Raw genomic sequence first — 57,613 nt, forward strand, 5'->3', positions numbered from 1 at the left:
GAGCAAGCTTTCTAAGCAACAGCATATGCTTTGCAAGGAGCGTAAGCTCAAACCTTCGCTAACAACCTATATGGTTATTGTAGCATTAGGATATTCTTTAACAAAAATAAATAAGAATATAGCTGTGGTTATTAGCTATACTCTTATAATACGAGGAGTGAGACAATGATAATTGCATTTTTAACAGGCATACTACTTGGAGTGATATTCTTTGGAGGGTTATATTTGAGTATAGATTATATGAAGAAAGTCAAATATCCCGGCGCTTTTATGGGGGCAAGCATGTTTATCAGAACAGCCTTGGTGATAGTTGGAATGCTTTTGATAAGGGGTGACAGCTATTACAATATGCCTTTGGCTCTTATAGGAATAATAATTGTAAGGATTTTTATGACAACATGGGTCAAAAGAGGAAAGGCGGTCAAAAATGTCTATAGATCCTAGCAGTATCGTATATTTTGAATGGGGTTTTGTCAGAATAACTGCAACCCTTGTCTTTACGTGGATAATCATGTTGGTGCTGACTGTGGCAGGAATATTGCTAACCAGGAATCTCACGGATCAAGACAATATTTCTAAAGGGCAATCGATCTTGGAAGCACTTTTCGTTACCATCAGAAATCAAATCAAAAGCGTCAGTCAACAGGATGCGGGAAAGTATCTTCCATTTATCAGCACGCTGTTCATTTTTATCATGACTTCCACCATATTATCCATAGTACCTGGTTTTAATCCTCCGACGGGTTCTTTAAATACGACCATCGCCCTGTCCCTTTGTGTATTTTTCGCAGTCCCTTTCTATGGGATACAGAGCCAGGGTATCGCAGATTATCTTAAGCAATATGCTAAACCATCAATAGTCATGTTGCCCTTCAACATCATAAGTGAATTTTCAAGGGTCGTTTCTCTGGCGGTCAGGCTTTATGGAAATGTAATGAGCTCGAGTATTATCGTGATAATACTGCTTGGTGTGGTGCCATTTTTCTTCCCCGTTATCATACAGATGCTTGGTCTGTTGACGGGGGCAATTCAAGCATATATTTTTGCCATCTTGGCAATTGTATACATTGCATCTGCAACAAATAAAAATTAAGGAGGGTATTTATGGACTCAATAACTGTCATTGGGATGACATCCATAATAATTGCAGGAATGACTATAGCCATTGGCTCCATTGCGCCGGCCATAGGTGAAGGAAATGCAGTAAGTCAGGCGCTAAAATCCATTGCTCAGCAACCTGACGAATCCAACACTATTTCCCGAACGCTTTTTGTGGGATTAGCCATGATCGAATCTACAGCGATCTATTGCTTTGTAATATCAATGATCCTGTTGTTTGCAAATCCCTTTTGGAATGCAGTCATAGGGTGATGTCATGGAAATCAATTTATTCGAAGTTATCGCTCAAATCATCAACTTTTTTATTTTGCTGGTGATGCTTCAAAAGGTGTTTTACAAACCCATAAATGACGTTATGGAAAAACGGCAGGATAAGATAGACGAACTTATTGAAGATTCCAGAAGTAAAATGAGTCATGCAAACAAATTGATCGAAGAATATGAACAAAAGTTGGATAAATTGGAATCGGAAGAAAAAAATGCTATAAAAGAGGCGAGACAAAAGGCGGAAAAAATCAAGGACGATCTGCTGGAGGATTACAAAAGTGAGGCAGACAGAAGGAGGATGGAATATTTTAAAGAGATCGAAGATGATAAAAGGAAGCTGTCAAAAGAGATACAAACTGTTCTGGGCCAAAATTCAGTAAAAATAGCCAGACGGATTTTAACATACGTCACGGATGAAGCGCTGGAAGAGAAATATTTTACAGCCTTTGTAGAAAAGATCAAGAAGATCGACAAAATCGACGCAGAATATGAAATCTCTCTTGATGAAGAATATTTTGAAGTGATAAGTGCGACAGAGCTTTCCACGGAAAAAAAAGACATATTGAAGAGTGCATTGAAAAGCAAGTTCAATGAATTTAAAAGTATTGACTACACTGTAGACGAAAGTATGATAATTGGATATGAACTGAGGTTGGAGTCATACGCTGTCAACTCCAGTTTAAAGAAATATCTGGATCAGATAGAGTTAAATATTCTTAAAACGATTGAAGCCAAGTACTAGAAAAAGGAGTTGCCACCATGATCAAAGAGCAGTTGGCCAAGTTTAACGGTTTTGTTGATACAGCCTTACATGAAAATTTGGACAAATACGACATCGAAGAAATGGGAGAGGTAGTTTCTTTAGACCGTGGAATTGCCATTGTAAAGGGCCTCAAAAAAGTCAAATATTTGGAATTGATCCAATTTTCGAAAGGGACAAGGGGAATGGCCTTTAATTTGGATGTTGACAGGGTGGGGGTTGTTTTGCTTGGAAGTTACCGTCACATAAAGTCCGGAGACCCTGTAAAGAGAACTTACGATGTTGCAAGTGTTCCAGTAGGAAAGGAGTATTTGGGGAGAGTCATCGATCCCTTGGGAAATGTTATGGACGAGAAGGGCCCCATTAGAGGTAGTGATGAATTTCCTATAGAGAGAGAAGCTCCACCTATATTGGATAGAGCTCCTGTAAACGAGCCCCTGCAAACCGGGATCAAAGTGATCGATTCCATAGTACCGATAGGAAAGGGTCAAAGAGAGCTTATCCTTGGAGACAGGCAAACAGGGAAAACGGCAATTGCAATAGACACCATAATCAACCAGAGAGACAAAAATGTAATATGCATATACTGTGCCATCGGACAACAGATATCTTCGCTTTCAAAAATAATCGCATCTCTGAAAGAAAATCACTCTCTTAACCATACGATACTCGTAGTGGCGCAGGCTGATGATCCGCCGGGTCTTGCTTACATTGCCCCATATGCCGCGACTGCTTTAGGTGAGTATTTCATGGAGATGGGCGAAGATGTATTGATAGTATATGACGATCTAACAAAACATGCCCGATCATACAGGGAATTATCTCTGCTTCTTGAACGCCCCCCAGGAAGGGAAGCCTATCCGGGAGACATTTTCTATATCCATTCTAGACTTTTGGAACGTTCCACACATTTAAAAATCGACCTTGGTGGTGGAAGTCTCACATCCCTGCCCATAATAGAGACTCAGGCTGAGAATATTTCGGCATACATACCTACAAATCTAATATCCATAACTGACGGACAAATATTTATCTCGCCGAAAATATTCAACAAGGGCAATATTCCCGCTGTAAATATAGGGGCTTCCGTTTCAAGAGTGGGAGGAAAGACGCAGCTTTCGGCATATAGAAAAATAACAAGCGCATTGAAATTGTCCTACTCTCAATTCGAAGAACTGGAGATATTTGCCAGTTTCGGAACCAAGCTTGACGATGAGACAAAAACAATACTGTCCAGAGGAGAGAGGATTCGAACAGTATTCAATCAACCCCAATATTCGCCGGTGGAAGTATCTGAACAGATAGGGATATTTCTTGCACTGACAGAAGGACTTATGGACAAAGTGCCTTTGAATAAAATTGAAGAGGCGGAATTTATTGTTCGGAATGTGGTCAGAAATTTTATGGAGTTTAAAGAACTGGTCTTGTCAAGTGCTGGAATGGATGAGTCGATCAAGATTGAGTTTTTGGAAATGGTATCAGAGCGGTTTGAAGAGGAGTTGGTCGATTGATGCAAAGTCTCCAGGTTCTTCAGAAAAGAATAAATTCGGTTGTGAATCTAAAATCCATCGTAAGAACCATGAAAGCTCATGCGTCAACAAATATTTTGCAGTTTCAGCTGGCTGCCCAGGCATCCATGGATTATCGCAAAGTGCTTGACATGGCGATTTATGTAGTTTTGTCTGATTATGAAAATGAAATACCTGAAATCATGGAAAATAATGGAGGCTATACGCTGCATATCGTTTTCGGATCGGATCATGGTTTGGCCGGACGTTTTAACGAACGAATTGCAAATTATGCCGTGGCTAATGTGGGATCGGGAGATAAAAATTTGGTAATAGCTGTAGGGCAGCAAGTGTACAGGCGTTTAGAGTCTATTTATGACATATTCAACACCATGCCGGTTCCCCAGACCAACGACGGCATAACTTCTGTAGTTCAAAAATTGTTGATGGATATTGAAGAGCTCAGGAATAAGAATCGATTAAACAAGATATTGCTTCACTATTGCAAACCCCTTGGAAACAAAGGATATCAAGAAGAAAGTGAAATATTGTTTCCGGTGGATCTGAACAAATTTGCAAGCAGGACCATATCTTGGGAATCAAAACGTCTACCTGTGTACAGTATGGATCGGGAGAAGCTCATTTCCGAAATTATTAGGCAGTATTTTTTTATTACATTGTACAGGAGTTTTTGTTACTCCCTTGTGTCTGAAAATACAAGCAGGATCGAATCCATGACATCTGCTGAAAAAAACATAGAAGAACGACTTGAAGAATTGAATTTCTTTTACAGGACGCAAAGGCAAAACGGAATAACGGAAGAAATAAATGATGTGGTGTCGGGGTTCAAGGCCATAAAGAAATCGAAAGAAAAAAAGTAAAGAAAAATTAAAACAGTTATTGACATATGCCAATAAAGGTATATAATGAGATTGTAAATGGCATATGTCAATAACTGTTTGGAGGTGATGGACATGCCGAGAAGAGATGGAACGGGTCCGTCAGGCATGGGCGGCGGCAGAATGGGAGGACCATTCAGTGCTGGTCTGGGTGGATACTGCAAATGTCCAAATTGCGGGGCGACAAAAAAACACGATCGCGCTCAACCCTGCAGTGCGGTCAAGTGCCCGAAATGTGGCACAATTATGGTCAGAGGTTGATTTAAAGTTGAAGGGAGATAATAATTATGCCAAGAAGAGATGGAACAGGTCCAATGGGACAAGGCGCAATGACTGGTAGAGGCATGGGTGCATGCACCGGAGTCAATTCTGGATTTTATGGAGCAGGAAGAGGGTTCGGAGGAAGAGGCATGGGATTGGGTCTTGGGTGCAAAAGAGGTTTTGGAGGTTTCTTTGCTGGTCAGGGATATGGACTTACAGAGAAAGAAATTTTAAGTGAACAAAAAAATATTCTGAAATCCAGGCTTGATGCCATAGACAAACAATTAGGATCAATGTCAGAGGATGACGAGCAATAGGGGTCGACCCCTATTGCTTTAAGTCGTTTAAAAGGAGGTTATAACATATGCCGAGACCTAGAAAATGGAAAAAAGTATGTTGTTTGCCTGAAAGCACTTCATATGGTCCGCTGGATACGGAAGCTCAGGCTTCAGGGGTAATCGTCATGGCAGTGGAAGAATATGAAACTATAAGGTTGATAGATTACGAAAGATTGACTCAAGAAGAGTGTGCACAGAAGATGAATGTGGCAAGGGGTACCGTTCAAAAATTATATACTGATGCAAGGATGAAAATTTCCGAATCTATTATAGATGGAAAAAAACTTATCATAAAAGGTGGAGATTATGAGCTCTACAATGATAATGAAAAAGTAAACGGCTGTAGAAGATGTCGAAGAGGGCGGCACGGTAGAAATAACTCAAATGAAAATTGACTTGATTTTTTGAATCGTATTTTGTTTCTCATTGCAGGAGAAGAGGAGTGATCCGCATGAATCCAGACAAAAGGTCAAGGAGAATAAAATTGACAGGAATGGCTGTAACCATATTATTGGGTTTGGTTTTTCATGAGCTGTATAAAAGTACCAGAATATTGTCGCTTGGTTTGATCAGTCCCGTTAATGAAAGCAAATGGGAGCATTGGAAAATGGCCTACAGCCCCATGTTGATCGTTGGTGCGTTTGAATACTTTATTTTAAAAAGACATTCTAAAGAAGAATTTTCGAATTATATTTTCGCTTTGGCAGGCGGTATAGTAGTCTTTGAATCAACTACATTTGGGTTGATTGAATTGTATGAAGTCGCCGCCGGACATTCTGAACTTTGGGTGCACGTATCCACTTTTTTTCTTGGAGGGATTTCAGGCTATATCACCAAATATTACATATTGAAAAAATCAAAACCTTCAAAAATATTAACCGAGCTGGGAATAATAATTTTAATTATTCAACTTATAGTTTTTGCCATGTTTACATTTGATCCGCCAAGAATTGAATACTTCAGGGATTCATTAACTCAAACTTACGGGATATACAACATCAAGTAGGATTTTACAGAATTTGTTGAATTGCTCCCTTATGACTGAAAGGTGTTGAATAAAATGTCAAATTCAGAAAATAAAAAGATTCCGGATCATGCGATAAATTCGTATCGACTGGGATTGGCAAGTGTGGGAAGTTTAGTTGTATCGTTAGTTATTGGATTGACTATAAGAACCGTCGGATTGAATAACCTATTCCTTCCGATAGTCATACCATTATCGCTTTTGACTGTTTTTGCATCACGATCGTCAATGAACAAGTTTGATGACAAGAATAGTCTTGGTTATAAAAAAGCCTTAATGGGTTTTAAGTTGGGTTTGGCAGTATTGATCGGCGTAGTAGCCTTCCTTATTGTTGCAACCATATTTTTTTCCTTGGCATTTCCGCGAGGTCGATAAGTATTTTCCGAAAAAAGACACTTTTTCGTATTTAAAATACGAAAAAGTGTCTTTGAAAATTTATTTGATTATTCAATTTAAAAATCAAAATTTTATGCAAATGGATTGACATGTGATTATTATATGTATATAATATATAATTAGTAAATGAGTGTGAAGTTACTAAAAAAACTTATGTAAACGTACACATTCGATACTTCGAAAACATTTAAGTTAGGCAAAGATAAATCAAATATTTTGAGGAGGAAATGACGATGTCAAAAATTCAAGAAGTACAGGAAATGGTAGCAAAGGGAAAAACCAAATTGGTAGCAGGTTTGGTTCAGGAAGCACTTGACGAAGGCGCACAGCCAAAAGAGATATTGGATGCAATGATCGAATCCATGGGAGTAGTTGGAGACAAGTTCTCTGCAGGAGAGATCTTCGTACCCGAAATGCTTATAGCAGCAAAAGCAATGAGCAAGGGTGTAGACGTACTTAAGCCCCTGTTGGCAGGAGACGCTTCAACATCTTTGGGAACATGCGTTATCGGAACAGTTGCCGGAGACCTTCACGATATAGGAAAGAACCTTGTAAGCATGATGCTTGAGAGCTCAGGATTTACAATGATCGATCTTGGAGTTGACGTACCAGCAGAGAAGTTCGTAGAAGTGGCTAAAGAGAACAACGCAGTTATAGTAGCTGCATCAGGACTTCTTACTACTACAATGCCTGCACTTAAGCAGACATCGCTTGCACTTAAAGAAGCAGGATTCACCGTAATCGTAGGTGGAGCACCTGTAACACCTGAGTATGCAGCAGAAATCAAAGCAGACGGATACGCTCCTGATGCTGGTAGCGCTGTAACTAAAGCCAAAGAATTGATAAAAGCATAATAAAATCACAAGAAAATCACAAGAAAATCATAGGAGTTGATATAAATGTTAACAATTAGAGAGAACTTGCTTGAAACCATCAAAGGTGGAAATCCTGACAGATTCGTAAAGCAATATGAATTTATGGAAATGATCATGAATACACCAATAACCAGATTGAAGCCACCTATCGGCGGACAAATCGTGAACGAGTGGGGAATTACTGTAAGATGGCCTGAAGGTCAAATCGGAGCTTTTCCGGTTCATGATGAAGAACATAAACTTCTTAAGGATGTAACAAAATGGAAAGAAGTAATCAAGGCACCAAATATCGTTCATCCAGCGGAAGACTGGAAAGCTGCACAGGAAACCGTTGCTGCAATAGATAGAAACGAAAAATTTGTTACAATTTTCGTTGCTCCGGGAATTTTCGAGCACCTTCACTACTTCATGGGTATGGAAGATGCAATGATGAATTTCTATGAAGAACCTGAAGCCATGCATGAAATTATCGATTTCCTTGTAGAGTGGGAAATCAAGTTGGCTGATGAATTCATCAAATACCTGAAGCCTGATGCATTGTTCCATCACGATGACTGGGGCAGCCAAATCAACTCATTCATGGCACCTGAAATGTTTGAAGAGTTCATAGTACCGGCATACAAGAAGATATATGGACATTGGAAATCCAACGGGGTTGAGCTTATAGTTCACCACAATGACTCTTTCAGTGCTAATCTGGTACCTTTCATGATCGATATGGGAATCGACATCTGGCAAGGTGTTGTAACTACAAACAATACTCCGGAACTTATCAAAAAATACGGTGGAAAAATTTCTTTCATGGGAGACATAGACAGTGGAGTGGTAGACTTCCCGGATTGGAAGAAAGAAATCATCGTAAAAGAAGTTGAAAGAGCATGTAAAAACTGTGGAAAGCATTACTTTATACCTTGTGCAACACAAGGTGGACCAGGTAGTTCATTCCCGGGAGTTTACGATGCGATAGATGAAGAAATCGACAGAATGAGCAAAGAACTATTCTAACGTAAAAAAATAGCAGCGCGATCTATCAGGGTCGTGCTGCATTTTTATGTTTAAAAAATCCTCGAAAGTACAAATGATTTCAGTTGACAAGACAGGTGTCTTGTTGTATATTTATGAAAAGATTAAATTCAGTGACGGGAAAGAGTAAGTCAACTGCAAAGATTTAGCGAACCGGGGACGGTGAAAGCCCGGCATCAGAGCATTGACTGAATGGATCCCAGAGAAGCAAGGTGAAATGAAAAGAGTATCCGAAGCCGTAAGTCTTACGTTACAAAGACAGGGTATCGAACAGTAAAACTGTATCCGTACCTGAGAGAGAAAGATGATTATACTATCACTAGGTGGCATAACGAGCTTAACGCTTCGTCCTATATGGACGGAGCTTTTTTTTGATAGTAGGATCATCCAAATAAGGTGGCACCGCGAAATGTATTCGCCCTTACCGAATTATTCGGCAAGGGCGTTTTTTGTTGAAGACAAGGAGGGTTTCATATGATATATCCATCAAAAGAATTGTACAAAACGTTAAAAAACACATGCACGGTAATCCCTTTTGCAATGCAGATCGAAGGCGATACTGAAACGCCTATAAGTTTATTTAAAAAGCTTTGCAGGGAAGAAAAGACTTTTCTGTTGGAAAGTGTGGAAGGTGGAAGCAAATGGGGCAGATATTCGTACATTGGAAGAAATCTGTATGGAGAGATCATTTTCAAAGAACAGCAAACTCGAATCATAACCGAAGACAACGAAAAGATCGTATATGGAAAATCAATAGAGCACTTAAAGGAATTTTTCAGGGGAATATCTTATCCGGATATAGGAATGGAGACGATGCCTGCATTCACAGGTGGAGCTGTTGGATACGTGGCATATGATCTGGTGAGGGAGATAGAAAAACTGCCCGAACTGAATCCCGATGAAATGAATACCCCGGACGTACATTTGATGATGATGAAAGAAATTATCGTTTATGATCACCTTAAACAAAAGATATTTTTGATTTTCAATCAATTTAATCAAAATGCATCATATGAAGATTCAGTTGGTGTCTTAAATGAAATGGAAAATGAAATCAAAGAAAATATTTCACGAACTCCTTCAGATCGAAAATTTCAAATCGGTGAATTTGTCAGTAACGAAACATTGGATTCTTTTAAATTAAAAGTGGAAAGAGCTAAAAATCACATCAGACAAGGCGATATATTTCAAGTAGTGTTGTCACAAAGATTAAAGGCAAAAACGGATATGGATCCATTTGCAGCATATAGAAAACTTCGCTCGGTTAATCCGTCTCCTTATCTTTATTACATGAATTTTGGAGACTACACGGTGGTTGGATCTTCACCGGAATTACTGGTAAAAGTTGACAAGAATATGATAGAAACATGCCCCATAGCGGGAACCAGGCCAAGAGGGAAAACGGACGAACAGGATGAGATTTTTGCCGAAGAACTGATGAAAGATGAAAAGGAAAGGGCAGAGCATTTGATGTTGCTGGATCTGGCCAGAAACGACATAGGGAAAGTCAGCGAGTTTGGAAGTGTAAAAGTGTCCCAGTTTATGAACGTTCACAGATATTCACACGTAATGCACATAGTTTCCAATGTGATTGGAAAATTAAGAAATGAAATGGGAATGTTCGATGCTCTCAGAGCATGCCTTCCAGCGGGAACTCTGTCAGGAGCTCCGAAGGTTAGAGCTATGGAGATAATAGAAGATCTTGAAACGACACGAAGGGGCATATATGGCGGAGGTGTAGGCTACTTTGGGTTTAATGGAAATATGGACATGTGCATTACAATCAGGACCGTAGTATTCAAGAATGGTGAAGCGGTAGTTCAGGCAGGTGCAGGGATAGTAGCGGACTCTGATCCTGAAAGCGAGTTTTATGAATGTATGAACAAAGCTATGGCTTTATTGGAAACGTTGAAGAAAGCAGGGGAGGGAAAATAAGATGATACTGATAATAGATAATTACGACTCATTCACATACAATCTCTATCAATGCATAGGTGAGATCGACAGCGATGTAAGGGTGGTAAGAAATGATGAAATAACTATAGAAGACATCATAAAATTGTCACCGGCTCATATAGTCATATCTCCAGGACCAGGATATCCAAAAGATGCGGGAATATCAGAGGAAGTAATTGAAACATTGGGCAAGGAAGTTCCCATACTGGGTGTGTGTCTGGGACACCAGGCAATAGCAGAAGTTTTTAGGGGCAGGATAGTGGAAAATGAAAAGATGTTTCACGGCAAAACATCTGAAGTGAGCCACAACGGAGAAGACCTGTTTAAAGGAATAGAAAGTCCGTCTACAGTAATGCGGTACCATTCTCTGACAGTGGAAGAAGGCAGTTTTTCAGATGAGATAGAAATCACTGCAATGACTGAAAAAGGTGAGATCATGGGATTAAAACACAAGCTCTACCCCATTTACGGCGTGCAGTTTCATCCGGAATCCATAATGACGAAGGACGGCAAAAAAATGATAGAAAATTTTCTCGAAATGTAGGAGGGAAACAAGATGTATTCTAAAACACTCGAAAAATTAATGGAAAGAAAAGATTTGTCTCAAGTTGAAATGGAAGAGATGATGGATCAAATCATGAGCGGAAAATTGACGGACAGTCAAATAAGTGCAGTATTGACAGCTCTTAGAATCAAAGGAGAGACAAAAGATGAGATAACGGGTTGTGCAAAAGTCATGAGGGAAAAGGCTGCCAAGGTACGTGTGCTGGATGAAAATGCCATAGATACATGCGGAACCGGTGGAGACGGAAAGCATACAATAAACATTTCTACAGTTTCTGCAATAATAGCTGCCACTGCCGGGGTAACGGTCGTAAAACACGGTAACCGAAGTGTATCCAGCAAGTGCGGAAGTGCTGATGTCTTAAGTGATCTGGGTGTAAAGATAGATTTGGATCCTTCAGGAGCCAGCAGATGTCTGGACAAGGCGAAGATAGCATTTTTATTTGCTCCCATTTATCATCCTTCCATGAAGTATGTTATGAATACCAGAAGAGAACTTGGCATCAGAACGATTTTTAACATTCTTGGACCGTTGGCAAATCCGGGATTGGTGAAGAATCAGATCGTTGGCGTATTTGATGCAAACCTCACGGAGATGATGGCCGAGGTACTAAAGGAATTGGGGCTGAATCGAGCCTTGGTGATCCATGGTATGGATGGATTGGACGAGATCAGTATTTCCGACGAAACAAAGGTAACTGAACTTAAAAACGGTCAAATAAGGACGTATATGATAAAACCCGAGGATTTTGGAATGAAGAGGGCGAGTATAGAAAATATAAAAGGCGGATCTTCAAAAGAGAATGCAAACATGCTGATCGATTTATTGAAAGGAAATGTAGGCAACATTAAAGATGTGGTCCTTCTAAACAGCGGCGCAGCCATATACGTGGGCGGCAAGGCAAGGACTATAGCCGAAGGCATAGAAATAGCTCGATCCGTTCTTGACAGCGGAAAAGCATTTGAAAAACTTGAAGAGCTTAAAGCTGTATCAAATCTAGCGATTTGATTAAAGGGAGGTCAATATGATTTTAGAAAAAATCGTTAATCAAAAAATTTCAAGATTAATGTCTGAAAAACAACGGATGCCCCTTGATTTTTATAAGGAAGTCATCAGGGAAGGCAGAGAAAAAAGAGATTTTCGTTCAGCATTAAAAAGCGGGGATAAGATTTCCATAATAGCAGAAGTAAAAAAAGCATCCCCTTCCAGAGGGATCATTAAAGAAGACTTTGATCCGGAGGAGATAGGAAGGATATACGAAATGTCCGACGTGCAGGCAATATCTGTTTTGACGGAAAGGGATTTTTTTCAGGGGGATAAATCATACATTCCAACAGTAAAAACCGTTACCTCAAAACCGATCCTGAGAAAAGATTTTATCGTGGATGAGTACCAGGTATATGAAGCCAAAGCATTGGGGGCGGATGCAATACTTCTAATAGTTGCGTGTCTATCTGATGATCAGCTTTCTGAGCTGACAGATACAGCTAAAAGTCTGGATTTAGACATATTGACAGAGGTGCATGATGAACAGGAATTGGAAAGAGCGCTAAAGACGGAATCTAATATTATTGGGATAAACAACAGGAACCTCAAGACCTTTGAAATAGATATACGTAATACTGAGCGACTGATCAGTTACATTCCGGAAGGGATTGTCACCGTAAGCGAAAGTGGAATATCAAGCAGGGAAGACATGGTTTTTCTCGAAAACTTGGGAATTGATGCAGTCTTGATAGGAGAAACACTAATGAGAGCGGATTCCATACCCGGGAAGGTTTTAGAATTGAGAGGATCCATATGAAGAAAGTCAAGATATGCGGATTAAAGTCCCTGAAAGACATTTCATACATAAACGAATTCAAACCGAACTATGCAGGGGTGATTTTTGCTCCGAGCAAAAGACAGGTGGACAAGGCTTTGGGAAAAGAAATTCTAAACAACCTGAGACCCGGGATCTTGAAAGTAGGTGTCTTTACCAATGAGAGCATCGAAAATATTAATTATATTGTGAAATATTGTGATTTGGACATCGTGCAACTACACGGCGATGAAGAGCCAGACTTTGGAAAACATATAAATGCCCGGGTGTGGAAAGCTTTTCGAATTTCCGGGATAGAGGATTTAGAGCTTATGGAAAGATACCATGCAGAAGGATATCTTTTGGACACATACAGCAAAGATTCTTATGGAGGGACTGGAAAAAGATTCAACTGGGACATCCTGAAGTCTGTCACGTCAAAAAAAACCATAATACTTGCAGGAGGCATCAATGCTGATAATGTAACAGAAGCTCTGGATATAGACGTTATAGACGTGTTGGATGTTAGTAGCGGCGTTGAAACTGCAGGGACGAAAGACAAGGATAAAATAAAAATACTGATTGAAAAGGTGAGAAATCATGGATGAAAAATACAGTGTCAAGAGCAGGTTCGGCAAATACGGTGGTCAATATGTACCGGAAACCCTGATGCAGGCCTTGGGCGAGTTGGAAGAAGAATACGAAAAAGCGATAAAAGACAAAGACTTTGTTGATGAGTACAAGTACTATTTAAAGGAATACTCAGGAAGACCCACACCTTTGTATTATGCGAAAAACCTGTCAGAGAAACTTGGAGGCGGGAAGATTTATCTCAAAAGGGAGGATCTTAACCACACAGGGGCACATAAAATAAACAACGTGATAGGCCAGGTGTTGTTGGCGATGAGGATGGGGAAAAAAAGAATAATAGCTGAGACCGGAGCGGGACAACATGGAGTTGCAACAGCAACCATTTGCGCCATGTTCGACCTTGACTGTGAGGTCTATATGGGCGCTGAAGATGTAGAAAGACAAGCTTTGAATGTTTTCAAGATGGAAATGTTGGGAGCAAAAGTTATACCTGTCACTTCAGGAACGAGCACTTTGAAAGATGCAACAAACGAGGCCATAAGAGATTGGGTTTCAAATGTCAAAGATACTTACTATGTTATAGGATCAGTTGTGGGACCACATCCTTATCCGGCAATGGTTAGGGACTTCCAAAGGATCATAGGTGACGAGGCAAAGGAACAGATATTGAAATTGGAAGGGAGAATGCCTGATTATTTGGTGGCCTGTGTAGGCGGAGGCAGCAATGCCATGGGACTTTTCTACCCTTTTGTTGATGAACAAAATGTTAAGATCATAGGTGTAGAAGCTGCCGGTCAGGGGATCTATACAAACAAGCACGCCGCTTCCATAACCAAGGGTTCCGTTGGCATCATTCACGGAATGATGACTTACTTGCTTCAGGATGATTATGGACAAATTTTACCGGCCCATTCCATATCAGCTGGATTGGATTACCCGGGAATTGGCCCGGAGCATGCATTCCTGCACGATTCCGGAAGGGCTGAATACGTTTCGGTAACAGATGATGAAGCTTTGGCAGCGTTCCAGATGTTGTCGAGAGTAGAGGGGATAATACCTGCCTTGGAGAGTTCGCACGCCTTGGCTTATTTGATCAAGATGGCTCCTACTACCCGAAAAGAAGATATAATTATAGTTAATCTTTCTGGTAGAGGAGACAAGGATATGGAACAAGTCGCTAAGATTTTGAAGGAGAAAAATAATGAAAAGTAAGATCACAAAAAAATTTGAAGAATTAAAAAAATTTGACAAAAGAGCATTGATTACTTATATAACTGCCGGCGATCCTGATATCAAGGATACAGAAAAGCTTATCTACGCAATGGAAAGGGCCGGAGCGGACATAGTTGAATTGGGCATACCCTATTCGGATCCTCTGGCCGACGGACCGGTTATCCAACGTGCGGCTCAGCGGGCGCTGAAGAAAAATGTAAACATAGATGATATTTTTGATATGGTTAAGGAGGTCAGAAAAAATACGCAGTTGCCTTTGGCATTTTTGATGTACTACAACTCCATATTGAGATATGGAATAAACAAGTTTATTGAAAAGTGCAAGGATGTCGGCATGGATGGGCTAATAGTTGCGGATTTACCTTTGGAGGAAAGAAAAGAGTTTAAGGATCTTCTGAAAAATACGGGAGTGGACCTGATTCCGCTGGTTGCACCAACATCCAGAGAAAGGATAAAAATGATCGTAGAAGATGCTTCGGGTTTTATTTACTGCGTTTCTTCCTTGGGTGTTACAGGAACCAGGAGTAGCTTTTCTACGGAACTGAAAGATTTTATGGATCTTGTAAGAAGCTATACTGACGTACCGACGGCTATTGGATTTGGGATATCAGGCACGGAAGCCATCAGAGAATTAAAGGATTATAGCGACGGTTTGATAGTGGGAAGTGCTATTATCAAAAAAATCGAAGAAGGTTTGGAATATGGGACTCATTTGGAAAAAGTCGAAGAATTCGTTAAAGAGTTAAAATCGGCTTTCAAATAAAAATGATAAATATGATACGAGAAAAATGCCGACTTTAGACTGGTTTCAGCTATGCCGGCATTTTCTACGTATTCTTATGAAGAATTTTTAACATTGTCGAGAGATCCTCCGCACTGATCTGCCCTGGAGCAGATGTTTTGGAAACCGCTCCAAAAGTAACTGCGCTGCCAAAAGTTTCACCTGCCAATCGACTGATAAGACCGGTCCCCGACATTGACATGGTTATAATTGGCCTATCCCCATAGTTTTCATTCATGATGGTAGTAGCCATCAGAAGTTCCAGGACATCTGATTTTGATCTTGGCATCACTGCCAGTTTTGGGATATCGGCACCAAGATCCTGCATTTTTCTCAAGATCGACACCATATGATCTACGCTTGGAGTTTTTTGAAAATCATGGTTGGAAGCGACGATTTTTACGCCATTTTCGTGAGCTTCATGGATCAGATCCACAAACAGCTCATCTCCGGCTGTAAGAAGTTCTACATCCACCAGATCCACCATAGAGGTATTAATAACGTATTTTATAAGGGAAGCGTATTCATCCAAGGGAATTGATTTTTGGCCACCTTCTTGAATGGTCCTGAAGCTGAAAAGCAAAGGAATATCTTTAAATATCGCCCTCAATGATTTTAAAGTTTCTAATACTTTTTCAAATTCAAAAACTTCATCAAACCAGTCTCCGCGCCATTCCACCAGATCAACTGAATGATTTAATATCTCTTTGGCTTCGTCGATTATCTCAAAATGTGTTTTGCCTACTATTGGAACACAGATTTTTGGAATACCTTCGCCTATTTTAATTTCTCTAATTGTCAGGATTTTTATCACGATATCACCCACCATTTTGATATAGGTCTAATATATAATGCTTTTAGATCAAGGTCAACGTTTTAAACGAAAGTTAAAATCTAAATTGAGTATATTTTTTATAACTTAAATAAAAATTAAAAAAGGTAAAAAAGTGTGCACAAAGATCTAAAGTGAATTATAATTTAGTTAGAACCAGGAGCGCAACATATCATATTTATGAATGGAGAATCATCTTGAAAGTATCCTTGACCAAAAGACAGATAAAGGCAAATGAAACCAAAGAAAAAATTTACAAGACTGCCCTGGAATTACTTGAAGCCAATGGGTATGAGAATATAAGGATCGAAGACATATGCCAAAAAGCAGATGTGTCCATAGGGTCATTTTATAATTATTTCAATTCCAAGAACGATATATTGGAATTGATTTTTAAGCAAGCGGATGATTACTTTAAAAACGAGGTAAGAGTCACCCTGAGTCAATTCGAATCAATAGAAGCCATCCGTGAGTTCTTCGTCATATATTCAAAATTCAACGTTAAGACAGGTATTACCACACTTAAACAAATATATAATCCAGAGAACCAGTTTTTCGCAAAAAAAAGAGGGATGCAGGAAGTTCTGGTAGAAGTCATTGAAAGAGCGCAAGGTGAAAATAAAATCACAAGAGAATTTTCGCCTGACGAAATCGTCAGTATGCTGTTTATTCTTGCAAGAGGAATTGTTTATGATTGGTGTCTCAACAATGGTGAGTATGATGTGGTAAGGAAAATGAGCAGTTATACTGAAAGAGTTTTGAGTACTCTAGTGATAAAATAATTGATAAAGTTAAAATTGGAATGTACCTCGAAAGTTAGACAGCTTTTGGAGGTGCATTTTTTTATATTAACCAGATTCAAACAAAATGTTAAAAAAATAATGAATTCAGTGAACAAATTCATTGAATTCATTCTATCGATATGTTAATATAATAACCAAGTTATTGAGAAATATTTATCAAAAAATCAAGGGGGATAACAAATGAAAAAGAAACAAATGAAAAGAATCATTTCTGTTTTGTTGTGTGGGTTTTTAATGTTCTTTATGTTTGGATGTAAAGCAGACACCGATACCGACACTATGTTCAAAGCAGGGACCTACGAAGGAGTGGGAAAGGGAATTCACGGCGACATCAAGCTGGAAGTTGAAGTGGACGACGAAAAAATAATCGGAATAAATGTATTGGAACACGATGAGACACCGGGAGTTTCAGATCCGGCTTTTGAACTTATTCCAAAAGCAATGATAGACGGACAAACTTTGGCTGTCGATATCGTTTCAGGAGCAACTTACACTTCAAACGGCATTATCGATGCAGTAACGCAGGCACTTGAAGCTGCAGGTGGAGACATAGCTAAATTAACTGAGAAGAAGTCCGACGATACAGAAAAGGAAACAAAGGAAATATCAACGGAAGTTGTAGTAATAGGCGCCGGTGGTGCAGGACTTGCAGCAGCAGTATCGGCTCATGAGAACGGCGCGGAAGTACTGGTTTTGGAAAAAATGGGCAAAGTAGGCGGTAATACTATCATATCAGGAGCATCTTACAATGCTGTGGACCCTTCAAGACAGGAACCGCAAGGTATCGAAGACTCCATAGACCTGCACTTTCAGCAGACTTATGAAGGTGGAGACAAACTGGGAAACACAGATATGATAAGGATCATGGTTGAAAACGCATATCCAACCATTCAATGGCTCGAAACTATGGGAATGCAGTTTAATGATCATATCCATACAGTTTTAGGTGGAATGTGGCCGAGAGCCCATTCACCGGTCAAACCTTTGGGAACAGGATTCATCGAGACATTCATGAACTATATCGAAAATACCAATGGTGAAGCTCAAGTGATGTTGAATACAGAAGCAACAGAGCTTGTTATGGATGGAAACAAGGTGGTGGGAGTCAAGGCTGAAGGCCCGGATGCTTACTATGAAATCACAGCTACAAAAGGTGTTGTAGTTGCTACAGGAGGATTTGGAGCCAGCGTTGAATTGAGAAACGAGTACAATACTCAATGGGCTGATTTGACTAACATCAAGACTACCAACCATCCAGGTGCGACTGGTGACGGGATCGCTATGGCAAAAGAAATAGGAGCCAATCTTGTAGGTATGGAATGGATCCAACTTCTGCCGATGGGTGATCCTGAAACAGGAAGCTTGAGTGGAAACATCGAGCAAGGTGTTGAGAATAGAATATTTGTAAATAAAGACGGTAACAGATTTGTTGACGAAGGTGCTCGTAGAGACGTTATGACAGAGGCTTTGTTCGAGCAGAAAGATAACTTTATGTGGGTAGTTTTGGACAAGCATTCTTATCCAACTGAAGATGTGAAAAACCACTTCAATGAATCTATCGAAGAACTTGTAGCTGCAGGAAGAGCTTACAAAGCCGACACGCTTGAGGAATTGGCTGAGTTGATCGGTGTAGATGCCGACAACCTTGTAAAGGCAGTAGAAGGATTCAACAAAGGTGTGGATGAAGGTATTGATGAATTCGGCAGAACGCTTTATGAAGATAAAATCGACACTGCTCCATATTACGCAGGAGCGAGAGTACCGACTGTTCACCATACAATGGGTGGTATAGAGATAAATACGGAAACTCAAGTATTGACTGCAGATGGAACTATTATTGAAAACTTGTATGCAGCGGGAGAAGTAACAGGCGGGATACACGGAACCAACAGGCTTGGCGGTAACGCCCTTGCAGACATCAATGTATTTGGTAGAATAGCGGGAAGAAACGCAGCTACAAAGTAATAAATGATTTTTTAGTAATATAACAAAAGCCAGTGAGCATCTTGAATGCACACTGGCTTTTGCTGTGATATATAAATTTGAGGTCATCCCATTAAACTTGGCAAGAATAATACTATATCCGGGAACAACGTAACTATTATTCCTGCGGCTATCAAAGTAAACCAGAAAGGAATTACGGCTTTGAAAACTCTGGCGGGTGCCACTTTTGTTATGGAAGCCACCACTAGGGAAACTACTCCGACAGGAGGAGTCAACAAAGCGATAAGCAGCATGATGACCGTCATTATACCAAACCAGACACCGTCATACCCCAAGGTAATAACTATAGGGTAGACAATTGGGGTCATAATGACCAGGATTGCCATGGCATCCATAAAAGCTCCCATAACCAGATATATGGCAAAAATGGCCATTATAACAAGAAATGGAGTTACGTCCATGGTAGTCAGTACCCTGGTAAGGTAAATTGGGATACGACTTATGGATAAGAAAGTCCCGAACATTTTTCCCCCTACCATTATAAGAAAGGTCATTGCTGTGATCCTGGTCGCCTGGCTCATTGCACCTTTGAAGGCTTTCCAGTTAAGACGCTTCAATATCAAGGCTGCGACGAATGAAAGGAACGTTCCTACTGCCCCGGCTTCTGTGGGAGTAAACCAACCCAGGTAGATACCACCCATGCTGATAAGGAAGATGGTAGGAATTGCCCAAACCGTTTTTAAAAGATCCCAAGTCATTTTTCTTTTCTCCCGATTTACTACTGGAGCAAGCTGTGGTTTGAATTTCAATGTAAGTGAAACTGTAAGCATCAACATTACAGTGGTCATTATTCCGGGGATTATTCCCGCTATCAAAAGACCGCCGATGGTTTCCTCTGTAAGTGCTCCATAAATTACGAGCGTTGAACTGGGAGGAATGAGTATCCCCAAAGTTCCGCCTACAGCAGCACAACCCGCAGCCAAACCGTCATCGTATTTGTATTTTCTCATTTCATCTACAGAAACGCTGGCTATAGTCGATGCCGTAGCAACAGCAGAACCGGAAACAGCTGAAAAAAGAGCGCTGGCTCCCAATGTTGCCATGGCCATTCCGCCCCGGACCCTGCCCAAAATGACGTCAAAGAGCTGATAAAGCTCTCCGCCCAAATTAGCGTGGGACAAGACCATTCCCATCAGTACGAAAAGGGGTATTACGCTCAAAGTATAACTTTTGGCATTTACGAAAGCATCAGCCCCCAATTTTGCGAAAGCTCCTTCCGGAGATACTATCATGGAGTAGCCCAAGACAGAAACTGCGATCATGGCGATACCTACCGGAATACGAAATGCCAATAATATCAATAATAGTACGATTCCTAAAACTCCAATCAACTCAGGTGACATATTATTCAGCTTCTCCTTCCGATTTTTTAAATGTAAATAATGATGCTATCAATGACAAAAGAAAGCATATGGACCCTATTACCGCAAATATTACCACAGGATACAAGGGGATTCCAAGGACCGAAGTAGTGTAATTGCCCGACTGCATTCTAACACCGTACAAGTATAATCTCCAAGTCATAAGGGCGGTAACGCCTATTGAGAGAAGAACTCCCAATTCGTAAATCACAAATCGCATTTTTCTGGGAAATCTTGTATAAAGCAGATCGATGACAACGTGGTCGTCCTTGTGCTGCGCATAACCAAGCCCAAAAAAGACTATGAGAACAAGGGCCAGTTCAGTGATCTCGTAAGTGCCCCTGATCGGCTTGTTCAAAATATACCTCCCCGCTACGTCCATAACAGTCCAAATCGTCAATATAAACATTATCACGGCGCTTATGTAGGAAGCGATTCGATTGATTTTCAAAGAAATTTTTTCCATGGATTTTTCTCCTTAAAATTTAGATAAAATAAAATTATGTCAGTGACCTCGTAAACGATAGAATAGCGCTGCAAGATTATCTGCAAACAGCGCTATTGCTGTGTTTATTTGATTTTTTGAATTACTTTCTCATGTCCTCAACGATTTGAACCATAAGATCGTATACATTTTGGTGTGTTGAATCTTTGCCGGTCCATTCACCGATCATGGGTGCCAGGACCGCATCCCACTGAGCTTTTACATCTTCCGGTACAGCGTATATTTCAACGCCCCCGTCTTCGGCTATCTGGAACCCTGTTTCCAGGCCGTGGTCGTAGATCTCACCGGCTTTTTCAGCCATGTATTCGCCGCTCAGCCTTGATATCAATTCCTGATCATCAGATGAAAGGCTGTCCCATTTATCTTTGTTAAGGAACAAAACCTGAGGCGATACGAACATCTCCAACCCTCTGGTAGCGTTGGTGATGACCTCATGCAAACGATATGACTCGATAGTTGAAGAACCTATTGCAATTCCGTCGATGATCCCTCTTTCAAGGTTGTCGTACATGTCAGGTGCAGCCATACCTACAGGAACCGCTCCAAGCTTTGTAAGCATGGTTTCCTGCATTGGTCCCGCAAATCTTACTCTCATGCCTGCCATGTCGGCGGGTAGCTGAACAGGTTTTTTAGACATTATCTCTCCGGTGTCGGTGACCCACAAACTTAGTACTTTTACTTCGGAATACTCATCCTGCAAATCTGGACTTTGTTCAAGAAGTCTCCATAATGCCACGGAACCTTCTGTTGCAGAATTGACTATGAAAGGAAGTTCCACCACCTCGGTCAATGGGTATCTCCCTGCAGTGTAGCCTTGAAGAGTCCAACCAATATCAAAAGATCCAGCTATTACATCTTCGTAAACAGATGCTGCGCTTGTAATTGCAGCTGCAGGAATTATAGTCAATTTGATTCTTCCGTTGCTTTCCTCTTCCAAAGCCTCAGCAAATGGCTCGAGAATGTTCAAACTGATAGGATGCTGACCCGAGAATGGATGTCCCATCACCAATTCTACAGTTTCACCGGCATCGTTTTCATTGCCGCCGTCATCATCCGAAGACGAAGAGCATCCGGCCAAGAAGCCCAACATGGCAATTGTCATCATCAACGCTATCAGAACCAAAAATTTTCTTCTCATTTTGTTTTTCATGATTTTCCCCCTTGAGTTAAAATAATTTGGTAAAGCTATTTGAAACAAATCCAAACTTTTCAAATAAATTTTAATTCATTCTAAAAATTATATAGATATATAATTGTACAGAGCTGGATTTATTCAATATTATATTTCCTAAAATATTGAATGTCAAGGGTATAATCTAAAGTTTATAAATTAACGAAACACATTATAGAAGCAAAGTGTTTCCGGCTTTGGAATCCTTAAAACAAAAAAATTATATGCACCTAAATTTCGTATTTAATATGAATCTAACGCATATGTTATAATTGATTTTACAATGAGCAAGGAGGTTCGACATGGCGAGAGTACTGTCTGTAAATCTAAGTGAGAAGAGGGGCACCGGCAAATTGCCGATCGGTGAAGGCTGGTTTGAGATAGGGCATGGTCTTCTAGGTGATGGGCATGCCGGCAATTGGAACAGGCAGGTTTGCCTGTTTTCTGTAAAAAGTCTTGAACAGCTTGACGAAAGTGAAAGGAAAGCATGCGAGGAAACATATTCGGAAAACATTACCATTGATGAACTGACGATCCATACACTGCCGATTGGAACAAAGATAAGGGCAGGCGAAGCTCTTTTTGAAATAACTCAAATCGGGAAACCTTTTGTCAAAGATCAATCTGATCACACAGCAAGAGAGGTGATCATGCATAAAGAAGGAGTTTTTATGGTCGTGTTGAAATCGGGAAGAATACAAACGGGAGACAGTGTAACAATAGAAGGTCAACAAGAATAAATATGAAATCAATCAACAAGTGAAATTATTAAAACTTGAGAGATAAATAAAAAAGGGAGGATCTAAATGGCCAATATATCCAACAGGCCACCGGGGCCACGTGGTTTTTTAACTGAGGATGAAAAGAAAAACATGCCCAAGGTGTCCAAGAAGTTGCTGATGAGGATACTGTCATATCTTAGGCCCTACAAAGTGCAATTTGCTGCAGTTTTCGTGGCTATCATCCTATCATCCATAATAGGGCTTTTTCCCTCAATAATCACAGGTAGAATAGTTGATGAAGCTTTGACAGGTCAGGATATGGGACTTTTGATAAGACTTCTTGGAATAGCTTTTGGTACATTGACCCTGTCGCAACTGATAGTTGCTGCAGAGAGTTATATCAATGCTTGGATTTCTCAAAAGATCATATTCGATATGAAAAATCAGATGTATAAACATCTTGTCAACATGCCGCACGCCTTTTTCTTATCAGAGAAACAAGGCGACATAATAACCAGGATGAACAGTGATATTGGAGGAGTAAATGCGGTAATATCCGGTACGTTGAGCAGTATTATAAGTAATTTTATAATCGTGGCTACCACAATAGGAGCTCTTTTTATATTAAACTGGCGGTTGGCTTTGGTAGGTATCATTGTAATACCGATCATAATCCTGCCTACAAGAAAAGTTGGAAGGACCAGATGGAGACTCTTGTCTGAGAGCCAGGAAAGAAACGACGCCATGAACCAAATCGTCAATGAAACCCTGAGCATCAGCGGATCGCTTTTAGTTAAACTATTTACAAAAGAAGATCGGGAGTATGAAAAATTTATTTCCATAAATAAAGATCTTACCGATATAGTTATGAAGGAAGAGCGGTCAGGAAAGCTTTTCAGGATCATGATGGGGATGTTCGCACAAATTGGACCTCTTTTGATATACTTTGCCGGAGGTTACATGTTGATCAAGAATGCTGATCCAGGATTGACAGTGGGTATGATCACTTCTACCGTAATTTTAATAAACAGATTGTACAGACCCATACAAACACTTTTAAACCTGAAAGTTGATTTTACAAGATCATTGGCATTGTTTGACAGGATATTCGATTACTATGATAGAGAAAATCAGATAAAAACAATCAAAAATCCTTTAAAACCGAGTTTGGAAAATGCAGGGATAAAATTTGAAAACGTTACTTTTTCCTATAGATCAGGGATAAATACGCTGAAAAACATCTCGTTCGAAGTACAGGATGGATCCTTTTGCGCCATCGTGGGGCCTTCAGGATCGGGTAAGTCTACGATTATCAATCTAATACCAAGATTATACGATGTTGATGCGGGAAAAGTGTCCATAGCAAATGTGGATGTAAGGGAGTTTGACGTGCAATATTTAAGAAGTTCGATTGGATTTGTCTCTCAGGACACATATCTGTTCAATGGAACCATCAGGGAAAACTTGATTTATGCAAAAGAAGATGCAACTGAATCTGAAATGCATGAGGCGTGTAGAATAGCAGATCTTCATGATTTTATAATCAGCTTGCCTGAAGGATACGATACCCTGGTAGGAAACAGAGGTCTGAAATTATCGGGCGGTGAAAAGCAGAGGATATCAATTGCAAGGGTAGTTTTGAAAAATCCAAAAATTTTAGTGTTGGATGAAGCCACATCGTCCCTCGATTCAATTTCAGAAAATTCCATACAAAAATCTTTGGATCTGGTTATGAGAAATCGGACCGGGATAGTTATAGCTCACAGGTTGTCAACGGTGCTTGCTGCAGACAAGATCCTTGTTATTAAAGATGGTTTTATCGTGGAAGAGGGAAAACACCTTGATTTGCTTGAAAAAAGCGGTGTTTATAAAGAATTGTTTGAAACCCAATTCAAGGGAGTGATGGATAACAGTTGTTAAGATCGGATATAAAACTTAAAAGGAACCATTCTTGTGTTTGTGTGCCAAACTATTTGGGAATTAATTTAGTGGAGGTGCCGAATATGAGAAAATTTAAAAAAGTTTTGTTGCCGCTTGCGTTATTGTTGGTGACGGCGCTTATTGCAACCGGTTGTTCCAAAGCTGGTTCCAACGACCTCATGGCCGAAGTGAAAGCCGCTGAATGGCCTGAATCTGCAGATACAATGAGTCAGGAATTTAACCGTTCAGTAAGCAAATTTTCATGGGAGATTTTTGAAAATTCTATTGGAGAAAAGGGGAATGTGCTGGTTTCACCCACATCCGTCTACCTGGCTTTATCCATGACATTGAATGGAGCACAGGAAGACACGCTTGAAGGAATGAAAGATGCCCTGAAGCTTGAAAACATGACTATCCAAGATTTCAATGAATCATGTCGCAATTGGATCCTTCGTCTAAGGCAGCATACTGACAGGACAAAATTATTTGTCGCAAACTCGATTTGGTTTAGAGAGGGTTATGGGATATCTGAAGATTTTTTGCAGAATAATGCAGATTACTTCGATGCAGGAGCCCGCAGCTTGGATTTCAACGATACAGATTCCGTGAAAGTGATAAACGACTGGGTCAAAGAACACACCATGGAAACCATCGACAGCATCGTTGACGAGATCCACAGAGATACAATAATGTATCTTATCAATGCCGTTTATTTCAAGTCTGACTGGGATGAGAAATTTTTAAGTGATGATACGATTGAACAAAATTTCAACTCACCAGAAGGCATTGTTGTTGTCGACTTTTTGAACAGGACAGGAGAAATTTCATATTTGGCAAGAGAATCTTTTGAAGGAGTAGTTCTTCCATATGAAAATAACAGGTATGGCTACTTTGCATTTATGCCCAATAACCAGACAGATCTCAGAGATTTTGTTCGCGGGATGGATTCAATGGATCTTTCGCAAATGATTGATTCGGTTGAAAAGAAAGCGGTCAGACTTTCCATGCCAAAATTTGAAATGGCTTATGAAAACAGCTTGGTCGATGAATTGTCAATAATGGGAATGGAGACAGCTTTTAGCGGAAATGCGGATTTTTCAAACATGAATGCTTCAGGGATCAGCGAACTTTTCATCAATGATGTTCGCCATAAAACCTTTTGCAAGGTTAATGAAGAAGGAACAGAAGCCGCTGCGGTAACAAGTGTAGAAATGCGTTTGACCAGCGCACCTTCAGAAGAGATTCAAATTACATTTGACAGACCCTTTTTATTCGGCATATGGGATAATAATACAGACACTCCGCTGTTTATAGGATTGATGGAAAATCCGAAATAACAATAAGGTTTAGTTTCGTTCGACTCCGGCTTTAGTCGGAGTCTTTTTAGTTTTTGGCAATTTCATGCGATTAAAGATCCATTATATGAGTAATAATTAGGTAAGAAAAAAATTTGATGAACATATCTCTCCGGGAGGGGTCAAAGTGGAAAATCACGACAAGTACACTGCTTTCATCAGTTACAGGCACATATTGCCTGATATGGAGATTGCCAAATCGCTGCACAGGCAGATCGAAAATTACAGGATTCCCTCAAGTTTAAAGAAAACTCTGGGGATAAAAAGGATGGGAAAAGTTTTTAGGGATCAGGAAGAATTGCCAACGTCAACTGACTTGGGAGCAGATATTCGATCTGCCTTGGAGAACAGTACATGGCTTATTGTCATCTGCTCGCCTGAATTGCTGGAATCAAAATGGTGTTTAAGAGAGATCGACGCATTTATTGAGATGGGAAGAAGAGACAGGATTTTGACATTGTTGGTTTCAGGTGAACCGGAGAGAGCGTTTCCCCATCAGCTAAGATTTTTCCAAAGGGACGGACATCAAATTGAGATAGAACCCTTGGCAGCAGATGTAAGAGAATCTAATGTCAAATCAATGTTGAAAAAATTGAATACTGAAAAACTTAGGATCCTGGCACCAATGCTTGGGGTTTCATTTGACGATTTAAAGCAAAGAGCCAGGGAACAAAAATTGAAAAATCTGGCAAAAGCCGGAGTGGTCACGGCTACGATTTTAAGCGCTTTTACCTTATACGCCCTTAACCGAAACAGAATAATTGCACAGCAGAAAGACATTGCAATAAACAACCAGATAAAATTGCTGATCGAAAAGTCTGCTTTGGCTTCAAGGTCGGGAGACAATAAAGGAGGATTAGTTTATGCACTTTCTGCATACGATGCTTCGGCAGATGTGGAAGTTGACTATAACGACAAAATAAAAGAAGTTCTCGAAACCGCCTTATATGCAAATTCCGAAGATAGGGTTTCTCTGATTAAAAACAGAAATATGCACATAACAGATCTCAAGTTTTCTCCTGACTTTAGCACAATTTTAGGTATCGTAAACAAGAATGAGGCAGTTATCATTGATGGAGCAACAGGTGAAATAATACACACAGTTGTCAACAGCAAGGAGCCTTTAGGCGGTGCAACCTTCTCCAAGGATGGAGAGCTGTTTATTACGGTTTGTAATTGGGAAAATTCCGTATCGATTTGGGAAAGTAAAACCGGATCACTTAAAGCATTTTACAAATCAGATAATGATATGGCTTGGACTATGGGAGGAGCCGTTTTTTTGAATGACAATAAAAAAGTTCTTGTTAGAGAAGAGAGTAGATTGGTTCTTTGGGATCATACTACTGACACTAAAGAGATTTACCTAGAGAAGGAGTTGGAGGGCAAGACTACGGTATATTCGGATTTTATTTCGGGCAACGGGGGATTGAAAGGAATAATAAGCTGCGATTTGGATGGTTCACTTATGATTTTTAATACGGACGACTTTAAAGAATACTATTTTTCCAAAGAAGGAATTTACGCATACGAACAGATCGAAATATCACCTAAAGATAAATATGTGGCAGGTGGTGTCTTTGACAAGGTAGTCTGCTGGGATGTGGGGTCAGGAGAAATAGTACTGGAGTTCATGTTTGATAGCGGTGGGGGGATCACGGATCTGTCGTTCTCATATGATGAAAAATTGCTGGCTGTGGCTTCAGTGGAAGGGGTTTCAGTTATAGAGATCGGTACAGGTGCTATCCTGTGGACGACAGGAGAAAATTACGGGAATCAAATTTATAAAGTCGATTTTAGTCCCATGGGAAACTATGTTCTTGCAAATCATGAAAAATTGGAACTTTACGATGCGAGAGAAGGGACGCTGGTTTCAAATTTTTCAGGGATCCTGGTTTCAGACGCAATTTTTGCAGAAACTGATGACAGGGTATTGATATCTACGCTGGATGGTGTTTCTGGGGAGTTCCTGACTCCAGTTGGTGCGACAGTTCAAGAAATTGATGATTTTGATGGAGAATTATTTACCACCTCAAGGTACACAGATCCACTGCAGGATGATATTAAGTTGACCACCGAACACGTGTTGGGAGACATGTACACCATTGGCAATTCGGATTTATACTCTTCTTCTGATGGTAATTACTTGGCGTTGTCTCACGCAGATGGATTCATAGAAGTATTTGACTTGAATCAAGGAAGTAATCCAGTTTATGCAATAGCTGAACACCAGATGATGGTAAATGACATCTTGTTTTCTGAAAAAGTAATGGCTACTGGATGTGGTGATGGAAGATCCATGATATTCGATTTGGAAACCGGCAAAATCAGGAGTGTACTTAGCTTGGATCATCCCATTGAAAACATAGAATTCTCTCAGGATGGAACCAAAATGATGATGTATTGTCCTGATATAAAATCGGCATTTATATTTTCTGTGGATTCCGGAGAATATCTCTTTAAAATGGAATCTGACAATACCATGACAAAATTTGGATTTACACCGGACAACAAGAAAGCAGTGATGCTATTGGAGGATGGTACTGCCATTGTCGGATCTTTGTATACTGGTGTAAAGGAATTGATTTTAGCGGCAGAAAATTTGATCGACTGAATGGGGGAAATTGAATTGAAAATTCCTATAGTTGTTGGATTTACAGGGCACAGAGACATATACCCAGAGGATATCACAGAGCTGAAGTCGAAGGTAAGAGAAGAACTGCTGAAAATCAGGGAAAAATCTCCAAATTCAAATTTGGTAGTCTTGAACAGTCTTGCGGAAGGCGCTGATCAGTTGTGTGCCGAAGTTGCGCTTGATATGGGAATACCCGTCATTGCAGTTTTGCCAATGGATGTAGATGAATACAGAAAGGATTTCATCGCGGATTCTCTTGGCAAGTTCAACGATTTGCTCGGACAGTCTGCTGAAGTTTTTGTAACACCTGAAATTGAAACGGGAAAACAAAAAAATAGGGACTATTATTACAGACAGGCAGGCATTTATGTTTCATCGCATAGCCACATTCTTATAGCTCTATGGGATGGAAGTCCGGCGAAACCCACAGGGTGCGGTACAGCCGAAATAGTAGGATTCACGCTCAATACAAGCTATGGGAATGAGGATACCATATATAGAGCCATGAGAAACGGGGCTGTACTGCATATAAAAACTCGTAGAAGCCAGGCTGAAAAGGTTGATGGAAAGCATGAAACTAAACTATTGGAAAAAGTGCCGGGATTCTTTGAAACAAACTTAAAACGAACGGATACGTATAATAAAGATGCTATTTTGGAAGAATCGAACAAGTGCGACCTGATTTTTGAAGAAGGGATTGATTTTTCAGAGAAAAAGGTTGAAGCCACATTGAGTAAATCCTACAGTATATCAGACAAACTTTCCTTAAAATATAGAAACAAATATTTAAGGTCAATGTTTCAACTTTCCTTACTTGCGGTGATATTGGTTTTATTGTTCCTGTTTTTCGGCCAAACGGATAACGGAATATTTTTACTACTGTACGGGATGGTTCTTGTGTCAATGATAACTCTATATATGAGCATTAAAAGAAAAGGATTTCAAAGCAAATATCTGGAATATAGGGTGTTTGCGGAAACTATAAGAGTACAATATTATTTGGAAATCCTGGGAATCAATAAAAATATTTGTGATTCGTTGACCTGGCCTAATTATGACAAAAATGTCTGGATCAGAGATGGAATTGCCGCGTTGCTGATTGGAGTGAGAACAAAGTTTGGAATTTCCCCTGAAATAGTTAAAACCAACTGGATCGATAGACAAATCATATATCATAGAAATGCTCTTGAGAAAGATTCGGCTAAAGACAAGTTAAACTCGCGAATCACAAAAACCATGTTGATCATGTCAGTCGCTACATTTATACTGACAGCAATTTTGAAATTTTCAAATAGTAGAATGTTTTTAGAGGTAATCGAAGGGTCTGAAATCGCGAAAATCATTTTGCCCAACAGGGAAAACGGGGTGAAAATCAGAGATGTCATAAATCTGACTATGGGATTGGTCTCTGCAACAACGGTCTTTATGTCAAACTACTATGGGAAACTTTCCCTTCAAAGAAAAATCTCTGATCACAAGAAGATGATATATTTGTATACCATATTTCAAGACTTGTACGAAAATCACGAAATGTCAAAAGACAGGTTGTTTTTTGAACTCGCAAGGGAATCAGTCGTGGAAACAGGCGATTGGCTGACTTACTGCAGGGACCAATCACCTTCCATAAATGTTTGATATAGTAAAAAAAATAGTTGTTGGTGTAGTCATTGTGTTATTTGATATAGGATCGTAATCCTAATTTAATGGTGAATAAAAATGAAAATATTGTTCAAATTGATCACTTTAGTATTTCTTGTTGTTGGAACAGTTTCGTGCAGTGCTTTTTTTGAAGGAGAGATATCTTCTGTTAGTTATAGTTTAAAAGAAGGTTCGAAAAAAATTCTAAATGATAGCGGAGATGTATTGCTTGACTTTAAGGTTTCATATCCGATAATTGATAACGATAAAAATAAAAATACTATAGCAACTATAAACGACTATAATGAAGCTAAAGCAGAAAAATACAAAGCCTGGGTGCTTTCCGAGGGAGTCGATTTTGCCGACAGTGACTTTGAATTCTGTAGAACCAACGATATTCCTTATTTGTTTCACATATATCAGAGCGTTACCAAAATTACTTATAATGCTGATGGGTTTTTATCGATACTATGGGTATTTGATGAAAGTACGGGTGGGGCGCATCCAACCACTAAGTGGAGTTCAGAAGTTTTCGACCTAAATAGTGGAAAGGTAATGACGCTGTCAGATATTATGGGTTTAAAGGAAAAGGAAGCTCTATCCAAAATATTTTCATTGGTGGAAGAGCAAATCGAAAGCATGAAATATAAAGCTGATTTCTGGTTTTTTGATGACTATGAAGTTAGGATAGCACATGAATTTAATATTAAAGATTTCATTTTAACCGAGAACAGTCTTAGAGTTTATTATCAGCTTTATACTCTGGCGCCTTACTCTGCAGGGATACAGTGCTTTGATATTCCTTTGACAGAAACGGCGGTCAAACGATGATGAATAGCGCAAATGATTGTTGTATATAAACATATTTTTTTTGATACCAAGTGAAAGGGGGTCTTGTTGTGATAAAAGTTGACAATGTTACATTGCAATATTCAAACGGAAAAGGAATATTTGACGTAGATTTTGAAGTAAATGAGGGGCAGGTGATGGGATATTTGGGACCAAATGGATCAGGTAAGACAACAACCATTAGAGCACTTCTCGGTTTCATGAAACCCAACAAAGGGGCGTGCACGATAAACGGAATGGACTGTATAAAGGATGCTCCCGAAATTCAAAAAAATCTGGGATATATACCAGGAGAAATAGCTTTTCTAGACGGAATGAATGGAGATGAATTTTTAAAATTCATGTGCGATATGAGAGGAACAAAGGATTTGAAACTCCAAAAGCAACTTCTTGAAATGTTCGATCTAAATCCTAAAGGAAAAATAAAAAAATTTTCCAAGGGAATGAAGCAAAAGCTTGGTATAGTAACTGCATTTATGCACGATCCTGAGATATTGATTCTCGACGAGCCCACAAGTGGACTGGATCCATTGATGCAAAACAGATTTATTGAACTTATCATGGAAGAAAAAACCAGGGGAAAGACAATTTTGATGTCGAGTCACATAATAGAAGAGGTTGAAAAAACATGTGATACAGTTGCCATCATTAGAAATGGAAGAATAGTTAAACAATCTGATGTTGGATTTTTAAAATCCACCCAGAGAAAAGGCTTTATAATAAGTACGGACAATCTAGAGTCTGCAGTGCAAATCCTTAATGGAGCCGGCTTTGAAAATTTATCCGTAGTGGGAAAAAATATCGAAATATTCGTTGCAGTTGATCAGATAGATCGCCTGGTAAAGACGATTTCAAACTTTACAATAAGCGACATAACTTTTAAATCTCAATCCATGGAAGAAATCTTTATACAATTTTACAATGGGGAGGAAGAGTAGGATGAGCTTGACTTTACTGAAAACAAATTTCAAGAAAAATTGGATTTTATTCATAATTTTTGTTGGGGTCGTGTTGATGTACTTTTCTGTCATGTTGGTCATGTACGATCCGGAGGACATAGCTGCACTGGCCGGCATGTTGGAGCTATTTCCCGAGGACATAATGGAAGCAATGGGTTTTGCAAGCATAATCACCGATCTGACAAGTTATCTGGCAAGTTGGCTGTATGGAATGTTGATGCTTGGCTTGCCCATGGTTTATTGCATAATTCTTGGCAATAGGCTGGTGGCAAAAATGGTGGATAACAGCTCTTTTGCGTACTTGTTGTCCACGCCGAACTCAAGGATCAAAATTATTTTTACACAAGGGTTCTATGCCCTGGCTTCAGTAGGAGCATTATTCATGACATTCTTTAGCATGGGAGTATTTATGAGTTCCATTTTGCACCCCGGGCTTTTGGATGTGAAGGCCTTCTTTAAACTGAATGTAACCACCATGCTGGTAAATATGGTTGTCATAATGATAGCATTTTTCTTCTCGTGCTTATTCAATGACAGCAAGAGGTCTGCAGGCTTCGGAGCAGGGGTCCCGATAATCTTTTTATTGATGAATATGATAGGCGGGGCTTCACAAGATTTGAAGACTATAAAAGAACTCTCCATATACGGTCTATACGATCCTGTAAAACTTGTTGGCGGAGGAGAGATATTAAGAGTAAATCTGATATACACAGGAATTATCATTGGATTGTTCTCGGCCGCTTTGTATATATTCAACAAAAAAGGGTTGCCCCTGTAAGTAATGAAAATTAATTGAATTAAGGGGCACTCATCTAAATTTCCTTGCCACATTCCTTACAGAATTTCGAGTCTTCATCATTTAAAGCAGAACAATTCTGACACTTGATTTTGATGATTGGTTCGCTTTTGACGGATGTTTCCTCAAGAGCATCATTTAGCATACCACCTGCCATTTTACTCCAGGGACTTAAATCTTCTCTGGCTTTGTCAGGATCAAGTATTAGTCCTGAACCGGCCGCACCTCTGGCTGCGATCCTTCTTATGGCAGATCCGCCGCCCACCATGAGAACTCCTATAACAGGTTTTGCCATCATTAAACCCGGGCCGGAATCAAACATGCTCTCCGGATTCATGAAAGAGAAAAAGGTGGATATAAATAATATGAATCCAATAGTACTGACTCCAATCCCTACATAATATAAGGTTTTTCGTTCATCGGATATTTCTTTTTTTGACATTTTGACGCCTCCCTGAATAACATTTAAATATGTGAAATCGAACTAATTAGTCGATTGTATTTTCTCATATATAAACAAGTTTTTCAAGAAAAATTGAAAAGTGTAAAAATTTTGAGATGTCAGGTATAATATGAGATAATGTTGTTGGAATAATTTATACTGATGGGAGTGTTGTGGTTTGAAGATCAATAAAGCGCTTATTGCGGGAATATTGGGTGTAGTGCTGGTATTTAATACATTTTTGATAGCTAATTTGACTGACAAGGTAAGTGATTTGGAAAACAGACTGGACTACATGAATTCAGATATAAGCAGTGGAATAAGCAGGGCGGAGTCGGCTGTCTTTAATTTACAATCTGAATTGATCAGTAGGATTGAAAAAGGAGAGAGTCTGCTCTCATACTCCGATTCCAAGGTTGGATACTTGGATGGCAACATTAACATATCCATAAAAGCCGTTCCCAAGGAAATTGCAAGCGATGAAAAAGTTTTTATTGCAATCGGAGAGAATAAAAAATCGGCAACGACTCAAAACGGATCTGAATATACTGCTGATTTCATTGTTGAAATGCCCACGAAAGTAGTGCCTACGATAATTTTTGAATCGTCTGGATCCACCAGACAGGAAACCTTGCCGGAGATTGACGTAAATAGAACTCTGATACTTAATTACGAGTGCATTTGGGGGGATCCATACTGGGAAAATGAGGGTGAAGTTCAAGTCGATCAAGAAAATATGTTTACGATAATATTTTACAAGGAAAATAGACAATTCGCAGAAATAATCGATGAAATCGAAACCGTAAAATTGATCGTGATCGATCCTGTCAGTGACAGAGAGATCGGGAGCAAATTCATGGAAAAGACAGATTCCACATCTGAATATTTTCTAAAAGAATTGTCACCCTCCGCTTACAATCTTGATATGGAAGAATTCTACAAAAATCAAGGAACCTTTGAAATTTGGGTCGAGGTGACTACCGATAGCGGGTTAAGGTATAAAGACGGTGTAGCTTCGTTTCAAAGAGATACGTCTACGAGCTTTTCGGAAGGCGGACAAGGATATCTGAACCCTGTTTGGGATTGAGACCGAAAATTATAAGATCGTCAGTGTTGAACTTATTTATTGAAGTTGAAAGGTAGTGCGAGTTATGGAGGAAAAACTTATAGCTCCATGCGGAATGAATTGCAGTCTTTGCGTTAATTACCAATCCAAGAAGCTTGACTTGAAAAAGAGAGGTTACGGACGTTCGTACTGTGAGGGGTGTATTCCAAGAGGCAAAAATTGTACTCATATGGACAAACACTGCGAACTTTTGGGAAAAGGTCTGGTGAGATTTTGTATAGAATGCAAGGATTATCCATGTAAAAAATTAAAAGCTTTGGATAAAAGATACAGGACCAAATATCATATGAGCATGATCGAAAATCTTGATTTCATCCGCAAATCGGGGATTGAGATTTTTTTGAAAGATCAGAGTGAGAAGTGGAGCTGTCCTCGATGCAAAGAGCCCATTTGTTGTCATAACGGATTATGTTTGGCATGTGACTTGGACATTTTAATGAAAAACAGGCAATACAGATGGGGTGAATAAAAAAATCAAGCCTGCTTCGGCAGAAAGCAGGCTGTTATTGAAGGGAAAATGTCTAAATCACTCGTCTGAATCTTCTATCATGTCTGGAAAATTTTCAAACATATCTTCTATGTCGGTTATTTGGTATTCTGCCGGAACTTCAAACATATCGTCGGAAACATTGCCAACACTGAAATTTGTGACTTCCATAGTGTATATCTCATCTGTTTCTTCCGATATAGTCTCTATCTTCATTGGAAAACCGTAATCCTTGTGAAGCCACATTTTCATTTCATAACCGGAACTCTCATCGCTGGTCTGAACGAGATAACATGAAATTCCGTTTAGTTCCTCCGTTCCAACGTAATTTAAACTCTCGTCATCTACGTCATCGATATAATCGCCCAACTCCACTGATTCCGAATCATCTTCCAAAGGGATTTTCATGGCGATTTTGGTTTCAGGGTCTAAAGTGTAATAATGCTCTTTATTCATTATAATTATATAGGTTTTGCCTTCTACTTCGCTTTCAGTTCGGATCTTTTCGTCTTTTATCCAAAATCGAGTAGCAAATTCTTCCAAATCGAAAGCAGTGGTCTTCATTTCATAAGAGAATTCATTCAATTCTCTTCCTGCATTGAACAGGGAGATCAACCCATCTTTATCGATCTCGTCTGCATCATCAACCCCATGGTCATTTTCATCGTCGGAAGATTGGTCGGGGGATTCTGTTTGGCCTCCATTTGTATCGTCAGGGGTTGCATCGGTTTCATTGTTGGAACCACATCCGCTAAAAAGGATCGCAATCGATATAATGAGCACAAATAATATCAAAACGGTTTTTCCAGTTTCTTTTGGCAATTTCATAAAGTCATCTCCAATCAAATTATTTTAAAGTTTTGGTTTGGCGTCGATCAAACGCAACAAAGGCTTCGTAATTAATCTACCCAAAATCCTCTGTGTCAATCCTGTACCTTTGTTCATGTGGTTTGGTATTTCAATAAATTGATTCTCTGTGCCATGTTTGCTGCTGAAAAAAAAGATTATAGTGTATAATAAATTTATGCAAAGAATAATTTCAGCAGATTGAGGTGTCGTATGATAGATAGAGATGAAAGTTTAGACAGGCCGATAAAAAATCTTGCCGATGTAATTTTTCTTGTTTCAAAAGATGGAAGGATCATCGATTGCAATAAAAAAGCAACTGAGGTATATGGTTATACAAAAGAAGAATTAAAAAATATGACCGTTTATCAAATCAGGAACAGAACTACGAGAGAAAAAACCAGGGACCAGCTCGCGAAAGCTTTTACTGAGGGAATTAGATTTCAAACTTTTCACTTTAAGAAAGACGGCACTAAATTTCCCGTGGAGGTAAGATCTGAAAATAGTGGAAAGGGTTACGTGATAAGCAAAGTAAGGGATATTTCTAAAAACGACAAGTACACAGAGAATGCCTCATTGTTTTTTTCGATGATAGAAAAATTCGATGAAGCCGTGTTGGCCCTAAGTGCGGATTACGACATAGTTTACTGGAATAGAGGCGCAGAAGAAAAGTTTGGGTATAAAAGCGAAGAAATCGTGGGCAAAAACGTAAGAGTCCTTATTCCCGAAGATGAAATCATGAAGTTTGAGAACAAACTCGATTATATAAAAAAAGGGCACTTTATTGAAGGATTTGAAACCGTCAGGCTTCATAAAGAAGGACATGAAATAGAAGTATCCGTTTACGTAGCGCCTTTGTTTGATTATGACGGGATATTTTCAGGTGCCATTGGAGTGTACAAGGATGTGTCCCAAAGAAATAGACTTGTCAGGGACCTAAAGCAGTACGAACAAAAATGGAGATACGCCCTACAGGGAGGGAAACTGGGAGTTTGGGAGTGGGATGTAAAAAAAGACAGAATAATATACTCGACACCAAGCTTGGACAAGGAATCGGAACTGGATATTGAATCAAAAATGAGCATCAAGGATTTTTTTTCCAAAATCCACCCGGACTACATAGAAACTGTGAAGAATAACCTTGAAGAATCTGTTAAAACGGGCAATGACTTTTCTGCAGAATATAAATCAAAGGACAGAAACGGAAAATACATTTGGATCGAAGCCAGAGGAATCGTGACAAAAACAACAAAAAATAATGAAGCTGCAAAAATGGTTGGAATATACGAAAATATTACTGAAAGAAAAACTCTGGGCGAAAAACTCAAGGCGAGTCTGGATGAGATGGAAAAGCTTAAAGAAAATGCTGTCAGAGCCAATGAGGCAAAGTCACAGTTTTTGGCTAACATGACCCATGAATTAAGAACGCCGTTAAACGGTCTGATAGCAACTATACAAATATTGAAAATGACCGGCATGAATAATGACCAGAAAAGATATGTTGATATGATTGAAAAATCTTCAAAAAACCTATATGAAATAATCAATGACATACTGGATCTTTCGAAAATAGAGGCTGGTGTCATGAATCTGAACCTGAAACCTTTTAAGCTGAAGATAATATTGGACGAGCTTTTCAACAATCTTTACATCGCAGGTAGCGGAAAAGGACTTGAAGTCAGTTCTTATGTAGATCCCAAAATCAACTTTGAAATTCTTGGGGATGAGTTGAAGTTAAAGCAGATACTCAATAATTTGATAGGAAACGCTGTCAAGTTCACCTCAGAGGGATTCGTATCATTTAGGACTACGCTTTTTGAAAAAAAGAGCGAGACTGCAACGATTAGGTTTGAAGTTCGTGATACGGGCGAGGGCATATCCGAAGAATTCAAGTCGAGGATATTCGAAAATTTTTCTCAAAGCAATGGGGACTTAAACAAGGAACATAAGGGCACAGGTCTTGGCCTTGCGATTTCAAAGAAACTTGCAAACTTAATGGGGGGCACTCTGGATTATGTCAGCGAACAGGGGAAAGGAAGCACATTTTCTTTTACCTGTGAGTTCGAACTTGCGGAAAGTCTCAAAAAGCCAATGGAAGAATCAAAGGAAGCAAATAACAAAACTCTTATATCTCCTTATGACAGAAAAACGATCTTGTCGGTGGAAGACAATTTGATAAATCAGGAAATAATGGAGGATCTTATAACTCGAAAAGGGTATGACTATATACCTGCTTATACCGGCAGAGAAGCTTTGGAAATAATTGATGCTGAAAATATCGATCTAGTATTGATGGACGTTCAATTGCCGGGGATCAGCGGAATAGAAACCGTAAAGGAAATAAGAAGCAAAACAGGAAATAAAGGGACTTTGCCGGTAATAGCCATTACAGCATACGCATCTCATGAGAATGAGGAAGAGTGCTTTGAAGCAGGATTTAACGGTTATGTAGTAAAACCCTTCGACGTCGATGTTTTGTTTGATTTGATCCATAATACCCTTTATAAATAAAGCCCTGCGGGGCTTTTTTAAATTAAGGTTTTAAATAAAAAAAATGGGTATAAAAATATTATAAATTATTAATTGTATATTTTTTACATGGATGCTACAATTAACCTAACACTTGTTAGGTTAATTGAGAATTAAAATTTGCGGCACATAGGTCAGTGTGTCTTTTTTTATCTTAGCTGGAGGGAGACGAAGCTTTATGAGTTCAACAACCATAGAAAAAATAAAAAATGTTTCTTTCAAGTTTTTTTTAGAAAAAGGCTATGAGGCGTCGAATATAAGGGAAATTTGTAAAGTCGTCCAAATCAAGCCGGCGTCATTATATTTTCACTACGAATCTAAAAAAGCTTTGTTCTTTAACATATACGACGAGATATGGAACGAAAAGCTAACTATGTTGGCGGAAATTAGAAAACAAAGGATCAATGAAACACCGGATCAACTATGGTTTTTCTTGTACAGAGGTAGCCTGGAGTTTTGCATGAAAGACATTTCAAAGAACAAATTTCTTATGAGATACCACCTTTTTCCTCCAGAAGAGTTGATGTCCGAAATTACTAAAAGCTACCGGGAATGGACTGAGAAAGAAAACTCATACTACTTGGAAGCCATAAACAAATGCATGGAAATGGGCATTTTGAAAAAAGACAGACATCCAAAAGATCACCTTAGAGCATTCAAGGTTTTTGAGAGTTTTAATATCTATGAAATGATTCTTTCGAATATTAGAAAAACCGATACGGAAATAAAAGAAGCCTGGGAAGAATTTTTGTCAAAACTAATGTAAACGTACAAGCAGGATGATAAAGAAATATAAAAGCGTCGAATCTCAGTACTAACAGAGATTCGACGCTTGGATTTTTATGATGTTATTTTGTTTTAACGGCAGTTTCTCCGCTGATAGTGCTTTCTTTCTCATTTACAAAGGTAGCCATGATTTCTTCGCTTGCAAAGTAAAGGTTTCCTTCGATTTTAGCATCTGTCAGTTTGAAGTTTTCAGTTTCCACGTAAACATCACCTACAAATGTACCGCCCTGAATTTTGGCGTTAGGACTCTTGATTGTCAATGAAGGAGCGGTCAAAGTATATCTTGCTGTTACATTGTGGTCAGCATCTTGTGAATAAAGAGCGATCTTTCTGTACAAGTCTTGTGCAGCATCGTCCTTGTTGTGGAACTCGCCTTCAAGCACCAATTCTTCTTTAGTGCTGATATTGTTAAGTGCACAAATGATCCATGTTCCGTCAGCGCTGATTGCATCGATGAAAGCTGTGTCGTCGATCAACAATGAAGCTGTAGTAGCTACATCTACACCGTCAACAACAACTTTACCTGTTACTTTTCCGCCGTTTTGAACTGCAAAAGTGTTTGCAAGTTCAACAGATGCGAAGTAAACGTCACCGTCGATAGTTGCGTCTGTAACTGTAAAACCTTCTGATTCTACATATACATCACCAACGAAAGTTCCACCTTGGATTTTGGTGTTAGGGCTTTTAACAGTAAGCTTTGGAGCAGTCAAAGTATATCTTTCGGTTACTTTGTGATCTGCGTCTTGAGCGTAAAGTGCAAGTTTTCTGTAAAGGTTTGAAGTAGCATCGTCCTTGTTGTAGAAATCGCCTTCGATAACAAGTTCGTTTTCTGTTGTAACGTCATTTAAAGTACATACGATCCACTTACCTTCAGTTCCGATAGAAGCTTCCAATACAGCAGCGTCTTCAACCAAAGAAGCAGCAGTAACGGAATCGTTTCCACCATCTGTGTTGCCGTCTCCATTGTCAGATGATCCGCATCCGGCAAATAGAACAAGTGATAAAGCCAATAGTACGATTAAAGATTTGAATTTCATTTTGTTCCCCCTATGTTTTTGTTAGTTTAATATTTAACTACTTTCGTATTATATAGCGAATATTTAAAATTGACAATAAAAATATCGAAAAAATTTCATTATTTGGTTAAAATATATATAAAATATTGATAAAAGAAAAAAATAACACAAGATTAAAGGTTGTAAAAATCTGGCAATTGTCCATGCGCCGGGGGGATAATCCGTTTTGTTTATGATATAATATTCGCGAAAGCGGATTAGGCCGCAGAAAATAGGCTTTTTCCATGCTCGGATGAGAAAAAGTAGTATTTTCTATGGCTGAGCGCCCGCGAACGACGATGCTGTGGGCATCGGAGGTCTGATTCGCTTCGTGGATGATTGTATATAAAAAAACCGGATAAAATTTATTACGGAGAAGTGAGGAGAGTCGTTTTTGCAGTCACAGAAAAGGGATGTTAAATTCTTTGTACTCCACGGTTTTGGTGGGGGCACATACGAGGTTGAACCCTTGGTGGAACGATTGAGGAAATCCGGATACGAGGTCTTTGCCCCGATCCTTAAAGGGCATCAGGGCAGTTCAAGTAAAATGGCAAAGACTACTTACAGGGAGTGGATCGAATCTGCTGAAATACATCTGGCGCAATTTACCGATAATAGTGAAAATGTAATTTTTATTGGATTTTCCATGGGAGGCTTGATTGGGTTCAATCTCAGCCAGGATAAAAAATTTAAGGCGATAGTAACTATAAACACACCAATATTTTTTTGGAATATTCCCCAGGTATTCAGAAACCTTATGGAAGATATAAAAAATATGAGGACAGAAAATATAAGAAGATATATCAGAGCAAAGAAAAACTCGCCCATAAGATCAATGATCCAGTTTCTGATAATGCTCGGAAAAACAAAATCAAAGCTTGATGATGTGCACAGTCCGATCTTGGTCGTGCAGGCTTTGGATGATGATACAGTAAGATTGAAGAGTGCCGAGTATATTTTAAACAATGTTTCATCTGAGGATAAACAGGCATTTTATGTAGATCGTGGCGGGCATCTTGTTTTGTTGAGTCCGAAAGGCGACAGGGTAATAGAAAAAATTTTGAATTGGGAGGCGTTGAGTTGACGAGAGAGGGGTTTAAAAAGCTGTTTTGGGGATTTTTGTTTATTTTAATGGATTTTAGGATCCAAGGTATCGATATTTTACCAGACGTGATCGGGTATCTATTTTTTGCAGGTGCTATCAAGAGTCTTGCGCAAAACAGTGAACTTTTTAATAGCGCTGTGAAACTGAATACCGCTATGATCTTTATTTCGATCGTTTACGTTTATGAAAAACCAAACACACAAAGCGGGGTTCACATATCTCAGGGGCCGTTTGGCACGTTGGGGACGGTAATAGGAATAGTAGGATTTTTTGTATCTTTGTTTCTAGTGCATAAAATTTTTATGGGGATCAAGGAAATGGGAAATAAACACGGTGACTTCAATATTGCATCTGAAGCGGGAAAAAGATGGACCCAGTATGTTTTTCTGCAATTTGCAGTCGTGTTCCTAATATTGTTTTTGTTGATTCCACCGCTGGCGATCCTATATCTGATTGGCCTTGTAATATTCAATTTGATATATATTTTTCTAGTTCTGGGTTTCATGAAAAGGTGTGAGATCGCCTTTTCCCATTTAGATTGAGGGGTAATGCCTTTGTAACAAATGACGTTGAATATCAAATTAGGAGTGATTTTATGAGTCTGCTTCAAATAAATGATTATAAATTGAACAAATTGGCCCAGGTTATATTTGATCGGCAGATGGAAAAAGATCCTAAGCTGGAAACTCAGTTTGACGAGAGAAGAAAACGATCCATGTATAACGACATATTGTATAACTTGAGCTACTTGAATGTGGCTATGGAGTTCAATGACGAAAAACTGTTTACAAACTACGCAGTATGGCTTTATAACCTTTTGTGTCCTCTGATGAAAGATTTGGGGGATGAGAGGGTAAAGAAATTCATGATATCTCACTACATGGTGCTTAAAGAAGTTTTAAGCGAGACGATGGATCATTTTGATGCCAGAAAAGCGGGTCATCACCTGGATAATGCCATTAAGGTCACAGAGAATGAGTATTTGTACAAAACGGTGTCAGACAGATTTCAAAAGGGAAAACATTTGGAACTTAGAAAAAAATACCTGAAACACTTGCTTGACAATGAGACAAAGGAAGCAGTCGAGCTGTTGGGCCATGCATACAAGTCAGGATTGCCTTTGGAAGAAATATACCAGGATATAGTTCAAGAAACCATGTATGAGGTTGGGAATCTTTGGCATAAAAACCTGATAACTATAGGTCGGGAACATTATTGCACATCCACCTCCCAAATGGCGTTATCGCAGTTTTATCCGATGATTTTTGGTAAGGAACGCAAGAATCGGTCAGTTTTAGTATGTGCAGTGGGAAGCGAACTTCACGAGATGGGCGCAAGGATGGTTTCCGATTTATTTGAATACCACGGTTGGGACAGCATTTATTTGGGAGCTGCAGTGCCTGAGGATGCAGTCTTGAAAGCGGTGGGAGAGTCTAAACCAAGCTTGGTTGCCCTGTCTGTCACCATGCCGCAACATTTGACGTTGTGTTATGAGATCGTTCAAGGGATCAAAAAAGAATTTCCAAGAATCAAAATAGCTGTGGGTGGTAGGGCTTTCCAAACCACGGACAATTTATGGCAGAAATGGGGAGTTGACATTTATGCCGACACCGCACATGAGTTTGTGAAATTGGCCGAGAAATTTACTGTAGTGGAGAGTGATGGTGTGTGACGAGTTTTTTGATAGTTGTAGACAACATGGGGATCATTAGGGAAATCAAGTGGAGTGACCCTGTTTATTTGATACCTAACATAAATGAATCATTCTTCGACCTGTTTTCCAAATTGGACAAGGAACTTCTTTCATTGATGGCAGACAAGTGCAGAAAAAACAAGATCATATCTGAGGACGTCACCTTTAAGCTGCGGCATGAAGGAACTAAGTTGAGACTTTGCATTGTTCCCTTGGAAGAAAGAATGCTGATTTTTGGAATGGAGAACAATGGGGAGGAAAAAAAATCAAATCCGCACGATTTTAGAAAGATAATAAAAAAGATGATGAGCGTTATCAAAGATTCCATGGAGCAGGAAGTAGCCATGGACGTGGAGGCAGTCCAGACCCAGTTTGAAAAAATTCAAATGCTCAATAACGAACTCATCAACGCCAGGAGACAGCTTGAAAAAGCAAATTCAAAGCTTTATGTCTTGAATGAAGAGTTGAACAACAGACTTGTAAAGGATACATTGACAGGCTTGGTCAGCAGGTACCAATACACCTCCGAAATGAAGTGGGCGATCGGCAAATTTCCCGGGAAGGTGGGAGTTTATACCTTCATAGATATAGATGATTTTAAAAGCGTAAACGATACCTACGGACATGCGGCAGGGGATGCGTATCTGATAGAATTTGCCCGAAGATTGAAAGATTTAAAACTGAAAAACACCATAAAAATAAGGGTTTCCGGAGATGAGTTTGGAATATTCACTTACGGATTGGAATACTCGGACGAAACAGTTGCAGAAGAAATATGGAATGCTTTGCATGAAGCGCTGATGAGTGAGCCAATAATCATAAACGATGTGCAAATGCCTTTGGCAGTGAGTGCAGGAATGTCAACCTATGGAGTGGATACGGATAATATTTTTGAACTGGTGGATTATGCCGATTATGCCATGTATACTGCAAAAAGAAGGGGAAAGAACAATTATGCTGTATTTGACATGAAAAAATATCTGGAAAGCAAATCATGAGAACAGGAATTTTGGTAAATCAAAGGAGGTTGGAAAGTGTATAATATCAAAGATTTGACGGTGGGAGAATTTTTGGAAAAGTTGTCACAAACGGAATTTCCGGGCCCCGCAAGCGGAAGCGCCTCTGCAGCTTCGGCAGCAATGGCGGCGGCTCTTTTTGAGATGTCTTGGAAAGCAAGCATCAACAAAAATGATATTTTAGGATCCAAAAGCAATTTAATTGATGAAATGGCAATAATAAGAGAAAAATTGATATCCTTGGCAACGGAGGATATGGAGGCGTATGGAAAATTCATCAAAGGAGTCAGGGTGAAAAAAACTGACCCAGCATCCTACGAAAAAGCCCTTATAGAGGGAACGGAGCCATTGGTGGGAATTTTTCGAAATGCTTTGCTGATATTGGATATCGTCAATAACACTGTGCAAGACAGCTTTGTAAAAGTTTTGGGGGACTTGGCCGGGTCCAGCATTTTGGCACACGGAGCAATCATGGCCGCTGAAAAAGGAGCGAGAATAAATCTGAAAATGATAAAGAATTCTGATTACTCAACTAGAACTGAAAAAGAACTTTCTGAAGGAATTGAGAAAGCCGCCAAAGTCATGAAAGAAATAACGGACAAGATCGAAGGTTGCAAAAATTAGAAATAAATTTACTTTATGGATAATTATTGAAAAATGATCTTGCGTAAAAGAATATTGACAAGGGTATCAATTGTATACGGGATCCAAATCTGAAGTGTTGGAGTGATAAAGATGAAACTTATTGACAAATTCAAGCGAAGCATAAAAGGTTTGACCGAGGCTGTCGGGAGATACCCTTTAACAGTGATATTTCTTGTTGCAGGAGCTGTAATAAATGCCATGGCCATCGAGAATACTACGGCTACAAGATTGGAGTATAATAAGCTCTTTGTTACTTTTATAGTCGGAGCAGTCTTGGCAACTGTGGCTCAAGTGGCATATGAGAAATTTTTTAAGAACAATACCCAAAGACTCGCTTTGGGAGCATTGGCAGTTGTATTAGACATCGGTTATTATTTGATAATAAGACAAGCACCTGAAATTGGTATCGAAATAGCAGTCAGGACCACTGCAATAGTCGCTGCATTACTGATAGGGTTCATATGGATACCGTCAATGAAAAATCAATTTGAGTTCACCAAGTCATTTATGGGAAGTTTCAAGTCATTTTTCATATCGGTATTTTTCTCAGGAGTCCTGTTTGCGGGTATAGCATTGATACTGGGAGCAACAGATGTATTGTTGTTTGAAATTGACGAAATGCTCTATGCACATTCGGCTAACATCGTCTTTACTCTATTTGCTCCGATATATTTTTTGTCGCTGATTCCCAATTACAACAAGGCTGATCAGGAGACCATCGAGCGGACGGTGGGATGTCCCAGATTTCTTGAGATCCTGATATCGTACATAGTCATCCCTTTGGTTTCCATATTCACGGTAATACTGGTTCTTTACATAGGGTTGAACATTCGAGGAGAGTTCTGGACGGAGAATTTGATAGAACCAATGTTGGTCTCGTATTCCATTGTAGTCATAGTGGTCTTGTTCCTGTCGGCTAATATGGACAATAAATTTGCAGCCACTTTCAGACAGATATTTCCAAAGGTACTGCTTCCACTGGTGGCATTTCAGATACTGGCTTCCACGCTGAAAATCGGGGATGAAGGCCTTACACACAGTAGGTATTACGTGATCATGTACGGGGTTTTTGCAGCTGCGGCGGGAGTGGTGTTCAGTTTTATGAAAAGCCAAAAGGCCGGGATAATTGCGGCTGTATTCGTAGCACTTTCCATAATCTCCGTTGTACCACCTGTGGATGCCTTTGGGGTAAGCAAAAGAAATCAAATAGGAATATTGGAAGAAGTTCTAGAAAAAAATGATATGCTTGTAGATGATAAAATCGTACCAAATGCAAGTATACCTGATGAAGACAAGAAGATCATAATAAATACATCGGCTTATATTTGGAGAATGGATTACTTCAAGGATGTTGCTTGGTTGGGTGAAGGGTTTGACTATTACGGAAAGTTCGAGAAGACCTTCGGATTCCCCATGAATGAATTTTATGACGGTGATAAATACTATGCGAATTTTTTCAGGGAGTCCCTGACGGGAATCGATGTGAGCGGATATGATTTCATTGGCTCCATGCACTACTACGGATTTGACAATAATAACAAAGAGCTGTACCAAATGTCCATTGCAGGTAAAACATACACCTGGGGATGGAAAACAGAAAACGACACAGATAGCATTTATTTTGAAGATGCTGACGGCAATGAACTGATGGTATACGACTTTGATGAGGTTATTACTCGTTTTGACACGATGTTTAAAGATGACAGAGGAGAATATCCGTTAACTGACGAAGAATCGATCTTTACTGAAGAAAATGAAGAAATCAGATTGAAGTTGGTAATACAGTATTACGAAATTTATCCACGCGGAGACAATGAAGAAGAATCAAATATCCACAGTGAATTCTTTATCCTGGTAGATATTGTAGACTGAATTTTCCAAAACCTCATTTCAGAAATGAAATGAGGTTTTTTTAATTCGCGAAAACTTTTTGTGTTTCAGCGCGGTATTTATTATATGATTATAAATAATGACAAATGTTACAAAAATAATATTGAATATATTCTTAAAGTCCTGCAAAATATAAATGTATGTATTATAAGAAATCAGGTGAACTTATATGAAACTGTTTAAAAGGAAAAGAAAAGCAATTAAAAATATCATTATGTTTCTTGCATTTTTATTATTGGTATCTTCCGCATATGTAGTAAGCGGCAATTACTTGAGAAAAACCATAGCAAAGGAAGTCGTCGTCGAAGTAGGATCTGAAGAAGGTCTTACATCGAACAATTTCGATCCAAGCGGTAAATTTTCATTCGTCACAGATATTTCCAGTATCCCTTTGGACAAACCTGGTGAATATCGCATTAAATTGAGAAAAGACATTTTCTTTGCTACAGCCGATTTATATGTCATAGACACTACAGCCCCGGAAGGTTCAGCACAAGACTTGAAAATTTGGCTTACAGAAAAAGTGGAGATACAGGACTTTATAACTGAATGCAAGGATGAGACCACGGTAGAATACAGCTATGAAAAAGCTCCGAATTTTGATAATGTCGGCGAACAGGACTTGGTGATACTTCTGACGGATAGTGGCGGCAATCAAGCAAAACTCAATTGCAAACTTACTATAACCGAAGACAATGAAGCACCGTTGATAAAAGGTGTGAAAGAAGAGATTTTTGTATATCAGGGAGACACTATCACGTATAGAAAAGACGTTTCGGTTTCTGATAATCGAGATGAAGACATCGAACTGAAAATCGACAGTACGGCGGTAAATGTGCAAAAGATTGGGAAGTACAAGGCAGTATACAGCGCAGTGGATCGTGCTGGCAATGAATCCAGAAAGACTGTAATGGTAAATGTTATAGAAAAGAAAATAAGCGAAGATAAAATTTCCGAAATGGCCGGGAAGATACTTGACAGGATATTGAAAGATGGTATGAGTGAAAGAGAAAAGGCCGAGACCATATATTATTGGATCAGAAACAATACGAGATACTTTGGACAACCGGCAACAGGTGATTGGCTCAGTGCGGCGTACGAAGGATTTACTAAATTTCGAGGTGATTGTTACGTCTACTATGGGATGTCCAGGGCACTTTTGACTGAAGCGGGGATGGAAAACATTGAAATAGTGAGAACCGATGGGGGGCATTACTGGAATATGGTGAATTTCGGCGAAGGTTGGTACCATTTTGACACAACTCCAAGATCCACCGGGGGAACATTCTGTTTACTAACAGATGCTCAATTAAAAGCATACTCGGACAAATTTGACGGCAGCCACCTTTATGATACGAGCTTATACCCTGAAACACCGAAGGAATAGAAGATTTGCTTACTGGGAGGTACATATGAAAAAATTGGGGATCATAGGTGGTCTGGGGCCTTTGGCAACTGCCTATTTTATGGAAAGATTAGTCAGTTTCACTCAAGCTGATTTCGACCAGGAACATATAAATTCAATAGTATTCAACTGTCCTGAGATCCCCGACAGAACGGGTTATCTTTTAGGAAGAACCTGTGAAAGTCCTGTAGTGCCCATAGTAAAGATCGCCAAAATTCTGGAGAGTTTAAAAGCGGATCTTATAGCGATCCCCTGCATAACGGTACATGGTTTTTTTGAAGAAATTTCCCGGGAAATAAGAATTCCCATAATTAACATGCTTGTGGAGACTGCCGATTATTTGAAGAAAAATCAAATCAAAGCTGTCGGTTTGCTTGCAACAGACGGCACTGTGTACGCAGGTTTCTTTCAAAAAATACTGGAGGACGCAGGGATCCAGGTGCTTCTCCCAACGCCAGAGGATCAAGAAATGATAATGAATATAATTTACAAACAAATCAAGTCTGGCAAACCGGTAGATTCAGATAAATTCATTCAAATAAGCAAAGAGATGACAAATTCCGGTGCTCAAAGGATCATACTCGGATGCACGGAATTGTCCCTACTCAGAAATAGATGCGCGTCGGGAAAAGAATTTGTAGACCCGTTGGAATTACTTGCTATCAAAGCCATTGAGCTTTCGGGAGGAAGACTTAAAGACTTATCCATATATTAGGAGGAATCGAATTGCAGAGGAATATACTTGAATATCTGGAAGAGACGGTGAAAATCTATCCGGAAAAAACGGCTTATGCCGATGAAGAGAGTCTACTTGTATTTCAGGACGTTATATATAATTCAAAGGCCATAGGAAGTTACTTGTCAAATAAAGGTTTATACAGGGAGCCGGTGGTGGTATTCATGAAGAAATCTCCGGAAACCATCGCATCATTTTTTGGAGCAGTTTACGCAGGGTGTTTCTACGTTCCCCTGGACGAAGAGATGGGGCCTCTAAGGATAAAGATGATCCTCGAAAAGGTAGATCCAAAAGTAGCCATTTGTGACCAAACGACCATTGCCAAGATAAATGAATGGGGATTTTCGGGACAAGCCTGTCTATATAATGATATTATAGAGACAGACATAGACGAAAGCAGGCTGGGCTTTGTCAGAGACAATCAGCTTGATGTAGATCCAATATACACTGTTTTCACATCCGGATCAACGGGGATGCCGAAAGGTGTTACAGCCAATCATAGGTCGGTCATCGACTATATCGATAATCTGATGGAGGTCCTAAAGGTGGATGAAAATACCGTCTTTGGGAATCAGACACCATTTTATTTTGACGCATGCTTGAAAGAAGTTCTTGGAACCATAAAATGCGGGGCTACTACTTATATAATTCCAAAATCCAATTTTATGTTTCCATTGAAGCTTGTAGAATTTTTAAATAAATACAAAGTGAACACGGTTTGTTGGGTCGTTACTGCGCTAACGATGATTTCCTCATTCAAGGTTTTGGAAAAAACTGTTCCTGAATATCTTCATACCATTGCCTTTGGGAGTGAAGTTTTCCCCATCAAACAGTTCAAGCTTTGGAGGCAGCATCTTCCCAATGCAAGATTCATAAATTTATATGGACCCACAGAAGCGACCGGGATGAGTTGCTACTACGAAGTGGACAGGGATTTCGATTTGGATGAGGCCATACCCATAGGAAAACCATTTAAAAACACCGAGGTAATGTTGTTGAAAGAAGACAATTCCAGAGCCGAATCCGGAGAGTTGGGAGAAATCTGCATAAGAGGTGCTTCGGTCACATTAGGCTATTACAAGGATCATGAAAGAACTGCACAGGTTTTTGTTCAAAATCCTTTGAATGATGCCTACCCTGAGATAATATATAAAACGGGAGATTTAGGAAAAATCAATGAAAGAGGCGAATTGATTTTTGTATCTCGTAAAGATTATCAAATAAAACATATGGGACATCGTATTGAGTTGGGAGAGATCGAAGCAAGTGTTAACACGCTTGACGGCATCAGGAATTCTTGCTGCATATACCATAAGGAAACGAGCAAGATAATTCTTTTTTATTCGGGGATTCCAGAAGTTGCGGAAGTAATAAAAAATTTAAAGACCAAATTGCCCAGGCACATGATTCCAAATCATGTTGAAACTATGGAAAGATTGCCTCTGACCTCAAATGGAAAAATCGACAGAGTTTTTCTGTCGAATGAATATGCAAAGAAAAAAGGAGAGATAAAATGAAAACTTTACTAAGTATATTGAAAGATCTGCATCCGGAGATAGATTTTGAAACTCACGAACAACTCATCGACAAAGGAGTTCTCGACTCATTTGACATTGTGACAATCGCTGCAGAAATAGATAATGAATACGGGGTATCAATACCGGCAGACGCAATAGTACCTGAAAACTTCAATTCTGCGAAAGCTCTTTACGCATTGATAGAGAGATTGGAAGAAGAGGAATAAACCACGGGAGAAAATCATGCTTTTTACGTCATTTGATTTCATAATTTTTATAACGCTTTTGTTTGTGATGTACTATACCGTACCAAAAAAATATCAATGGAAATTGTTGCTTGCATTCAGTTACATCTTTTACTTTATCGCAGGACCAAAATTTTTGTTTTATATTCTGTTGACAACCGGATCTACATACGTTTCCGGAATAAAGATCGGCAAATTATACGAGGATCAAAGCCTTTACCTAAAAGCAAACAAGGAACTTTCGCGGGAAGAAAAGAAAGCGTTTAAGGCAAAAGTCAAAAAAAGAGCCTGGAAGTGGATATTGGGGTGCCTTCTTTTAAATTTCGGCATTTTATTTTTTATAAAATACATCAATTTCACCATTGCAAATATTAATTGGTTCATTGACAGATTAAACGACAGAGAAACTCTTTCCTTTATTGATATCGCACTGCCGTTGGGAATATCATTTTACACATTTCAGACCATGGGATACATTATCGATGTATACAGGGGAAAGTATCCACCTGAGAAAAATTTTGGGAAATTGGCTTTATTCGTTTCATTTTTCCCCCAATTGATCCAAGGACCTATCAGCAGATTTGACGATTTGGCAAAAACACTTTTCAGAGAGAATTCATTCAACTACAATGAATTTTCATTTGGATTGCAAAGGATTTTATGGGGATATTTTAAGAAGCTGGTCATAGCTGACAGAATCCTGGTGGCTGTCCAAACTCTTATTGGGGATACAGCCATGTATGATGGCGCTTATGTATTTGTTCTTATGGTGTTTTATACTGTTCAACTTTACTGTGATTTTACCGGAGGTATAGACATAACCATAGGAATTGCCCAGATTTTAGGGATCAAAGTGCAGGAAAACTTCATTAGGCCTGCATTTTCCAAGAATATCGCAGAGTTTTGGAGGAGATGGCACATATCATTGGGAACCTGGTTCAAGGAATATTTATTTTATCCCTTGTCCATTTGGAAACCGATGCTCAATTTTTCCAGATTCGCCAGATCTAAATTCGGGGATTCGATCGGAAAGAAACTACCTGTTTTCTTGTCGGCTTTCGTTGTCTGGTTTATAACTGGAGCATGGCATGGCGCCAGCTGGAACTTTATAGTATGGGGGCTGTTAAATTATATTTTTTTAATGGGATCCGAAGAGTTAAAGCCCTTTTACAGTTGGTTTCATTCAAAATTTGATGTACAGGGAACATTGGGATTCAAGTTGTTTCAGATAGCAAGAACCAATCTGCTGGTCAGCTCTATAAGACTTTTGGATTGTTACAGGGACGTACCAGGAACTTTTAAAATGGTTGGAAGTTTTTTCACAAAAAACAATTTCAACATATTTGTTGACGGCAGTCTTCTTGAAATCGGCCTGACATCAGCAGATTATTGGGTTATAACCGGTGGATTACTGTTAGTGCTGGTAGTGGCCCTGATAGGACGCAAGGGCAGTGTAAGGGAATTGATGGCAGCCAAACCGGTCATTGTAAGAAGGACCGCTTTTTATCTGCTGATCATGTCCATACTTATATTTGGCGCCTATGGAGTGGGTTATGAATCATCTCAATTCATATACAATCAATTTTAGGAGAACTGCATGAAAAAAATCATTAGCATATTTTTGACGATAGCCGTCGGACTTGGGGGATTTTTCTCAGTCCAGAGATTACTTGTACCTAAATATACAAAGGGAATAGTTGAAGGTACATTGATAGAAGAGTATTACCCTGAAGCAAAGAACCATGACGTGATAATAATAGGAGATTGTGAAGTTTATGAAAATATATCGCCTATAACCATGTGGGAAGAATACGGTATAACCAGTTTCATCAGAGGAAGTGCACAACAACTGATCTGGCAATCCTATTACCTGCTTGAAGAAACCTTGAAGTATGAAAAGCCGGAAGTGGTCGTTTTTAACGTACTCGCATTAAAATATGATCAGCCTCAAAAGGAAGAATACAACAGGTTGACACTGGACGGGATGAAATTCTCCGCTACAAAGCTAAAGGCTGTAAATGCTTCGATGATGCCCGACGAAAATGTATTAAGCTACATCTTTCCTTTATTCAGGTATCACTCCAGGTGGAGTGAAGTAAATTCTGAAGACTTTGAAAATTTCTTCGGGAAAAGACAAATGTTTCACAACGGATATTATATGAGGGCAGATGTAAAACCCGTGGAAACAGTGCCTTCGGGAAGGATCCTGCCCGATTACGATTTTGGAGACAATGCGTACAAATATCTGAACATGATGGTCGAATTGTGCGAGGAAAATGACATAGAACTTGTTTTGATAAAAGCCCCGAGCCTTTATCCCTATTGGTACGACGAATGGGAACAACAGATGGAGGATTACTCCAGAAAAAAGGGTCTAAAATATATAAATTATCTGGAGTTGGTTGACGAGATCGATTTGGATTTTGCCGTGGATACCTATGATGCCGGGTTGCACCTTAATGTGACCGGTGCGGAAAAGGTGGCAATGCATTTAGGAAAGGTTTTAAGCGAAGAGTTTGACATTGAAGACAGAAGATCCAATCAACAAATCGCTGCAATTTGGGAAAAGAAAGTTGAGTTTTACAACGAGATGAAAAAAAATCAATACGAAGAGCTGGAACAATATGGTTATATAAAAAGCTTAAAGGGAGAATGAGGAGATCAAATGAAAAAGTTCATGATTGTAATGTTGATTGCATTGAGTTTGACATTTTTGGCAGGATGCTCCGGTGATGGAACGGCAGACGACACAAAAAACAATGACGATACCGGAGGCGATCCGCAAATCGAAAGCTACGGGTTTGAATATGAGGACGTGGATATTTATGTGAATATGGATGCTGAATCATTGATGGAAAAATTGGGAGAAGAACAGTCTTATTTTGAAGCGCCCAGCTGTGCATTTGAAGGGATAGACAAGATTTATTCCTACGGTTCTTTTGAAATTCACACCTATCCTGTTGAAGACAAAGATTATGTCTCAGCCATAATTTTGATAGATGACAGCGTTCAAACCAAAGAAGGCGTCTATATAGGGGATCCGAAAAACAAGGTCATTGAAACCTACGGAGAAGATTACAACGATGCAAACGGTGCTGTCGCTTACGAAAAAGGTGATGGCAAACTGCAATTTATATTTCAAAATGATGCAGTTGCAGCAATAGAGTACATTGCAACAGAAAGCAAATAACAAAATCGGCACCCAAAAAAAACTTGGGTGCTTTTTGTTTTTTGGGTATATATGATAGAATCTGTATATAATCAAATGCAAAGAATTGAGGAGAAAAAATGAATAATAAATATTTTGATACGAAAGATTCCCTATACGATCTGACGGAAAAATACAAGGAAGCGCTGGAACTCCTTATTTCAGTTGGTTTCGATAATTTGAGAGATGAAAACATGAGAAATGCTTTCGGAAAATCGATAAGTTTGGAAAATGCGCTACAGATGAAGAAAATAAACTTGGAATCATTTGTCGGCGAATTGGTGGAAAGAATCGAACGAAATGAAGCAAATCTGATCGATGATTCCGAGGAAAAAGAGAGGATTAAAATTTCAGGCGTTTTACCTTGTCCAGTCAAGGTTCCTTTAATGGAAGCTTTTGAAGAGTGGATGGAAAAGACGAACATGGATGTAGCTGTAGACTACGAATTGAAAGCCGCTTCAATGGGAGTGGATTGGCTTGAAGACGTGCTGAAGACAGGGAAAGTCGATGAAATACCGGATGTTTTTATTTCGGCGGGATTCGATATATTTTTTGACAAGAAACTTTTCGGCAAGTATAAAGAAGACGGTGTATTCACAGATATTACGGGGATTGAATCTTATAACGAAGATTTTAACAACGATGAAATCAGTTTGAGAGACCCGGATAATCAATATTCAATAATAGGACTGGTCCCTGCCATATTTTTAGTGAACAGAGATGAATTAAAAGGACGGAAAAGACCTGAAACATGGGAAGATGTTTTGGGTGAGGAGTTTGAAAGAAGTATCAGCTTGCCTGTAGGAGATTTTGATTTATTCAATGCCATACTTTTAAATATTTATAAAAATTTCGGTGAAGATGGAATAAAAAGATTGGGCAGAAATATGCAAAAAAGCATGCATCCTTCTGAAATGATCAAATCACACACAAAAATCCAAAAACCGACAGTTACTGTCATGCCCTACTTCTTTACATGGATGGTTACCGAGAAGAGTCCATTAGAGGCTGTATGGCCTAAAGATGGTGCCATTTTAAGTCCCATATTCATGCTGTCCAAGAAAGAAAAGTCAGAGAAGTTAAAACCTGTAGTAGATTTTTTTGCGTCTGTAAAAGTAGGGGAGATTTTGGCTCATAACGGAAAATTTCCAAGTGTCAATCCCAAGGTTGACAACATGGTGCCCAAAGAAAATAAGTATATGTGGCTTGGTTGGGATTTCATAAAAGAAAACGACATAGCAGCTCTGATAAAAAAATGCGAAGCTATTTTCAATAGTGAACTAAAAGGAGAAAATGATCAATGAATCTAATAACCATATCCGGACCTCCCTCATCGGGGAAAACATCAGTTATAATCAAAACTATCGAAGCTGTGAGACAAAGAGGGCTTACGGTGGGGATCGTAAAGTTTGATTGCTTGTATACCGATGACGATATCTTATATGAAAAAGCAGGAGTACCTGTAAAAAAAGGACTTTCAGGATCCCTTTGCCCCGATCATTACTTTGCAAGCAACATTGAAGAAGTGGTGAGATGGGGGAATGTAAAAGGAGTTGATATGCTGATCACAGAGAGTGCCGGACTTTGCAACAGATGTTCTCCATATCTCGTTGGAATCAAGGCAATTTGTGTGATAGACAATCTAAGCGGGATAAATACTCCTAAAAAAATTGGACCAATGTTAAAAACAGCGGATGTGATAGTAATAACCAAGGGGGATATAGTTTCTCAGGCAGAGCGCGAGGTATTTGCTTCCAGGGTGCATTCGGTGAATCCAACAGCTAAGATCATTCCGGTCAACGGACTTACAGGCCAGGGAGCATACGAGCTGAGCACTCTTGTTTACTCCAAAGAAGAAAATACCGAGTCTGTCAAAGGGATGGAATTGCGATATCCCATGCCCTCCGCTTTGTGCTCTTATTGTTTGGGTGAAACAAGAATAGGGGAAGAATTTCAGATGGGCAATGTAAGAAAAATGAAAATGGGTGAAAACAATGATTGAAATAAAAGACCTGGAAGTGATGACGATCGGAGATATGGAAAAAAAATACCCGTTCGTGTTGTCATTTCTGGAAAATAACAAGCTTGATACGACAAATTTTAAAGAGACGACATTTAATGATTATCTAGAACAGTTTCATCCTGACGAATTTGAGGAATTAGCTTTGGATAAAGAACAGATAAAGAAAAATTTAGTGGTTTTTGTGAACCAAATGCTCTCGTTTCTAGGCATGGATAAAGATACGGTCGAGTCCATAACCATACTTCCGGGAGTGGACAAAAACGGCAAAAGAGAAAATTTTGATGAATTGACCATCAATAAAAGTGAAATAATATCGATTGTGGGACCTACAGGTTCAGGTAAAAGCAGACTTCTTGCCGACATCGAGTGGGCCGCCAACAAGGATACACCGACAATGAGGACCTTGCTGGTCAATGGAGAGATCCCGGATCATGGAAACAGATTTTCCACCAGCAATAAAATGGTTGCCCAACTGTCTCAAAATATGAACTTTGTTATGGACCTATCAGTGAGAGAATTTTTGGAATTACATGCACAAAGCAGAATGGTGGAGAATCCTGGAGAGGTGATTCAGAGGATCGTGGAAGCTGCCAATGAGCTTGCGGGTGAAAAATTCGACATGGATACTCCAGTGACCGGTCTTAGCGGTGGCCAATCCAGAGCTTTGATGATAGCAGATACGGCGATCCTGAGTACCAGTCCCATAGTTTTGATCGATGAAATAGAAAATGCGGGGATAGACAGGAAGAGGGCATTGAATCTTTTGGTTAACGAAGAGAAAATCGTATTGATGGCCACTCATGATCCAAGTCTTGCATTGATTGCCGACAAGAGGATAATAATTAAAAACGGCGGGATACATAAAATAATAGAAACAGATGAAAATGAAAAGGTGATATTGAAAGATTTGGAGCAGATGGATTTGATCATAAACGAAATGAGAGCCAGACTCAGGAGTGGCGAAACATTGGAAAAAATAGATTAAGAGATTTTAATATTTATTATCGGAGGTGATTTAGTTGATGAGTTTATTTGCATGGTTTGGAGTTCTGATTTATCCCATACTAATGATATTGCCAATAATAGTACTTTATTTTGTGATCAAGATGGCAGTTAAAAATGCAATCAAGGAATCAAGGCTGGAAGACAGAAATATTTGAGCGATAAAAAACCAAGGATGCTTGTTCATCCTTGGTTTTTATCAGTCGATGTTTTTTATCAGTATATCTTCCAGTTCTTTAGTTGTGATCCCAAAAACAATAGCCACACCTTCCACAAAACAGTTTTCCAGATCTGTATATCTTTTATCGGTTTCTTCGTCGGTAATTGAAATCAGGCAACCGTTCCCAGAGGAGCTTAAATGAGCTTTTATATGTCCTACGATCCCCCCCGATGACTTTACATCGGATGCAATTTTTTTGAGGACTATTTCAAGTAACTTTTCCCCTTCTATGTATGAAGAATCGATTTTGAATCTATACGAACCCACTATGCTCATGTCATGTGTTGTAACTGAGATCTTGCTTGGCTTGTGGTCGTGTTCACTGCAGGTGCAGCTGCAATTTTCATGTCCAATCATTTCACGCCCCTCCCAACATTGCTTCGAATACTTCATCGTCTACTTTTTCCAATGCGCTTGTTTTAAAAAAAAGTGCAGAATCGTTGAAATTTAAAATTGATGATTCAACTTCTTTAAGGGTGAATTCGTCAATTGAATCGATTTTATTTATTAGTATGACGTCTGCTGATGTAAGTTGATCCTTCAATAACATTTCCATTGGACGCAATTGTATATAACCATGGGATAGAGCCAGCTTTTCCATAGAATAGAGCAAGTCTGTTCACGGAATTGAGCCACCTGTTCCATGGTGAGAGCCACCAACTGTATAATAAGATTATGCACCTAAAGGTGTAA

General features: G+C 39.2%; 60 protein-coding genes. 51 read left to right on the top strand and 9 right to left on the bottom strand.

Features of this window, described 5'->3' with window-relative positions:
* The first annotated feature begins 165 nt into the window (after positions 1-165).
* From IWB18_RS07485 to trpA, 20 genes are all read left to right on the top strand, one after another.
* On the top strand, positions 166-444 hold the full coding sequence (locus tag IWB18_RS07485; RefSeq protein ID WP_225877800.1) for an ATP synthase subunit I: 279 nt from the start codon (positions 166-168) through the stop codon (positions 442-444).
* Positions 428-1,093, top strand: coding sequence for a F0F1 ATP synthase subunit A (locus IWB18_RS07490; RefSeq protein WP_195683001.1), 666 nt, complete (start codon positions 428-430; stop codon positions 1,091-1,093). The genes IWB18_RS07485 and IWB18_RS07490 overlap by 17 nt, the downstream gene beginning before the upstream one ends.
* Before the next feature lie 11 nt (positions 1,094-1,104).
* Positions 1,105-1,371, top strand: coding sequence for a F0F1 ATP synthase subunit C (locus IWB18_RS07495; RefSeq protein ID WP_195683002.1), 267 nt, complete (start codon positions 1,105-1,107; stop codon positions 1,369-1,371).
* A 4-nt stretch (positions 1,372-1,375) separates the two neighbouring features.
* Positions 1,376-2,128 carry a F0F1 ATP synthase subunit delta gene (locus IWB18_RS07500; RefSeq protein ID WP_195683003.1) on the top strand — a complete coding sequence of 251 codons (753 nt, stop codon included), beginning with the start codon at positions 1,376-1,378 and terminating at the stop codon, positions 2,126-2,128.
* A 17-nt stretch (positions 2,129-2,145) separates the two neighbouring features.
* Complete coding sequence (locus tag IWB18_RS07505; protein ID WP_195683004.1) at positions 2,146-3,657, top strand: F0F1 ATP synthase subunit alpha; 1,512 nt, start codon at positions 2,146-2,148, stop codon at positions 3,655-3,657.
* On the top strand, positions 3,657-4,535 hold the full coding sequence (locus IWB18_RS07510; RefSeq protein ID WP_195683005.1) for a F0F1 ATP synthase subunit gamma: 879 nt from the start codon (positions 3,657-3,659) through the stop codon (positions 4,533-4,535). The genes IWB18_RS07505 and IWB18_RS07510 overlap by 1 nt, the downstream gene beginning before the upstream one ends.
* Positions 4,536-4,628: 93 nt before the next feature.
* Positions 4,629-4,814 carry a hypothetical protein gene (locus tag IWB18_RS07515; RefSeq protein ID WP_195683006.1) on the top strand — a complete coding sequence of 62 codons (186 nt, stop codon included), beginning with the start codon at positions 4,629-4,631 and terminating at the stop codon, positions 4,812-4,814.
* A gap of 26 nt (positions 4,815-4,840) precedes the next feature.
* On the top strand, positions 4,841-5,131 hold the full coding sequence (locus IWB18_RS07520; protein ID WP_195683007.1) for a DUF5320 domain-containing protein: 291 nt from the start codon (positions 4,841-4,843) through the stop codon (positions 5,129-5,131).
* Positions 5,132-5,178: 47 nt separating this feature from the next.
* A complete protein-coding gene (locus IWB18_RS07525; RefSeq protein ID WP_195683008.1) occupies positions 5,179-5,547 on the top strand; it encodes a DUF134 domain-containing protein in 369 nt (122 codons plus the stop codon).
* 56 nt (positions 5,548-5,603) lie between these two features.
* Positions 5,604-6,158 (top strand): DUF6512 family protein, encoded by a 555-nt coding sequence (locus tag IWB18_RS07530; RefSeq protein ID WP_195683009.1) that lies wholly within the window; start codon positions 5,604-5,606, stop codon positions 6,156-6,158.
* Positions 6,159-6,212: 54 nt separating this feature from the next.
* Positions 6,213-6,551, top strand: a complete 339-nt coding sequence (locus IWB18_RS07535) for a hypothetical protein (protein WP_195683010.1) — start codon at positions 6,213-6,215, stop codon at positions 6,549-6,551.
* Between the two features lie 254 nt (positions 6,552-6,805).
* On the top strand, positions 6,806-7,426 hold the full coding sequence (locus IWB18_RS07540; RefSeq protein WP_195683011.1) for a corrinoid protein: 621 nt from the start codon (positions 6,806-6,808) through the stop codon (positions 7,424-7,426).
* A 45-nt stretch (positions 7,427-7,471) separates the two neighbouring features.
* Positions 7,472-8,452 carry a uroporphyrinogen decarboxylase family protein gene (locus IWB18_RS07545; protein WP_195683012.1) on the top strand — a complete coding sequence of 327 codons (981 nt, stop codon included), beginning with the start codon at positions 7,472-7,474 and terminating at the stop codon, positions 8,450-8,452.
* A 492-nt stretch (positions 8,453-8,944) separates the two neighbouring features.
* Complete coding sequence (trpE, locus tag IWB18_RS07550; RefSeq protein WP_195683013.1) at positions 8,945-10,405, top strand: anthranilate synthase component I; 1,461 nt, start codon at positions 8,945-8,947, stop codon at positions 10,403-10,405.
* A gap of 1 nt (position 10,406) precedes the next feature.
* Entirely contained in the window at positions 10,407-10,970 is a 564-nt protein-coding gene (locus IWB18_RS07555; RefSeq protein WP_195683014.1) for an anthranilate synthase component II, read from the top strand.
* Positions 10,971-10,982: 12 nt separating this feature from the next.
* On the top strand, positions 10,983-11,999 hold the full coding sequence (gene trpD / locus IWB18_RS07560) for an anthranilate phosphoribosyltransferase (RefSeq protein WP_195683015.1): 1,017 nt from the start codon (positions 10,983-10,985) through the stop codon (positions 11,997-11,999).
* Positions 12,000-12,015: 16 nt separating this feature from the next.
* Entirely contained in the window at positions 12,016-12,795 is a 780-nt protein-coding gene (trpC, locus tag IWB18_RS07565; RefSeq protein ID WP_195683016.1) for an indole-3-glycerol phosphate synthase TrpC, read from the top strand.
* On the top strand, positions 12,792-13,400 hold the full coding sequence (locus tag IWB18_RS07570; RefSeq protein WP_195683017.1) for a phosphoribosylanthranilate isomerase: 609 nt from the start codon (positions 12,792-12,794) through the stop codon (positions 13,398-13,400). The genes trpC and IWB18_RS07570 overlap by 4 nt, the downstream gene beginning before the upstream one ends.
* A complete protein-coding gene (trpB, locus tag IWB18_RS07575; RefSeq protein ID WP_195683018.1) occupies positions 13,393-14,595 on the top strand; it encodes a tryptophan synthase subunit beta in 1,203 nt (400 codons plus the stop codon). Before IWB18_RS07570 ends, trpB begins: the two co-directional genes overlap by 8 nt.
* Positions 14,585-15,379 (top strand): tryptophan synthase subunit alpha, encoded by a 795-nt coding sequence (gene trpA, locus IWB18_RS07580; protein ID WP_195683019.1) that lies wholly within the window; start codon positions 14,585-14,587, stop codon positions 15,377-15,379. The genes trpB and trpA overlap by 11 nt, the downstream gene beginning before the upstream one ends.
* Positions 15,380-15,443: 64 nt before the next feature.
* Here the strand turns inward: trpA and aroD are convergent, their stop codons facing one another.
* The gene (gene aroD / locus IWB18_RS07585) at positions 15,444-16,211 is read right to left on the bottom strand and encodes a type I 3-dehydroquinate dehydratase (RefSeq protein WP_408626609.1); all 768 of its coding nucleotides are present in this window, start codon (positions 16,209-16,211) and stop codon (positions 15,444-15,446) included.
* A 215-nt stretch (positions 16,212-16,426) separates the two neighbouring features.
* Here aroD and IWB18_RS07590 point away from each other — a divergent pair, with 215 nt between their 5' ends.
* A complete protein-coding gene (locus tag IWB18_RS07590; protein ID WP_195683020.1) occupies positions 16,427-17,011 on the top strand; it encodes a TetR/AcrR family transcriptional regulator in 585 nt (194 codons plus the stop codon).
* A gap of 201 nt (positions 17,012-17,212) precedes the next feature.
* Positions 17,213-18,997, top strand: coding sequence for a flavocytochrome c (locus IWB18_RS07595; RefSeq protein WP_207740775.1), 1,785 nt, complete (start codon positions 17,213-17,215; stop codon positions 18,995-18,997).
* Positions 18,998-19,080: 83 nt separating this feature from the next.
* Here IWB18_RS07595 and IWB18_RS07600 read toward each other — a convergent pair whose 3' ends face one another.
* The 3 genes from IWB18_RS07600 to IWB18_RS07610 form a co-directional block, all read right to left on the bottom strand.
* Positions 19,081-20,379 (bottom strand): TRAP transporter large permease, encoded by a 1,299-nt coding sequence (locus tag IWB18_RS07600; protein WP_195683021.1) that lies wholly within the window; start codon positions 20,377-20,379, stop codon positions 19,081-19,083.
* Between the two features lies 1 nt (position 20,380).
* A complete protein-coding gene (locus IWB18_RS07605; protein WP_195683022.1) occupies positions 20,381-20,863 on the bottom strand; it encodes a TRAP transporter small permease in 483 nt (160 codons plus the stop codon).
* A gap of 121 nt (positions 20,864-20,984) precedes the next feature.
* Positions 20,985-22,052 carry a TRAP transporter substrate-binding protein gene (locus tag IWB18_RS07610; RefSeq protein WP_195683023.1) on the bottom strand — a complete coding sequence of 356 codons (1,068 nt, stop codon included), beginning with the start codon at positions 22,050-22,052 and terminating at the stop codon, positions 20,985-20,987.
* Between the two features lie 323 nt (positions 22,053-22,375).
* Here IWB18_RS07610 and IWB18_RS07615 point away from each other — a divergent pair, with 323 nt between their 5' ends.
* From IWB18_RS07615 to IWB18_RS07650, 8 genes are all read left to right on the top strand, one after another.
* A complete protein-coding gene (locus IWB18_RS07615) occupies positions 22,376-22,813 on the top strand; it encodes an MOSC domain-containing protein (protein WP_195683024.1) in 438 nt (145 codons plus the stop codon).
* Positions 22,814-22,879: 66 nt separating this feature from the next.
* Positions 22,880-24,715 (top strand): ABC transporter ATP-binding protein, encoded by a 1,836-nt coding sequence (locus IWB18_RS07620; protein ID WP_195683025.1) that lies wholly within the window; start codon positions 22,880-22,882, stop codon positions 24,713-24,715.
* An 83-nt stretch (positions 24,716-24,798) separates the two neighbouring features.
* Entirely contained in the window at positions 24,799-26,052 is a 1,254-nt protein-coding gene (locus IWB18_RS07625) for a serpin family protein (protein ID WP_195683026.1), read from the top strand.
* A 145-nt stretch (positions 26,053-26,197) separates the two neighbouring features.
* Entirely contained in the window at positions 26,198-28,681 is a 2,484-nt protein-coding gene (locus tag IWB18_RS12710) for a toll/interleukin-1 receptor domain-containing protein (RefSeq protein WP_195683027.1), read from the top strand.
* A gap of 15 nt (positions 28,682-28,696) precedes the next feature.
* A complete protein-coding gene (locus tag IWB18_RS07635) occupies positions 28,697-30,337 on the top strand; it encodes a hypothetical protein (RefSeq protein WP_195683028.1) in 1,641 nt (546 codons plus the stop codon).
* Positions 30,338-30,418: 81 nt separating this feature from the next.
* Entirely contained in the window at positions 30,419-31,171 is a 753-nt protein-coding gene (locus IWB18_RS07640; protein ID WP_195683029.1) for a DUF3298 and DUF4163 domain-containing protein, read from the top strand.
* A 68-nt stretch (positions 31,172-31,239) separates the two neighbouring features.
* Positions 31,240-32,127 carry an ABC transporter ATP-binding protein gene (locus tag IWB18_RS07645; RefSeq protein ID WP_332310676.1) on the top strand — a complete coding sequence of 296 codons (888 nt, stop codon included), beginning with the start codon at positions 31,240-31,242 and terminating at the stop codon, positions 32,125-32,127.
* Between the two features lies 1 nt (position 32,128).
* A complete protein-coding gene (locus IWB18_RS07650; RefSeq protein WP_195683031.1) occupies positions 32,129-32,926 on the top strand; it encodes an ABC transporter permease subunit in 798 nt (265 codons plus the stop codon).
* 34 nt (positions 32,927-32,960) lie between these two features.
* On the opposite strand, the gene IWB18_RS07655 is transcribed toward IWB18_RS07650, so the two are convergent.
* Positions 32,961-33,386 (bottom strand): zinc ribbon domain-containing protein, encoded by a 426-nt coding sequence (locus IWB18_RS07655; protein WP_195683032.1) that lies wholly within the window; start codon positions 33,384-33,386, stop codon positions 32,961-32,963.
* A gap of 178 nt (positions 33,387-33,564) precedes the next feature.
* Here IWB18_RS07655 and IWB18_RS07660 point away from each other — a divergent pair, with 178 nt between their 5' ends.
* Both IWB18_RS07660 and IWB18_RS07665 read left to right on the top strand, forming a co-directional pair.
* Positions 33,565-34,473, top strand: a complete 909-nt coding sequence (locus IWB18_RS07660; protein WP_195683033.1) for a hypothetical protein — start codon at positions 33,565-33,567, stop codon at positions 34,471-34,473.
* Positions 34,474-34,537: 64 nt separating this feature from the next.
* Positions 34,538-34,981, top strand: a complete 444-nt coding sequence (locus tag IWB18_RS07665; protein WP_195683034.1) for a DUF3795 domain-containing protein — start codon at positions 34,538-34,540, stop codon at positions 34,979-34,981.
* A 57-nt stretch (positions 34,982-35,038) separates the two neighbouring features.
* On the opposite strand, the gene IWB18_RS07670 is transcribed toward IWB18_RS07665, so the two are convergent.
* Positions 35,039-35,827, bottom strand: a complete 789-nt coding sequence (locus IWB18_RS07670) for a DUF4412 domain-containing protein (RefSeq protein WP_195683035.1) — start codon at positions 35,825-35,827, stop codon at positions 35,039-35,041.
* A 231-nt stretch (positions 35,828-36,058) separates the two neighbouring features.
* Between IWB18_RS07670 and IWB18_RS07675 the strand changes: the two genes are divergently transcribed.
* Positions 36,059-38,356, top strand: a complete 2,298-nt coding sequence (locus IWB18_RS07675) for a PAS domain S-box protein (RefSeq protein ID WP_195683036.1) — start codon at positions 36,059-36,061, stop codon at positions 38,354-38,356.
* A 196-nt stretch (positions 38,357-38,552) separates the two neighbouring features.
* Complete coding sequence (locus tag IWB18_RS07680) at positions 38,553-39,140, top strand: TetR/AcrR family transcriptional regulator (protein ID WP_195683037.1); 588 nt, start codon at positions 38,553-38,555, stop codon at positions 39,138-39,140.
* Positions 39,141-39,222: 82 nt separating this feature from the next.
* Here IWB18_RS07680 and IWB18_RS07685 read toward each other — a convergent pair whose 3' ends face one another.
* Complete coding sequence (locus tag IWB18_RS07685) at positions 39,223-40,197, bottom strand: hypothetical protein (protein WP_195683038.1); 975 nt, start codon at positions 40,195-40,197, stop codon at positions 39,223-39,225.
* 412 nt (positions 40,198-40,609) lie between these two features.
* Here IWB18_RS07685 and IWB18_RS07690 point away from each other — a divergent pair, with 412 nt between their 5' ends.
* The 17 genes from IWB18_RS07690 (at position 40,610) to IWB18_RS07770 (ending at position 56,858) form a co-directional block, all read left to right on the top strand.
* Positions 40,610-41,299 carry an alpha/beta hydrolase gene (locus IWB18_RS07690; protein ID WP_195683039.1) on the top strand — a complete coding sequence of 230 codons (690 nt, stop codon included), beginning with the start codon at positions 40,610-40,612 and terminating at the stop codon, positions 41,297-41,299.
* A complete protein-coding gene (locus IWB18_RS07695) occupies positions 41,296-41,862 on the top strand; it encodes a hypothetical protein (RefSeq protein ID WP_195683040.1) in 567 nt (188 codons plus the stop codon). The genes IWB18_RS07690 and IWB18_RS07695 overlap by 4 nt, the downstream gene beginning before the upstream one ends.
* A 53-nt stretch (positions 41,863-41,915) precedes the next feature.
* On the top strand, positions 41,916-42,992 hold the full coding sequence (locus tag IWB18_RS07700; RefSeq protein WP_195683041.1) for a cobalamin B12-binding domain-containing protein: 1,077 nt from the start codon (positions 41,916-41,918) through the stop codon (positions 42,990-42,992).
* Positions 42,989-44,011, top strand: a complete 1,023-nt coding sequence (locus IWB18_RS12715) for a GGDEF domain-containing protein (protein ID WP_195683042.1) — start codon at positions 42,989-42,991, stop codon at positions 44,009-44,011. The genes IWB18_RS07700 and IWB18_RS12715 overlap by 4 nt, the downstream gene beginning before the upstream one ends.
* 36 nt (positions 44,012-44,047) lie before the next feature.
* Positions 44,048-44,653, top strand: a complete 606-nt coding sequence (locus tag IWB18_RS07710) for a cyclodeaminase/cyclohydrolase family protein (protein WP_195683043.1) — start codon at positions 44,048-44,050, stop codon at positions 44,651-44,653.
* Positions 44,654-44,764: 111 nt separating this feature from the next.
* Complete coding sequence (locus IWB18_RS07715) at positions 44,765-46,546, top strand: DUF4153 domain-containing protein (RefSeq protein WP_195683044.1); 1,782 nt, start codon at positions 44,765-44,767, stop codon at positions 46,544-46,546.
* A 187-nt stretch (positions 46,547-46,733) separates the two neighbouring features.
* Complete coding sequence (locus IWB18_RS07720) at positions 46,734-47,951, top strand: transglutaminase domain-containing protein (protein ID WP_195683045.1); 1,218 nt, start codon at positions 46,734-46,736, stop codon at positions 47,949-47,951.
* 25 nt (positions 47,952-47,976) lie between these two features.
* On the top strand, positions 47,977-48,684 hold the full coding sequence (gene cuyB / locus IWB18_RS07725; protein WP_195683046.1) for a cysteate racemase: 708 nt from the start codon (positions 47,977-47,979) through the stop codon (positions 48,682-48,684).
* Between the two features lie 11 nt (positions 48,685-48,695).
* On the top strand, positions 48,696-50,222 hold the full coding sequence (locus IWB18_RS07730; RefSeq protein WP_207740776.1) for an AMP-binding protein: 1,527 nt from the start codon (positions 48,696-48,698) through the stop codon (positions 50,220-50,222).
* Positions 50,219-50,449 (top strand): phosphopantetheine-binding protein, encoded by a 231-nt coding sequence (locus tag IWB18_RS07735; protein WP_195683047.1) that lies wholly within the window; start codon positions 50,219-50,221, stop codon positions 50,447-50,449. Before IWB18_RS07730 ends, IWB18_RS07735 begins: the two co-directional genes overlap by 4 nt.
* A 16-nt stretch (positions 50,450-50,465) precedes the next feature.
* Positions 50,466-52,055: an MBOAT family O-acyltransferase gene (locus IWB18_RS07740; protein ID WP_195683048.1), complete on the top strand. Its 1,590-nt coding sequence runs from the start codon at positions 50,466-50,468 to the stop codon at positions 52,053-52,055.
* A gap of 9 nt (positions 52,056-52,064) precedes the next feature.
* Entirely contained in the window at positions 52,065-53,123 is a 1,059-nt protein-coding gene (locus IWB18_RS07745) for an SGNH/GDSL hydrolase family protein (protein WP_195683049.1), read from the top strand.
* A 9-nt stretch (positions 53,124-53,132) separates the two neighbouring features.
* Positions 53,133-53,657: a hypothetical protein gene (locus tag IWB18_RS07750; protein WP_195683050.1), complete on the top strand. Its 525-nt coding sequence runs from the start codon at positions 53,133-53,135 to the stop codon at positions 53,655-53,657.
* 98 nt (positions 53,658-53,755) lie between these two features.
* Positions 53,756-54,979, top strand: coding sequence for an ABC transporter substrate-binding protein (locus IWB18_RS07755; RefSeq protein WP_195683051.1), 1,224 nt, complete (start codon positions 53,756-53,758; stop codon positions 54,977-54,979).
* Positions 54,976-55,677, top strand: coding sequence for a GTP-binding protein (locus IWB18_RS07760; protein ID WP_195683052.1), 702 nt, complete (start codon positions 54,976-54,978; stop codon positions 55,675-55,677). Before IWB18_RS07755 ends, IWB18_RS07760 begins: the two co-directional genes overlap by 4 nt.
* Complete coding sequence (locus IWB18_RS07765; RefSeq protein WP_195683053.1) at positions 55,670-56,683, top strand: ATP-binding cassette domain-containing protein; 1,014 nt, start codon at positions 55,670-55,672, stop codon at positions 56,681-56,683. The genes IWB18_RS07760 and IWB18_RS07765 overlap by 8 nt, the downstream gene beginning before the upstream one ends.
* A gap of 37 nt (positions 56,684-56,720) precedes the next feature.
* Entirely contained in the window at positions 56,721-56,858 is a 138-nt protein-coding gene (locus tag IWB18_RS07770; protein WP_195683054.1) for a DUF6019 family protein, read from the top strand.
* A gap of 41 nt (positions 56,859-56,899) precedes the next feature.
* Here IWB18_RS07770 and IWB18_RS07775 read toward each other — a convergent pair whose 3' ends face one another.
* A complete protein-coding gene (locus IWB18_RS07775; protein ID WP_195683055.1) occupies positions 56,900-57,277 on the bottom strand; it encodes a hypothetical protein in 378 nt (125 codons plus the stop codon).
* A gap of 1 nt (position 57,278) precedes the next feature.
* The gene (locus tag IWB18_RS07780) at positions 57,279-57,476 is read right to left on the bottom strand and encodes a GTP-binding protein (protein ID WP_195683056.1); all 198 of its coding nucleotides are present in this window, start codon (positions 57,474-57,476) and stop codon (positions 57,279-57,281) included.
* Between the last annotated feature and the right edge of the window lie 137 nt (positions 57,477-57,613).

This window comes from Alkalibacter mobilis, assembly GCF_015594845.1.
GTDB classification, from domain to species: domain Bacteria; phylum Bacillota; class Clostridia; order Eubacteriales; family Alkalibacteraceae; genus Alkalibacter; species Alkalibacter mobilis.

Bases quoted from the DNA above. Each gene is read 5' to 3' on its own strand.
- IWB18_RS07605 (WP_195683022.1), bottom strand. From the start codon at position 20,863: ATGGAAAAAATTTCTTTGAAAATCAATCGAATCGCTTCCTACATAAGC.
- IWB18_RS07615 (WP_195683024.1), top strand. From the start codon at position 22,376: ATGGCGAGAGTACTGTCTGTAAATCTAAGTGAGAAGAGGGGCACCGGC.
- IWB18_RS07665 (WP_195683034.1), top strand. From the start codon at position 34,538: ATGGAGGAAAAACTTATAGCTCCATGCGGAATGAATTGCAGTCTTTGC.
- IWB18_RS07545 (WP_195683012.1), top strand. From the start codon at position 7,472: ATGTTAACAATTAGAGAGAACTTGCTTGAAACCATCAAAGGTGGAAAT.
- IWB18_RS07780 (WP_195683056.1), bottom strand. From the start codon at position 57,476: ATGGAAATGTTATTGAAGGATCAACTTACATCAGCAGACGTCATACTA.
- cuyB (WP_195683046.1), top strand. From the start codon at position 47,977: ATGAAAAAATTGGGGATCATAGGTGGTCTGGGGCCTTTGGCAACTGCC.
- IWB18_RS07740 (WP_195683048.1), top strand. From the start codon at position 50,466: ATGCTTTTTACGTCATTTGATTTCATAATTTTTATAACGCTTTTGTTT.
- IWB18_RS07495 (WP_195683002.1), top strand. From the start codon at position 1,105: ATGGACTCAATAACTGTCATTGGGATGACATCCATAATAATTGCAGGA.
- IWB18_RS07700 (WP_195683041.1), top strand. From the start codon at position 41,916: ATGAGTCTGCTTCAAATAAATGATTATAAATTGAACAAATTGGCCCAG.
- IWB18_RS07595 (WP_207740775.1), top strand. From the start codon at position 17,213: ATGAAAAAGAAACAAATGAAAAGAATCATTTCTGTTTTGTTGTGTGGG.
- IWB18_RS07500 (WP_195683003.1), top strand. From the start codon at position 1,376: ATGGAAATCAATTTATTCGAAGTTATCGCTCAAATCATCAACTTTTTT.
- IWB18_RS07770 (WP_195683054.1), top strand. From the start codon at position 56,721: ATGAGTTTATTTGCATGGTTTGGAGTTCTGATTTATCCCATACTAATG.
- IWB18_RS07540 (WP_195683011.1), top strand. From the start codon at position 6,806: ATGTCAAAAATTCAAGAAGTACAGGAAATGGTAGCAAAGGGAAAAACC.
- IWB18_RS07750 (WP_195683050.1), top strand. From the start codon at position 53,133: ATGAAAAAGTTCATGATTGTAATGTTGATTGCATTGAGTTTGACATTT.
- IWB18_RS07675 (WP_195683036.1), top strand. From the start codon at position 36,059: ATGATAGATAGAGATGAAAGTTTAGACAGGCCGATAAAAAATCTTGCC.
- IWB18_RS07505 (WP_195683004.1), top strand. From the start codon at position 2,146: ATGATCAAAGAGCAGTTGGCCAAGTTTAACGGTTTTGTTGATACAGCC.
- trpB (WP_195683018.1), top strand. From the start codon at position 13,393: ATGGATGAAAAATACAGTGTCAAGAGCAGGTTCGGCAAATACGGTGGT.
- IWB18_RS07610 (WP_195683023.1), bottom strand. From the start codon at position 22,052: ATGAAAAACAAAATGAGAAGAAAATTTTTGGTTCTGATAGCGTTGATG.
- IWB18_RS07655 (WP_195683032.1), bottom strand. From the start codon at position 33,386: ATGTCAAAAAAAGAAATATCCGATGAACGAAAAACCTTATATTATGTA.
- IWB18_RS07775 (WP_195683055.1), bottom strand. From the start codon at position 57,277: ATGATTGGACATGAAAATTGCAGCTGCACCTGCAGTGAACACGACCAC.
- IWB18_RS07485 (WP_225877800.1), top strand. From the start codon at position 166: ATGATAATTGCATTTTTAACAGGCATACTACTTGGAGTGATATTCTTT.
- IWB18_RS07625 (WP_195683026.1), top strand. From the start codon at position 24,799: ATGAGAAAATTTAAAAAAGTTTTGTTGCCGCTTGCGTTATTGTTGGTG.
- IWB18_RS07520 (WP_195683007.1), top strand. From the start codon at position 4,841: ATGCCAAGAAGAGATGGAACAGGTCCAATGGGACAAGGCGCAATGACT.
- IWB18_RS07760 (WP_195683052.1), top strand. From the start codon at position 54,976: ATGAATCTAATAACCATATCCGGACCTCCCTCATCGGGGAAAACATCA.
- trpA (WP_195683019.1), top strand. From the start codon at position 14,585: ATGAAAAGTAAGATCACAAAAAAATTTGAAGAATTAAAAAAATTTGAC.
- IWB18_RS07515 (WP_195683006.1), top strand. From the start codon at position 4,629: ATGCCGAGAAGAGATGGAACGGGTCCGTCAGGCATGGGCGGCGGCAGA.
- IWB18_RS07670 (WP_195683035.1), bottom strand. From the start codon at position 35,827: ATGAAATTGCCAAAAGAAACTGGAAAAACCGTTTTGATATTATTTGTG.
- IWB18_RS07650 (WP_195683031.1), top strand. From the start codon at position 32,129: ATGAGCTTGACTTTACTGAAAACAAATTTCAAGAAAAATTGGATTTTA.
- IWB18_RS07745 (WP_195683049.1), top strand. From the start codon at position 52,065: ATGAAAAAAATCATTAGCATATTTTTGACGATAGCCGTCGGACTTGGG.
- IWB18_RS07555 (WP_195683014.1), top strand. From the start codon at position 10,407: ATGATACTGATAATAGATAATTACGACTCATTCACATACAATCTCTAT.
- trpC (WP_195683016.1), top strand. From the start codon at position 12,016: ATGATTTTAGAAAAAATCGTTAATCAAAAAATTTCAAGATTAATGTCT.
- IWB18_RS07715 (WP_195683044.1), top strand. From the start codon at position 44,765: ATGAAACTTATTGACAAATTCAAGCGAAGCATAAAAGGTTTGACCGAG.
- trpE (WP_195683013.1), top strand. From the start codon at position 8,945: ATGATATATCCATCAAAAGAATTGTACAAAACGTTAAAAAACACATGC.
- IWB18_RS07755 (WP_195683051.1), top strand. From the start codon at position 53,756: ATGAATAATAAATATTTTGATACGAAAGATTCCCTATACGATCTGACG.
- IWB18_RS07685 (WP_195683038.1), bottom strand. From the start codon at position 40,197: ATGAAATTCAAATCTTTAATCGTACTATTGGCTTTATCACTTGTTCTA.
- IWB18_RS07640 (WP_195683029.1), top strand. From the start codon at position 30,419: ATGAAAATATTGTTCAAATTGATCACTTTAGTATTTCTTGTTGTTGGA.
- IWB18_RS07735 (WP_195683047.1), top strand. From the start codon at position 50,219: ATGAAAACTTTACTAAGTATATTGAAAGATCTGCATCCGGAGATAGAT.
- IWB18_RS07720 (WP_195683045.1), top strand. From the start codon at position 46,734: ATGAAACTGTTTAAAAGGAAAAGAAAAGCAATTAAAAATATCATTATG.
- IWB18_RS07600 (WP_195683021.1), bottom strand. From the start codon at position 20,379: ATGTCACCTGAGTTGATTGGAGTTTTAGGAATCGTACTATTATTGATA.
- trpD (WP_195683015.1), top strand. From the start codon at position 10,983: ATGTATTCTAAAACACTCGAAAAATTAATGGAAAGAAAAGATTTGTCT.
- IWB18_RS07570 (WP_195683017.1), top strand. From the start codon at position 12,792: ATGAAGAAAGTCAAGATATGCGGATTAAAGTCCCTGAAAGACATTTCA.
- IWB18_RS07490 (WP_195683001.1), top strand. From the start codon at position 428: ATGTCTATAGATCCTAGCAGTATCGTATATTTTGAATGGGGTTTTGTC.
- IWB18_RS07530 (WP_195683009.1), top strand. From the start codon at position 5,604: ATGAATCCAGACAAAAGGTCAAGGAGAATAAAATTGACAGGAATGGCT.
- IWB18_RS07525 (WP_195683008.1), top strand. From the start codon at position 5,179: ATGCCGAGACCTAGAAAATGGAAAAAAGTATGTTGTTTGCCTGAAAGC.
- IWB18_RS07620 (WP_195683025.1), top strand. From the start codon at position 22,880: ATGGCCAATATATCCAACAGGCCACCGGGGCCACGTGGTTTTTTAACT.
- IWB18_RS07535 (WP_195683010.1), top strand. From the start codon at position 6,213: ATGTCAAATTCAGAAAATAAAAAGATTCCGGATCATGCGATAAATTCG.
- IWB18_RS07510 (WP_195683005.1), top strand. From the start codon at position 3,657: ATGCAAAGTCTCCAGGTTCTTCAGAAAAGAATAAATTCGGTTGTGAAT.
- IWB18_RS07680 (WP_195683037.1), top strand. From the start codon at position 38,553: ATGAGTTCAACAACCATAGAAAAAATAAAAAATGTTTCTTTCAAGTTT.
- IWB18_RS07765 (WP_195683053.1), top strand. From the start codon at position 55,670: ATGATTGAAATAAAAGACCTGGAAGTGATGACGATCGGAGATATGGAA.